Source organism: Streptomyces sp. GbtcB6 (assembly GCF_019091475.1).
Lineage (GTDB): Bacteria > Actinomycetota > Actinomycetes > Streptomycetales > Streptomycetaceae > Streptomyces > Streptomyces hyaluromycini.
In genome coordinates this window covers 1-57,671 of the sequence record NZ_JAGXJL010000029.1, presented here as the reverse complement: position 1 = coordinate 57,671, position 57,671 = coordinate 1, and the positions used below count along the sequence as shown (strand labels likewise).

Here is a 57,671-nt window from a genome sequence, read left to right as displayed (position 1 = left end):
CTGCACCGCGACCGGGTGCAGCCCGCTGCCTCCGGGACCGCGCGGCGGGCCAGCGACCCCGTCGATCCCCGTCACCGACACCGGCGACGTGCCCAGCAGTCCCACGTAGGTCCGCTGCGGCACCCCGGCGAACGTCCGGTCGGCGGCGGCCCGCACAGCTCGGTCGGCGGCGGCCATTCCCCCGGCCCGGAAGGACGCGTTGACGTTCACCTGCGCGTCGAGGTCGGCGGCCAGCCGCCGAACGGCCCCGGCCTGCACCGAACTCCCCGCCAGCGCCGCGAGCGCGGCCAGCGCCGTCGCACACAGCAGCACGGTCACTGCGACAGCGGCCGGCACCAACCCGTGCTGGGTGGCCTGCCGGGCAACGGCGGGAAGCCGCCGCCGGGTCGGGTGCGGAGCACCCGGGCGTCGTCGCGGCGAAGACCTGAAGGCCGTGGCGACCACATGAACCCCCGCGAGATCGAACATGTGACGGTGACGGCGCGTCACAGTCCTACCAGGCGTCCCCCGAACGAGGCAATCGTCGCTGATCTTTTCCCGGTCACCACGAGTCGCACAACCGGTCAGTCGTCCTCAACCGGCTGCCCGCTCTTCAGCGGTGCGGGTACGGGTCCGCCGGTGGTGGTGAAGCGTCTGCGGTAGTGGGTCGGGGTGGTGCCCAGGTGGCGGGCGAAGGCCCGGCGGAGGGTCTCGTCGGTGCCCAGGCCGCTGTGCTGGGCGGCCGCGGTGACGCTGTGGCCCGCCAGGAGCAGTTGCTGCGCGCGGTCCAGGCGGACCCGCTCGACCCAGCGTGCCGGTGTGGTGCCCAGCTCGGCGGTGAACAGCCGCGTCAGATGCCGGGGGCTGACGGCGGCGGACGCGGCCATGGCGGGCAGGCTGTGTTCGGCGGCCGGATCCGCGAGTACGGACGCGATGAGGGTACGGAGCAGGCCGCTGCGGGCCGGTGGCGTGGTGACGGCCGTGGAGAACTGCGACTGGCCGCCCGGGCGTTGCAGGAACACCACCAGTTCGCGCGCGATGTCCCGCGCCACGTCCGCGCCGTGGTCGTCCTCCACCAGGGCGAGGGTGAGGTCGATGCCCGCGCTGATGCCCGCCGAGGTGACGTACCGCCCGTCGCGGACGTGGATGGCGTCCGGCTCGACCCGAACCCGGGGGTACCGGCGCGCGAACGTGGCCGCGTGCCGCCAGTGGGTCGTCGCGCGCCGCCCGTCGAGCAGCCCCAGCTCGCCCAGCACGAACGCACCCGTGCACACCGAGGCGACCCTCCGCGCCCGCTCGGTGAGGTCGCGGGCCGTGGCGAGCAGCTCGGCCTCGATCGGCCGCTCGGCGAGCCGGTCACCGCCGGCCACCAGGACCGTGTCGACCGGGCCGGCGTCGGCCGCCCGGACCGTGCCGGTCAGCGCAAGCCCGGCGGAGGTGGTGACCGTGCCGCCCGCCGGGGAGACCAGCACCAGCTCGTAGGGGTCGGTGAGCCGCCCCGCCTGGTGCAGCACCTCCGACGGCCCGCTCACGTCGAGCATGGTCACCCCGTCGAAGACCACAAAGCCCACTCGATGCGTCATGTCCGAATCCGTGGTTTTCCTGGCAGTAGAGACATGGCACAGCCTACGTCCCCCGGAGAACCCTGGAGGCACATCACCTATCCGGCATGGAGGCTGAGGAATGATGAGTGAAGAGATCGCAGGCGTGCGGATCCCGGACACCGCCCTGGTGCGGGAGGCCACCGAGATGGTCCGTGACGTCGCCACGCCGCTGGTGTTCGACCACTCCCGGCGGGTCTTCCTGTGGGGCTCGCTGCGCGGCCGGGCCCTGGGCCTGACCTTCGACCCCGAGCTGCTGTACATCGGCGCGATGTTCCACGACCTGGGGCTCACCAAGAGCCTGCGCCGCACCGACCAGCGCTTCGAGATCGACGGCGCCGACGAGGCCCGCGCCTTCCTGCAGGCCCGCGGCATCACCGGCGAGCCCGCCGACCGGGTCTGGACGGCCATCGCCCTGCACACCACCCCGGAGATCCCGCTGCACATGGCACCCGAGATCGCCCTGGTCACCCGCGGGGTCGAGCTGGACGTGCTGGGCATCGGCTACCACGAGGTCACCGACGAGCAGCGCGCGGCGGTCGTCGCGGCGCATCCGCGCCCGGACTTCAAGAACCAGATCCTCGGCGCATTCACCGAGGGCATCCAGGACCGGCCCGACACCACCTTCGGCAACGTGAAGGCCGACGTGCTCGCCCACTACGTCCCGGGTTTCCGGCGCGGCGACTTCGTCGAGGTCATCAAGACGTCCGCCTGGCCCGAGTGACCCGTCCGGGAGAGGGGATCAGCCCGGCGGTGGCTTGAGGAGCCCCTCCACGATGTCGTGGAGGGGACCCAGGAGGTCCTCGGGCGTCGCGTCGGCCAGCGGCCGCAGGCCCACGGCGGAGCGTACGACGGCGACCCCGACGCCCAGGGCGACCAGGAGCTCCGCCCGCAGCTCGGCGTCGGGTACCGACGAGGCACCCGACGCTTCGAGCACCTGCCGGCCGAACTCCTCCAGGGCCCGTCGGCGCAGCTCCGCCACCTGCTCGTCGCCGGAGTCGCGCAGCAGCATCAGCACCGGATGCTCGCCGAACTCCGCCCACGCCCCGGCCGCCAGCTGCCGGCTCAGCGCCTCGGCGAGCGCGGCACGGTCGCGCGGGAACTCCCCTGCGCCGCCCAGAAACCGGGGCGTCGACGCCAGCGCCGCCTTGAACAGGCCCTCCTTGGAGCCGAAGTACCGCTTGATGAGCGCCAGGTTGACCCCCGCGTCCGCGGCCACGTCCCGCAGCGTCGTACGGTCGTAGCCCAGCTGCGTGAACCGGGCGCGGGCGGCCAGGAGCAGGGCTCGGCGGGTCGCCGCGGCGTCCCGGCGCCGAGGCCCGCCGGCGGCCTGACCGGTCACGTCGTCCGACGACACAGCGGCTCCTCTCGTCAACGCCGGCACGGCCCCTTCGACGGATCGAGGCTGCGCCACCAAGTAATCATGCGTTGACATGGTCCCGCAGTGCGGACTACGTTGCCAAGTAATCAGTTGATGACTAATCGCTCGATGACCAACGGGGCCGCGCGGAAGGAACAGAGACGGTGCCTCAGCAAGCCCTTCTCGTCATGGATGTCCAGCAGGTCGTCGTCGACCGCTTTCCCGACGGCGAGTACCTGCCCCGCCTGAGCAAGGCGATCGACGCCGCCCGGGGCGGCGGCGTCCCGGTGATCTACGTGGTCGTCGGTTTCCGCCCGGGCTACCCGGAGGTCAGCGCCCGTAACAAGATGTTCCGCGGTCTGGTGGGTGCCGCGGTGCGGCCGGCCGGGGACGACCGGGCCACGCAGGTCCACCCGGACGTGGCTCCCGCGCCCCGCGAGCCGGTCGTCACCAAGCGGCGCGTCAGCGCCTTCGCCGGCAGCGACCTCGACATGGTGCTGCGGGCCGGCGGGATCGATCACCTCGTCCTCACCGGCATCGCCACCAGCGGTGTCGTGCTGTCCACCCTGCGCCAGGCCGCCGACCTCGACTTCGAGCTCACCGTCCTGTCCGACGGCTGCCTCGACTCCGACCCGGAGGTGCACCGGGTGCTCACGGAGAAGGTGTTCCCCATGCAGGCCGAGGTCACGACCGTCGACGCGTGGGCGGCGGCACTCTGACGCGTGCCGTCAGGCGAGGGTCACCTCGACCGGCAGCTTCTTGATGCCGTTCACGAAGTTCGAGCGCACCCGCGGCACCTCGCCGACCAGACGGATGTCGGCGAGCCGGGGGATCAGCTCCTCGAACATGATCCGGATCTCGGTGCGCGCGAGCAGGTTGCCCAGGCACAGGTGCGGGCTGCCCTTGCCGAAGGTGACGTGGTCGTTGTCGGAGCGCGTGACGTCGAAGTCGTACGGGTTCCCGAAGACCTCCTCGTCACGGTTGCCCGAGGCGTACCACATGACGACCTTGTCGCCCTCCCTGATCCGCTTGCCGCCGAGTTCGACGTCACGGGTCGCGGTACGGCGGAAGTGGTAGACGGGGGACGCCCAGCGCAGGAACTCCTCCACCGCCGTCGGGATCAGCGACGGGTCGTCCTTGAGCCGGGCCAGCTGCTCGGGGTGCTGGAGGAGGGCCAGCATGGAGTGGGTGATGGTGTGCCGGGTGGTCTCGTTGCCGGCCACCACCAGGAGCAGGAAGTAGTTGTCGAAGTCCTGCGCGGAGAGCGGGACTCCGTCGCGCGGCGTGGTGTTGACCAGCCTGGAGATCAGGTCGCTCCCCTCGCCACCGCGTCGCTGCCGGGCCAGCTCCCGCCCGTACTCGAAGACTTCGAGCGAGGCGGGGGAGCGGAACGGCAGGTCGCGGTACTTCTCGCTCTCCTCGCTGTGCAGCAGGACGTCCGCGTAGTCGGGGTCGGTGTTGCCGATGATGCGGTTGCCCCAGTCGATGAGCTGCTGGTTGTCCTCCGGCGGTACGTCAAGGAGCCGGGCCAGCACGTTGATGGGGAAGTCGGCGGAGACCTCGCGCACGAAGTCGAACCGCCCCTTCGCCAGCGCCGCGTCCAGCGTCTTGGCCGTCAGCCCGCGCAGGAAGTCGGTGTAGCTGTTGATGACGCCGGCGCCGAACTGGCGCTGGATCACGCTGCGCAGGGCGCGGTGGCGGACGCCGTCCATCTCCAGGACCGAGGCGCGTTTGCGGATCTGGTCCTCGTCCAGCTCCTCCAGGTTCACGAACTTCGTGGAGGTGAAGGTCTCGGCGTCCCGGTCGACCCGCGCGATGTCGGCGTGCCGGGTCACCGCCCAGAAACCGGAGTTGGGCGCCTCCTCCGGCTGCCAGTGCACCGGGTCCTGGTGGCGCAGGGTGTGGAACATCCGCCAGGGCGTGACCCCGTCGGTGAAGTTGTCGAGGTTCGCGAGGTCGACATCGGCGAGGCGCATGGCCTCGACGCCGGTGGTTGTGGTCATCGTCGGTCCTTCACAGGTGGTAGGCGTACTCGGTGAACTCCCAGTCGGTGACATGCCGTTGGAAGCGTTCGACCTCGTTGCGCTTGTAGGAGAGGTAGGAGTCGGTGAAGTCCTTGCCGAGCAGCTCGGTCAGGTCGGTGTCCGCCTCCAGCGCGTCCAGCGCGGCGGACAGGTCCATGGGCAGCATGGCCGCCTTGGTGGTGTCGTAGCCGTAGCCCTCCAGCGGGGCGGGCGGCTCCTCGCCGGCCAGGACGCCGAGGAGCGCGGCGGCCGTGGTCGCGGCGACCGCCAGATACGGGTTGGCGCTGGCGTCCCCGAGCCGCAGTTCGAGCCGGGCGCCGGCGCCGCGCTCGGGCGGCACGCGGACCATCGCGCTGCGGTTGTCCAGGCCCCAGTCGATCAGCCAGGGGGCGAGGGTGTCGGGTCCGAAGCGCTTGTACGAGTTGACGGTCGGGTTCAGCAGCGCGGCCAGGGCGGGCGCGTGCGCGAGGATGCCGGCGATCGCGTACCGGGCGGTGGCCGAGAGGCCGTACGCGCCGGAGGGGTCGTCGAAGACGTTCCGTGCATCCCCGCCCTCGCAGGACAGGTGAAGGTGGAAACCGGAGCCGCCCGCGTCGTTGAAGGGCTTCGCCATGAAGGTGGCGAGCCGCCCCTCGCGGCGGGCCAGCTCCTTGACCGCCGCCTTGAAGCGGAAGGCCCGGTCGGCCGCGGACAGGGCCTCCGAGTGCAGCAGGTTGATCTCGAACTGCCCGCCGTCGAACTCGTGGTTCCCGCTCAGCACCCCGATCCGCAGGTCGCGCACCTGCCGCAGGGTGCGCAGCAGATGGTTGTCGGGGTCGGCGCGCAGGCCGGCGGTGTAGACGACGCCGGGAGTGCCCGCGTAGCGACGCCAGCCGCCTGCCGGATCCGGCTCGCACAGGAAGTACTCCAGCTCGGGCCCGACGACCGGGTTGAGCCCGTGCTCCCGGCACCGCTCCAGGACCGACCGCAGCAGGTCGCGCGGTGACTCGGGGGCGGGCGCCCCGGTGGCCGGATCGGTGACATCGGCCAGGCAGGCCGCCACGCCCGGTTCCCAGGGCAGCGCGACCAGGGTGGCGAGGTCCGGCCGTACGCTGACGTCCGGCAGCCCGGCGTCCAGACCGCCGCTGACCGGGACCACGTCCCCCTGCGGACTGGTGTGGTACACGGCCCGGCAGAAGGCCAGCCCGTGCTCCAGCGCCCGCGGCAGCTCCTCCACGAGCACGTCACGCGCCCGGTCCGTGCCGATGAGGTCGGGATACGTCACCCGGACGACATCGATGCCGTCGGCGGCGAGCCGGTCCAGGTGCCGGCGGACTTCTGAATGGTCTTGATCGCTCACCGTTGTCTCCTCGGGCGGACGGACGTCGGGACACCACCTGAGGGATCCGGGGATCCGAGAGGCGGGTGGCGTGGGAGGTGAGGGCCGGGGCGCGATGACGCGGACAGCTCTCCGGCCTGTTGTTTGAAGCCAAACGGTAGGCAGGGGTGCACCTTGCCGCAAGGGGGCGGTGCAAAGAATTTATCCATACGGATAGGTATTGACCAGGGGGTGGTGGCTGCCTACCTTGTTTGAAGCCAAACGAGTCCGGGGTGCGGTCCGCCGCAACCCGTTGGCAGGGCCCGGTCGGCAGCACCGGCCGGGCCCACTTCCTCCCCCTCTCCCTTCGCTCCCGCTCCCTCAGGAGGACCGGCCATGAAGGTCGTCGTCGACATGAACAAGTGCCAGGACCACGGCCAGTGCGTCTTCGCGGCCCCCGACGTCTTCTCCCTGGACGACGCCGGCCACCTCGTCCACGTTTCCGACCCCGACGACGCACTGCGCGACGAGGTCGAGGAAGCGGCCGACGTCTGCCCGCTCCAGGCCATCCGGATCGAGGCCTGACCATGAACGCGCGCATCGTGGTGGCCGGCGCCTCCATGGCCGGCCTGCGCGCCGCCGAGCAACTGCGCGCGGCGGGCTGGAGCGGCGCGATCACCCTCGTCGGCGACGAACCGCACCCGCCCTACAACCGGCCGCCCCTTTCCAAGGAGGTACTGGCCGGCAAGGCCCCCTTCGAGTCCCTCGCCTTCCGGCCGCGCGCTAGCGTGTCCGACGTCGAATGGCGACTGGGCAGGACGGTGGTCGCCGCCGGACTGGACCAGCGGACGGTACGGCTCGACGACGGCACCGAGCTGTCGTACGACGGACTGGTCGTCGCCACCGGGATGCGCCCCCGGCGCCTGAACTGCCCGGGACCCCAGGCCGGCCGCCACACCGTCCGCACCCTCGACGACGCCCAGGGGCTGCGCGAGGCGCTGACCCGGCCCGGCGCCCGGGTCGTCGTGGTCGGCGCCGGGTTCATCGGCTGCGAGGTCGCCGCGACCGCGGTGGGTCTCGGCGTCGCCGAGGTGACCGTCGTCGACCCGCTGCCGCTGCCGATGGTCGGGCCGCTCGGCGAGCTGCTGGGCCACGCCCTGCTCAGGCGGCACGAGGAACGCGGGGTGCGCTTCGCGCTGGGGGCCGGTGTCGCCGGGTTCACCGGAGACGACCGCGTCACCGGTGTGATCCTGGGCGACGGCTCGGTACTGCCCGCGGACGTGGTGGTCGAGTCGGTGGGCTCGGTCGCCAACACCGAGTGGCTCGACGGCAACGGGCTCGACCTGACCGACGGAGTGCTCACCGACGCCTGCCTGCGGGCCGGCGGCCGGCCGGACGTGGTCGCGGTGGGAGACGTGGCCCGGTTCCCCAACGCCCGCTACGACGGTGTCCCGCGCCGGGTCGAGCACTGGTGCATACCGACCGACACCGCCAAGCACGCGGCGAAGACGCTGGTCGCCGATGCCGCACCGGCGCCGTTCGCGCCGTTGCCCTCCTTCTGGAGCGACCAGCACGACTTCCGGCTCCAGTCCTTCGGGGCGCCGGTGCTCGGCAAGGAGGACGTCCGCGTCCTCGACGGCGACCCGGAAGGGGACGTGCTCGTCGGCTACCACCACGACGACCGGCTCGTCGGTGTCGTCGCGCTCGGCGGCCAGGCCATGGCCGCGTCCGCCGCCCGTTACCGCGCCGAGCTGCTGAAGCAGCCCGCCCTGACCGTTCAGAGGAGCCTCAAGTGACCGGTGTACGTGGCTATTTCCACCCGAAGACGGCGAGCGGAGCGTCGTCGCTGATCCCGGCGCCGCCGTGGCGGTACTCCGGTGACCTGCTCACCGTCGAATACCGCACGGATCCCTCGCGGGTGCGCGAACTGCTACCCGAGCCGCTGGAGCTGGCCGACGAGGATCCCGGCGCGGTGGCACTGATCTGGGCCGACTGGCAGTCCTGCGCGGCGTCCGGGGACGAACTGCTCGATCCCGTGCGCGCGCAGTACAAGGAGGCCTTCGCGGTCGTGCGCTGCAAGTACCGGGGGCAGACGTACTCGCGATGCGTCTACATCTGGGTCGACAAGGACTTCGCCATCGCCCGTGGGCTGCACCAGGGGTACCCCAAGAAGCTCGGGTCGATTCACCAGACACGGCCGCATCCATACGGGCCGGCTCCCCGGATCGAGGCCGGGGCGCGGTTCGGGGCGACGCTGGCGGCGTCCGACCGGCGGCTGGCACAGGTGGTCGTGACCCTGCGCGAGCCGTCCGGGACGAACGGGTTCGTCAACGGGCATCCGATGGCTCATCACCGGTGGCTGCCGGCGATCGAGAAGGGCAAGGGGCTGGCGCTCGATGAGTTGATCGAGTCCGGGGCCGCGGATTTCGAAGGGGGCCAGCCGTGGGTGGGGGAGGCCGAGTTGGAGTTGTTCGAGGCGCCTACTGAGGAGCTGGCTCGGTTGGAGGTCCGGGAGCCGATCGCCGCGTATTACCGGCAGGTGGGGGTGGTTTGGGATGGGGGGCGGCTTCTTGAGTCCGGAACGTCGGGAGTGGTTGCCGAGTGAGGTGCGTGGTCGGGTGCGGGTGCGTTGTGGCTGGTCGCGCCCACGCGGCGGCAGCCGCAAATTCAGCACAGTCCCGCGCCCCTGAGTAGGTCCAGTTTCCCCCGATTATCAGGAGCCCCTCTCATGGCTGACAAAATCAACGTTGCCGGAGTCCCAGTCGACACCCGGCACTGGATCGGCGGCCAACGCGTCGCCTCCGCCGAGACGTTCATCGACAGTTCGCCCATCGACGGGCAGCCGATAGGCGAAGTCGCCCGCGGCGGGCCCGCCGAGGCCCAGGCCGCTGTCGCCGCTGCCCGCGACGCCTTCCCCTCCTGGGCCGCCACCCCCCGCGCCGAACGCGCCCGTCTCCTCCACGCCATCGCCGACGGTGTCGAGAAGCGCATCGAAGAGCTCGCGATCGTCGAGACCACCGACAACGGCGCCCTCCTGCGCTCGCACCGGCGTGGAGTCATGCCCCGCGTCGCGCACAACTTCCGTTTCTTCGCGGACTGGTTGCTCAAGCTGGACCACGAGGACTTCGAGACCCGGGGTCACCGCAACCACGTCAGCTGGGACCCCGCCGGCCCCTGCGTGCTGATCACCCCGTGGAACGCCCCGCTCATGCTGGCCACCTGGAAGGTCGCCCCGGCCCTCGCCGCCGGGAACACCGTGATCCTCAAGCCCGCCGAGTGGTCCCCGCTCACCGCCTCCCTCCTCGCCGACATCGCCGCCGAGGCCGGGCTGCCGGCCGGTGTGCTCAACGTCGTGCAGGGGTACGGAGCCGAGATCGGCGACGCGCTCACCTCCCATCCGGACGTGCGCCGGATCAGCTTCACCGGGTCCGTGCCCACGGCGAAGCGCATCGCCGCCTCGGCCGCCGCCAACCTGACCCCCCTGAGCCTCGAACTCGGCGGCAAGTCGCCCCTGTTGGTGTTCGCCGACGCGGACCTGGAGCTCGCCGTCGATCTGGCGGTGGAGCAGTACGACAACGCCGGGCAGGTCTGCCTGGCGGGTACCAGGCTGCTGGTCGAGGAGTCGGTCGCCGAGGAGTTCACCCGGCGGTTCGTGGCGAAGGCCGGCGCGCTGCGGCAGGGTGACCCGCGCGACGAGGCCACCGACATCGGACCCAACATCCACCCCCGCCAGCTGGAGAAGATCGACGGATTCGTGCGGCGGGCGATCGCCGATGGGGCGCGGGCCGTGATCGGCGGGCACCGCCGGGACGGGCAGTTCTACGCGCCGACGCTCCTCACCGACGTCGCGCAGGACAGCGAGGTCGTGCAGGAGGAGGTCTTCGGGCCCGTTCTCACCCTCCAGACCTTCGCCGACGAGGACGAGGCCGTCCGGCTCGCCAACGACACCCGGTTCGGGCTCGCCGCCACCCTCGCCACCGGCGACCCCGAGCGTGCCGAGCGGGTCACCGCAGGGCTGGTCGCCGGCACCGTCTGGGTCAACTGCTTCTTCGTCCGCGACCTCCAGGCACCCTTCGGCGGCTCCCGCCTCTCCGGTGTCGGGCGCGAGGGCGGCACCTGGAGCTTCGACTTCTACTGCGACCTGAAGAACACCGTCACCGCACCGAAGGGCTTCAAGGACCATGGGTGAGATCGTCGGGGCGGGGCTCCTCGCCCACGTCCCCACCATCGTGCTGCCGGAGGCCGACCGGCTGGAGCTGAACGAGGGCAAGGAGATCACCCTTGTCACCGGCCTCCAACAGCTCCGTAAGGACGTCTTTGAGCGGGACGACTACGACACCGTCGTCGTACTCGACTCCCACTGGGCGACCACCGTCGAGTTCGTCGTCACGGCACAGCGGCGCAGGGCGGGACTGTTCACCTCCGAGGAACTGCCGCGCGGGATGTGCCGGATGCCGTACGACTTTCCCGGCGACCCGGAACTCGCCCACAGCATCGCCTCGTTCGCGGACAAGCACGGCACCTGGATCACCCCGATCGACGACGAGTACCTGCCGATCTACTACGCCACGATCAACCTCTGGAAGTTCCTGGGGGAGGGCCTGCCCGACAAGCGGTGGGTGACCATCGGGGTGTGCCAGACCGGGGACATGGAGGACCACCTGCGGCTCGGGCGGGCGCTCGCGGACGGGATCGCCGCCATGCCGGGGCGGCGGGTGCTGGTCATCGCCTCCGGTGCCCTCTCGCACACCTTCTGGCCGCTGCGCGAGCTGCGCGACCACGAGGCCAGCGATCCGGTGCACATCCGCACCCCCGAGGCACGGGAAGCGGACCACGAGCGCATCGAGTGGTTCAAGGAGGGCCGGCACGACAAGGTCCTCGACACCATGGACGCGTTCTGGAAGTTCAAGCCCGAGGCGAGGTTCTCCCACTACCTGATGCTGGCCGGCGCCCTCGGCGAGCAGGCCTGTGCCGCCCCGGCCCGCCAGTACGGCGAGTACGAGAACTCCATCGGCACCGGCCAGGTGCACCTCTGGTTCGACCGGCCCGCCGACGGCTGGACCGGCACCGGCACGCCCGTGAGCGCCCCGCCCCACCACCCGCACCGCCGCCCCTAGGAAGGCCGCCATGGCTGTTTTTTCCGAGTACCGCCGCATCCTCCTCGACGGCGCCGCCGTCCAGGTCACCGTCGACGGGGACGAACTCGTCGCCGGGGACGGCCGTCGCGTCAAGATCGAGGAGGCGCAGCACCTGCCGCCGGTCGTGCCGTCCAAGGTGATCGCCGTCCACCTCAACCACCGCAGCCGTGTGGAGGAGTTCCGGATCGGGCTGCCCGACACCCCGACCTACTTCCACAAGCCGACCTCCGCCCTCAACTCCCACCGGGGCGCCGTCGTCCGGCCCGAGGGCTGCAAGTGGCTCAACTACGAGGGCGAGGTCGCCATCGTCATCGGGAAGACCGCGCGGAACGTCTCCCAGGCGGAGGCGGGGGAGTACATCGCCGGCTACACGGTCGCCAACGACTACGGGCTGCACGACTTCCGCGACACCGACGCCGGCTCCATGCTGCGGGTGAAGGGGTCGGACACGCTGTGCCCGCTGGGCCCCGGTCTGGTCACCGACTGGGACTTCCACGGCAAGCGGCTGCGCACGTACGTGAACGGCGAGGTGGTGCAGGACGGTTCGACCGACGAGATGAAGTGGGACATGCACTATCTCGTCGCCGACATCGCCCGCACGATCACCCTCTACCCGGGCGATGTGCTGCTGTCCGGTACCCCGGCCAACTCGCGGCCCGTCCGGCCCGGCGACGTCGTCGAGGTCGAGGTGGAGGGCCTCGGGCGGCTCACCAACCACATCGTCACCGGGCCCACCCCCATCCGCACCGACGTCGGCGCCCAGCCCACCGAGTCCGAGGAAGTGCTGTCCACCGCGCTCGGCGGGGACTGGGAGTTCCGTGGCATCCGCGCGCCCCGCAGGTAGACGCCACGGCGGGTGCCGGGAGCCGGCGGGTAGGGTCGCGACCATGACCGAATCCGCCGAGGCCTCGCACCAGCCCGACGACCGGCCCGATGCCCGGGCGCGCAAGCGGCTCGGCTACGGGGAGGGGCGCGAGGCGCTGCTCAGGGCCGCGGTCCGGGTCGTCGGCGCGCGGGGACTGCGGCACCTCACCTACCGTGCCGTGGCCGAGGAGGCCGGGGTCACCCACGGCCTGGTCGTCCACCACTTCGGCTCCCGGGACGCGCTGATCGAGGAGTCCCTCGCCTACGCCGTGCACCTCAGCCTCAGCAGCAGCCTGCTGGAGCCCGGCACCGGGAAGCCCGAGGACTTCGTGGCCGGTATGACGGACATGGTCGAGGACGACGCGGACGGCCAGGCGTACCAGTACGAGCTACTCCTTGAGGCCCGCCGCCGGCCCGAGCTGCTCCCGCAGGTCCGCGCGCTCTACGACGAGTACTTCGGCGCCTCCCAGCGCGAGCTGGCCCGCATCCTGCCCGGCGACGTGAGCCCCGCCTTCAACCGGCTGGTCTTCGCCGCCCTCGACGGCCTGGTGCTGCACCAGCTCACCGGCATCGGCGACCGCGCGGACACCGAGGCGGCGCTGGAAGAGCTGCGTTCCCTCCTGCGCACCCTGGGTGAGCGGCCGCCGGAGAACCGCGACTGAGCGTGCCCGACCCGGAACCCCCCGTCGCGGTCGCGCCGGGGGGTTTGCCATGCCCTGGGCACAGCGGTTTCCCTGGCGTAAATTCCCCTTCCCACCCCCTTGTCAGATGGATAGTTCCGGCCCACCATGAGGCAACTCGTTTGGCTCAAAACGAAAACTCTCCCTTCCCCTCAGCAGGTGATCCGAGTGGACAGTCAGACGGTCGACGCCTCTCCGCAGGCCGGAGCGGGCGACCAGCCCGCGGCCACCCTCAAACGCAACGCCCTGGGTGTCCTGGGCATCCTCTTCTTCGTCCTGTCCGCGCAGGCACCGCTCACCGGTATCGCGGGCGCCGTGCCGATCGCCGTCGCCGTGGGCAACGGCGCCGGGGCACCGGCCGCCTACGCCCTCGCCGGAGCGGTGATCCTGCTGTTCTCGGTGGGCTTCGTGGCCATGGGGCGGCACGTCGTGAACGCCGGCGCCTTCTACACGTACATCGGCAAGGGGCTCGGCCGGACGACGGGCAGCGGCAGCGCGGCCGTGGCGCTGTTCGCCTACTGCACGGTCCAGGCCGCGATGTACGGGCTGTACGGGTACACCGTCAGCGGGCTCGTCGAGCACTACTCCGGCGCGCACATCGCCTGGTGGGTGTGGGCCCTGGTGACCATGGTCGTGGTCCAGGTGCTGGGCGCCGCCGGGATCGAGCTGGGCGCCAAGGTCCTCGCCGTGTTCGTGCTGGCCGAGTTCAGCATCCTGCTCGCCTTCGCCCTGGTCACCCTCTTCAAGGGCGGCGGCCCCGAAGGACTCGACTTCGGTGGCACCTTCTCGCCCGGCGCCGTGCTCCAGGGCGCGCCCGGCGTGGCCCTGATGTTCGCCGTCGCCTCCATGTTCGGCTTCGAGGCCACCGCCATCTACGGCGAGGAGGCCCGCGAGCCCCGCAAGACCGTCCCCCGGGCCACCTACCTCTCGGTCGCCGTGGTCACCGGCTTCTTCGCCTTCGTGTCGTGGATGCTGGTCTCCTCGTACGGCCCCTCGAAGGTCACCGCGGCCGCGGGCAAGGCGCTGGCCGGCGGCGACTCCACCGTCTTCGTCTTCGCACCCATCGCCGACCAGTTCGGCGGCTGGGTCAACGACGTCCTGCCGATCCTGCTGGCCACCTCCCTCTTCGCCGGCATCCTCGCCTTCCACAACTCCGCCAACCGCTACCTGTTCTCCCTCAGCCGCGAGGGCCTGCTGCCGGGCCGGCTGCGCACCCTCAACCACCGGCACTCGCCATGGGCCGCGGGCCTGGTCCAGACGGCGATCGCGGTGCTCCTGGTGATGCCCTTCGCCCTCGCCGGCAAGGACCCGGTCCTCACCCTCTTCTCCTGGTTCAGCGGCGTCGGCGTCCTGGCCTGCATGCTGCTGTACTTCCTGACCTCGGTCTCGGTGATCGTCTTCTTCCGCCGCGAGCGCCTCGACACCCGGCCCTGGAACACGTGGATCGCCCCGGCCCTCGGCGCCCTCGGCATCGCCGCCATGATCTGGGTGATCCTGGCCAACTTCACGACCCTCATCGGCGGCGCCACCAGCACGGCCGTCTGGCTCGTCCTCGCCGTCCCCGCCGTCCTGCTCCTCGGGGCGGGCACCGCACGGCTCGTCCACCGCCGCTGACGCACCCCGCCGGGCCCGGCCCCCGCACGGCCGGGCCCCCGCCTTCCGATTGGGAACACCATGCTGGACCTCACCCCCGACGAACTGGTCGGCTGGGCCAAGGCCCTCGACCTGCCCGCGCAGCACCACATCGACGGCACCGACGAGCCGGGGGGCGGAGCGACCTTCGCCGTCGTCTCCCCCCGGGACGGACAGCTCCTCACCCAGGTCGCCGACGCCGGCCAGGCCGAGGTCGACCACGCCGTGGCCGCCGCCCGCCGCGCCTTCGACACCGGGCCCTGGCCCCGCCTGGCGCCCGCCGAGCGCGGCCGGATCCTGCTGCGCATGGCCGAACTCCTCGAAGAACAGCGGGAAGAGCTCGCCCTCACCATCACCCTGGAGATGGGCAAGCCGATCACCGAGGCGTACGCCATCGAGCTGCGCGCCGCGATCACCACCTTCCGCTGGTACGGGCAGCTGGCCGACAAGCTCACCGACGAGTCCCCGCACACCGCCGCCGACGCCCTCGCCCTGGTCACCCGCGAACCGACCGGCGTCGTCGGCGCGGTGGTCCCCTGGAACTTCCCCCTCACCCTGGCGAGCTGGAAGGTGGCCCCGGCGCTCGCGGCCGGCTGCACGGTCGTCCTCAAGCCCTCCGAGTCCTCCCCGCTCTCCGCCCTGCTCCTCGGCCGGATCGGTACCGAGGCCGGACTCCCGCCCGGCGTCCTCAACGTCGTCACCGGCGACGGCCCGACGGCCGGGCGGGCGATCGGACTCCACCCCGACGTCGACGTGCTGGCCTTCACCGGCTCCACCGCCGTCGGCCGCCACTTCCTGCGCTACTCCGCCGACTCCAACCTCAAGCGGGTCTGGCTGGAGCTGGGCGGCAAGTCGCCCAACATCATCCTCCCGGACGCCCCCGACCTGGACCGGGCCGCCGCCACCGCCGCCTGGGGGATCTTCTTCAACCAGGGCGAGATGTGCACCGCGCCCTCCCGGCTCCTGGTCCACTCCTCGATCGCCGAGCGCGTCACGGAGGCCGTCGTCCGCCGGGCCGAGGAACTCCGCATCGGCGACCCGCTCGACCCGGTGACCGAGATGGGCGCGCTGGTCGGGGAGGCGCACCTGGAGCGCGTCCAGGGACACATCACCGCCGGGCGTGAGCAGGGGGCCCGGCTGCGCACCGGCGGCGAACGCACCCTGACGGAGAGCGGCGGCAGCTATCTGCGGCCGACCGTCTTCGACCGCGTCGACCCCGGGATGCGGCTGGCCCGCGAGGAGATCTTCGGCCCGGTGCTGTCCGTCCTCGCCTTCGACGGCCTGGACGAGGCGGTCCGGCTCGCCAACGCCACCGAATACGGGCTCGCGGCCGGTCTGTGGACCTCCGACCTGTCCACCGCGCACCGGGTCTCCCGCACCCTGAAGGCCGGCACGGTCTGGGTGAACTGCTACGAGGAGGGCGACCTGACCGTGCCCTTCGGCGGGATGAAGCAGTCCGGCAACGGGCGGGACAAGTCCGCGCACGCGATCGACAAGTACACCGAACTCAAGACGACCTGGATCCAGCTGTGACCCGTCCGCCCCGCCCGCTCATCGCCGTACCCGCCCGGTTCTCCGCCACCAGCTCGGCGCTGCGCTTCGCCGCCGAGGTCAACGCCCGGGCCCTGATCGAGGCCGTCTGGCGGGCCGGCGGCGAACCCGCGAGCATCCACCCGGCCGACACCGACGTGCCCGGCCGGCTCGCCCGCTTCGACGGCGTGCTGCTGCCCGGCGGCGGCGACCTCGCCCCGTACCGCTACGGCGCCACCGACACCCACGACAGCGTCTACGACGTCGACGACCTCCAGGACACCTTCGACCTCCAAGTCGCCCGCCACGCACTGGAGTCGGGGGTGCCGCTGCTGGCGATCTGCCGGGGGCTCCAGGCCGTGAACGTGGCGCTGGGCGGCACGCTGGAGCAGGACATGGGCGGCCCGGACCGCACCCACCGGCACCTGCGCCACCCGGTGACCCTCCGTCGCGGCTCGCGCGTCGAACAGGCGGTGGGGGAGGAGAAGGCGGATGCCTCCTGCTACCACCACCAGCGCGTGGACCGCCTCGGCACCGGCCTCACCGTCACCGCCACCGCGGCGGACGGCACGGTCGAAGGCCTCGAACTGACCGGCGCCCGGGGCTGGTTCACCGCCGTGCAGTGGCATCCCGAGGACACCGCCCACGAAGACCCGGCGCAGCAGCGCCTGTTCGACGCGTTCGTGCGGGCGGCAGCGTAATGAAGGGGGTCTGATCAGGCGTCCCGATCAGGCGTCCTGATCAGGCCTTGGGGCGTCGCCCGCTGCGGCGCGGTGCGGGTTCGGCGCCGTCGAGCAGCTCCCGCCGCCGCTCCTCGCCGTGCTCCTCGACCTGGAGCACGACCCGCCGCAGCAGCTCCGCGAGGGTCCGGCACTCGGCGTCGCTGAGCCCGGAGGTCACGAAGGCCTCCTCCTCGTTGAACGCCGGGAACACGCGCTGCATCAGCTCCTCGCCCTTCTCGGTGAGGCTGAGCAGGACCAGGCGGCCGTCGCCCGGATGGCCGGCGCGGCCGAGCAGCCCGCGCGACTCCAGGGTGCGGGCCACCCCGGTGAGCGTGCCCTTGGAGATCCCGGCCTCCTCCGCCACATGCCGGGTCTCCGACTCGCCCCACACCCACACGACCCACAGCACCACGAACGCGGTCCAGGTGAGGTCCGAGCCGCGCAGCACGGAGTTCTCCAGGTGCTGGCGCACGGCGGATGCGGCCCGGTGGATGTTGGACACGGCCGCCATCTGGTCCCGGCGGATCGGGATGCCGCCGAGCTTCGCCGAGGCGAGTTTCTCGGCTTCGGTGATGGACCGGTGACCGGGCACGGACGGCTCCTTCGCACACTTCGCGGGGGACCGTACGGCCCCTGACGGTCACACGGTCGTTCGGCCTCAAATTGTACGGCCGCCGGGTCGTGAGCCGGGGAAGGCGAACACAGGTAACCCCAATACATCGGATGAGTCAAGGACTTGAGTCAGGGTTGGTGATGTGAACGCCGAGCTCATGCGCGTGTAGCGGTCCCGAGTGGACGAAATCCCGGCACTGTTGGGGTTGTTGACAGGTGCAAGTCGGGTGCCTAGGTTCCCCGATACACCCGATGTATCGATGATCCGTCAGGTATGGAGGACGATGATGACCTCGCACCCGGAGAAACGTTCACCGGTGCCCCGCAGAGCCGTACTCGGCACCGCCCTGGGCGGCGCGGCGGTCGCGGCCCTGCCCGGCACCGCCCACGCGGCACCGGCGGGAGGACCGGCCGACGCCGGGGCCGCCGCACGCCCCTGGAAACTCCGCGACACCATGACCACCGACGGCGCCTGGGACCGTTTCCTGCGCGGCCAGGACCTGCTGTGGAGCAGGTTGCCGACCCTCTGGTACGAGGGGCCGTTCCTCGGTGACGGGCTGCTCGGCAGCATGGTCTACCAGGAACCGGGCGCCAACCAGATCCGCCTCACCGTCCAGCACGGCCGGGTCCAGGACCACCGGCCGGAGTTCGGCAGCGGCTGGGGCACCGCCCGCCTGCCCGTCGGACACCTCACCCTCGAACCGGCCGGCACCATTACCGCCGTCGACTGGCGCCTCGGCCTTTGGAACGCCGAACTCACCGGCACCGTCACCACCACCGCCGGCACCCTCACCCTCGCCGCCATCGTCCACGACGAGGTCCTCGCCGTCCGTGCCACGGCCGGCGGCGGTGAACGCGTCACCTGGACCTTCCACCCCGAGGAGGCCATCAGCCCCCGCAAGATCCAGGAGTCGCCGCCCGCCGGCTACACCGCCAACCCGCCCTGGACCACCCGGACCACGGCCGACGGCACCGAGCAGGTCCTCCAACCTCTCACCGGCGGCGGCCAGACGGCCACCTCCTACCGCCGTATCGGCGACGAACTGCTGCTGAGCGTCGGCCACAGCTTCCCCTCCGGCAGAGCCGCGGAGGCCGACTCCCGGCGGAACCTGCGGAGTGCTATGTCATACAGCACGCTCAGACGACGCCACACCCGCTGGTGGCACGCCTTCTACCGCAAGAGCTTCGTGTCCTTCCCCGACCAGCGGCTCCAGAGCTTCCACTGGATCCAGCTCTACAAGGTCGCCTCCGCCAGCCGCGCCGGCGGCCCGGTCATGGCCACCCCCGGCCCCTGGCTGGAACCCACCCCCTGGCCCGCGGTCTGGTGGAACCTCAACGTCCAGCTCGAATACTGGCTGATCCATGGCTTCAACCACCCGGAACTGGACGCCCTCGCCACCACCCTGCGCCAGAACCAGGAACAGCTCACCGCCAACGTGCCCGCCGCCTACCGCTCGGACAGCTCCGGCATCGGCCGCAGCTCCGACATGTTCGCCGACCGTGAGGTGGGACGACCCGGCACCGGCGCCGAGACCGGCGACCTCACCTGGGCCCTGCACAATGTCTGGCTGTCGTACCGCCACTCCATGGACAAGTCCCTGCTGCGCGACACGATCTACCCGGTGCTGCGCCGCGCGATCAACTACTACTGGCACTTTTTCACCCCGGGCAGCGACGGCAAACTGCACCTGCCCAGCACGCTCTCGCCCGAGTACCCGATCGTGCCGCCGCAGGACACCAACTACGACCTGGCCCTGATCCGCTGGGGCTGCCAGACACTCCTCGACTCCGCCGAACTGCTCGGCATCGACGACGAGTTGAAGCCCCGCTGGCAGGAGGTACTGGCCCGGCTCACCCCGTACCCGGTCGACGCCAACGGCTTCATGATCGGCGCCGACACCCCGTACGCCCAGTCCCACCGCCACTACTCGCACCTGCTGATGGTGTACCCGCTGTACCTCGTCAACTGGGACCAGCCCGAGAACCGCGACCTGATCACCAGGTCCGTCGTCCGCTGGCACGCGCTGACCGGCGCCCACCGTGGCTACAGCTACACCGGGGCCGCCTCCATGTACGCGATGACCGGCGACGGCGACACCGCCATCGGCTACCTGCGGAAGTTCTTCGACCCCACGACCCGCTACCCCTGCCGGGCCAACACTCACTACACCGAGGCCGGTCCGGTCATCGAGACCCCGCTGTCCGCCTCGCAGTCCCTGCACGACATGTTCTGCCAGAGCTGGGGCGGGATCATCCGGGTCTTCCCGGCCGTGCCGACCGCATGGGCGGACCTCACCCTGCACGACTTCCGCACCCAGGGCGCCTTCCTCGTGAGCGCGGTGCGCAAGGCGGGCAGCACCCGGTTCATCCGGATCCGCAGCCTGGCCGGCGAGCCGCTCAAACTCCGGCACGGCCTGACCGGCCCCCTCACCGTCCTGCTCGACGACGGAACCCCGGCCCACACCCAGGATCTCGGCGACGGCACCCTCGCCATCGACCTGCCCCGCGGCCGCGAGGTCCTCGTGCACTCCGGCTCCCGCCCCGACCTCGTCATCGCTCCCGTCGCCGTCAGCGAACCGGGCGCGGCGTGGGGACTGCCGTAACCACCGACCGGAAGGCAGGGTTCTCATGGCCGTTCCACTCACCAGAACCGTGGCCGCCGCGCTCTGTGCCGGGCTGGCGGCGACCCTCCTCGCGACCGCGTCCGCGCCCGCGCTGGCCGAGCAGCAGCGCCGGCCGCCGTATACCTGGACCGTGTCCGAGGCGGCCCACGCACCCCGCGCCCGGATAGCCCTCGACGACACCACCGGCACCCTCAGTCTCACGGTCTCCCGCGACGGCCGTACCGTCATCGAGCCGTCGCCCGTCGGAATCGTCACCCAACAGGCCGATCTCTCCCAGGGGTTGCGCTTCCTGCACCGCAAGGACCGTACGGTCGAGGAGCGTTACCGGGCGAAGTCCGGCAAGCGCCTGGACCGCCGGGTGCGCATGAACGAGACCCGGCTGTCCTTCGCCACCGCCGCCGGCGCCCGTCTCGACCTCGTCGTCCGCGCCTCCGCCGACGGCATCGCCTACCGCTACGTGCTGCCCGCCGGGTACGGCGACGTCCTCGGCGAGACCTCCGCCTTCGAGCTCCCGGCGGACGCGGGCGCCTGGCTCAGCACCTACCGGGTCGACAACGAGGGCCAGTTCAACCAGTACACCGCCGCGACCGCCCCGACCGGCGAGTACTCGGACCAGGCCCTGTTCGCCACCGACGGCGGCTACACCCTGCTCGCCGAGTCCGACCTCACCGGCAGCTACTCCGGCGCCCGGCTCGCCCACACCCAGGGCACCGGCACGTACCGCGTCCGGCTCGCCGACGGCCAGGTCCACACCGACGGCCCCCTCACCACCCCCTGGCGGGCCATGATCACCGGCGACCTCGCCACCGTCACCCGGTCCACCTTCACCGACGACCTCGCCCCCGCGTCCAAGGTCGCCGACACCTCCTGGATCCGCCCCGGCACCGTGCTGTGGACCTGGCTGGCCGGCGGCCGCACGGCAGGGCAGAGCCTCGACGCGCAGAAGGCGTACGTCGACTACGCGGCCGCACACCACTGGCCCTACGAGGCCGTCGACTCCGGCTGGTACTTCAAGAAGGACGAGTGGGACGTCACCGACCCCGACTGGCAGACCGACAGCTGGATGCCCGAACTCGTCGACTACGCGCGGGCCAAGGGCGTCGGGATCATCGTCTGGATCCACCAGCGCGACCTCGACACCCCCGAGGAACGCGCCCAATGGCTACCTACGCTGGAGCGCTGGGGGGTCAAGGGAGTCAAGATCGACTTCATGAACTCCGAGGCGCAGTCCATGTTCCAGTGGTACGACACCATCCTCGCTCAGACCGCCGCCCACCACCTCATGGTCGACTTCCACGGCGCCACCCTGCCCAAGGGCATCCAGCGCACCTGGCCCCAGGTGATGAGCATGGAGGCCGTCGGCGGCGAGGAGAAGCGCACCAACACCGCCGCCCACCTCACCACCCTGCCCTTCACCCGCAACGTCATCGGCTCCATGGACTTCACCCCCGGCGGCTTCCAGCGCGTCGGCCTGCGCCCGAACTCGGACGCGGCCGAGGCCGGACTCACCGTCGTCTACGAGTCGGGGCTCCAGATGTTCGCGGGCACCCCGGAGTCGTACGACCAACGGCCCCTCGCCCGGGACTTCATGGACCAGGAGCCCGCCGCCTGGGACGACACCCGTCTCCTCGCCGGCAGCCCCGGACAGGAAGCCGTCCTCGCCCGCCGCAGCGGGGACCGCTGGTTCCTCGGCGGGGTGTACGCCGGTGCCGCCCGCACCGCCAGCGTGCCGCTGACCATCGGCCGGGGACGCTGGCTGGTGGAGACGGTCCGGGACGGCGCCGACGGACTCGTGCAGGACCGGCAAGTGCTGAGCGGCGGCGACGAGTTGAGCCTCGACATCGTCGCCAACGGCGGCTTCGCCGGGATCGCCTGCCCCTGGCACCCGGGCGTCACCACCTGCTACCGCTGAGCGCGCACCGCCGCCCGGCGGGCACCGAGCAACAGCCTGAGTGTGCCCGCCGTGGACGGTGACGCCGAACCCCGCAGCACCCCCGTACCGCGGGCCAGTACCGCCTCGGCGGTCATCAGCTCGATCTCGATGAGGGCGCTCACCATCGGCCGGTGCGGCGCCGGCATCAGAGCCAGCACCTCCCGCCCCGACCGCAGATCGGTCCGGGCCGTCTCGACCTCGTACTCCACAAGGGAGCGCAGGCCGTCGGAGGCCCGGCCCGCCTCGAGGTCCTCCACCGTGACCGAGAAGTGCTTCAGAGTCTCCGCCGGGATCCCCAGATGTCCCTCCCGCAGGTCCTCGGCCAGGTCGTTGACGAAGTCGAGCCGCTGGCTGCCGTCGATGAGCGTGCGGCAGGCCGCCCGGAACCGCCCGTCGGTGTCGCTCTCGGGCCCCAGCAGCCCGGCGATCGGCAGAAAGGCGGGCAACGAGTAGGCGTCCACATAGGCCTGGTAGTCGGCCTCGGTCGCGAAGCCGTCGAACTCCAACTCAGCGGCGGCGGTGGTCAGATACGCCTCCACGACCTCCCGGTGCCGCGGATACGAGGAGACGGTGTGCAGGAGGGTGCGGACCAGCGGATCGTCACTGGTGCCGGTCTCCAGCGCGGTGCGCACCCGCCGCTCCCAGGCGGCCCAGGCCACCGCCCGCTCCGGCTTCGGGCCGCTGTCCAGGAGAACGTCCCCGTGGTGCATCACGGCCGTCGCGGCCACCACATGGGGCAGCACGGCAGGCGGCAGCAGCACCCGGCAGGCCAGGTAGGCGCTGCGCCGGTACTGCCGCACCATCCGCCGCTGGGTGCTGTAGTCCCGGCGCAGTTCCGGGTCCGTGATGCCCGCCGCGGTCAGGGTCTTGTTCCACGCGCTCACGGGATGATCGTAGAGGCTGCCGCGGACCGCCCGGCCGGGGGCCGTGAACCGTGCTCTCAGGAAAGGGACTTCAGGAACTCCAGGAGCGCCGCGCTCACCTCGTCCGGCCGCTCCTGCTGGGTCCAGTGTCCGCAGCCCGCCAGTTTGAGGGGCTCGCGCACCAGGTTGGGCATCAGGGCGGGGAGGCGCTCGATGAGTTCGGGCGTGCCCGGGAACGCCGGGACCAGGTCGCGGTCGCCGTAGACGTACAGCGCGGGCGGGGTGACCACGGCGCCCTGCCAGGGGGCGGTGAGTTCCCAGTTGCGATCGAGATTGCGGTACCAGTTGAGGGCGCCGGTGAAGCCGTGGGAGAAACTCTCGGTGAGGGCGTCGAGGTCCGCCTCGGTGAACCACTGCGGCAGGGTCTCCGGATCCGGCATGTCCGCGAGCCAGCCGCGCTCGGGGTCGACCAGCGGCTGCCGGATCTCACCGGTGCCGGCGCCTTCCCCGGACGCCATGGTGAAGAACTTCCGCAGCGTGGTGCGCGGGTCGCGGCCGAACTCGGCGTCGGCGACACCCGGGCGGTTGAAGTAGTTCCAGTAGAAGCGGCCGCCGAACCTCCTGTCCATCGTCTGCAGCGGCGGCTGCGCCCCGCGGAACGGCGGCGGCACGCTCAGCCCGGCCACCCCGCGCACCAGGTCGGGCCGCAGCAGCGCGGTGTGCCAGGCCACCGGCGCGCCCCAGTCGTGCCCGACGACGAAGGCCTGCTCCTCGCCCAGTTCCCGGATCAGCCCGACGACATCGCCGACCAGGTGGAAGATGCTGTACGCCTCGACGTCCTCGGGATGATCGCTGCTTCCGTACCCGCGCTGGTCGGGGGCGATCACGCGGAAGCCGGCCGCGGCCAGCGGGCCGAACTGGTGCTGCCAGGAGTGCCAGGACTCGGGGAAGCCGTGCAGCAGCACGACCAGCGGGCCGGAACCCTCCTCGGCGATGTGCAGCCGGATCCCGTTCACGTCGACCATTCGATGCTGAACCATGTGCACGAGCGTACGCGCAATGATCTTCGGCTACCCGTTCCTGCCCTGCTCCGGCGGCGTCGAAGGCGTGCGTCGCCTCGGGCGTGGTGTCGGGCAGCCGGGTCCGGGGCGGAACGGATCTGCCAGGCCTATTGATTGACGGGAATGCATCGTCAGGAGAGATTGACACCATGGAGCTGCGGCATCTGAAGTACTTCCTGGCGGTCGCCGACACCCGTAACTTCACCCAGGCAGCCGCCCGTTGCCATGTGGCGCAGTCGGCGCTGAGTCAGCAGATCGCCCGGCTGGAGAAGGACGTCGGCGCCCCGCTGTTCAACCGCACGAGCCGGTCGGTACGGCTTACCGCCGCCGGTGAGCTGCTGGAACCGCTGGCCCGGCGCATCCTGTCCGACGTCGACAACGCCCAGGCCGCCCTCGACGCGCTGGCCGGGCTGCACCGGGGCCGGCTGCGGCTGGGCCTGGTGCAGACGATGGCCGTGTCCTTCGACATGGTGGAGGTGGCCGCCGAGTACCGCGCCCGCTACCCCGGCATCGACCTGCGCGTGTCGAACGCGCCCAGCTCCCGGATGGCCGCCGCGGTCCTCGCCGGCACCCTCGACGTCGCCGTGGTCGGCCTCGGCCCCGAGCAGGTGCCGGAGGGACTGGACCGCCGGATGCTGGGCAGCGCCCCGCTGGTCGCCGTCGTACCCCGCGAGCACGCCCTCGCCGACCGCGAGGTCATCGACCTCGCCGAACTGCCGGACAGCCACCCGCTGATCCAGTTCGCCCGCGGCAGCGGCCTGCGCCGACAGGTCGAGGCGGCCTTCGCCCGCGCGGGAGTCGAGGCCGGCCGGCACTTCGAGGTCGGCCAGATCCACGACATGATCCGGCTCGCCGTACGCGGGGTGGGCGTCACCGTCGTCCCCCGCTCCACCGTCGTCGGCCCCGGCCCCCTGCTGGGTCCCGACACCGCCGACGACCTGCCCCGCGGCGCCCGGATGCTGCGCCTGACGGACGACGAGGCCGTGCACCACATCTGCGTGGTCTACGACGGCGCCCGGCTGGCACCGGCCGGCGCGGCCTTCCTCGACGTGCTCGACCGGCACGCAACCCATCGATCGGGATAAGCGATCGCTGCGTGCGAATCCATATGTTGGACAGAGGGGTCGGGTCGGCCGGAGGCTGGAGGGGACGCACCGCACGAGGCGCGCCCCCGTTCCCGACCCGAATGGACCACCATGTCGATCAAGGATGCGGTCCGGCCCGTAGTGCGTGACGCACGGGCCACCGTGCTGCCCGACCCGGCCGACCGCCACGGCCCCCTGCCCCCGGTGATGCTCGCCCTCACCGTGGTCACCGGCCTCGTGGACTCCTTCAGCTACCTGGTGCTCGGCCACGTCTTCGTCGCCAACATGACCGGCAACGTCGTCTTCTCCGGGTTCGCGATCGCGGGCGCCGCCGGCTTCTCCCTGGCCGCCTCACTGGCCGCGCTGGCCGCCTTCGGAGCCGGCGCCCTGGTGGGCGGCCGTATCGCCCACGCACGCCGGGCCCACCGCGGCCGCGTCCTGCACCTGGCGCTCGTCCTGGAGACGGTCCTGGTCCTGGCGGCCTACGCCGTCGCCCGGTTCGACGCCCCGTTGGACGCGGCCGGCGCCCGGTACCCGCTGATCGCACTGCTCGGCCTCGCCCTGGGCATCCAGAACGCGACGGCCCGCGCCCTCGCCGTACCGGACCTGACCACGACCGTCCTGACCATGACCATCACCGGCATCGCCTCCGACAGCAGGGCCGCCGGAGGCCACGGAGGCAGGACGGGCCGCCGCGCCCTCTCGATCCTGGCGATGTTCGCCGGAGCACTCGTCGGCACCTTCGCCGTCCGCTACAGCGACCCGTCCCTGCCGCTGCTGCTCGCCACCCTGCTCCTCGCCGGCTGCACACTGACCGCTTTCACCCTGACCCGCTCGGACGCGAGCTGGACCGACCCGCTGTGACCGGCGTGCGGACGCCGGGGCGCACGGCGGGTCCGGGCGGTCGCCGTCCCTACTTCCCGCGGGCCGCGGCCCGGGTCGGCCGCCCCAGCGCCCAGAACAGGACGCCGAGGAGCATGAATCCGACGAGCGGCACCAGCTCCGTCAGCAGGTACTTCCCGCGCTCGGCGTGGGTCCAGCCGTCCGGCGCGTAGTCGGCGCCGAACCAGTGGTCGCCGGCCCCGGGCGCGACCAGCTGCACGCTGGCGAAGAGGATGAGCAGGGTGAGCACCACGCTGATGACCCAGGGGAACGGGGCCCGGTACGGACGGGGTGTGTCCGGGTACTTGCGGCGCAGGAACGGCAGCGCGGGGAAGATGCCCAGGTAGCTGACGAGGGTCGTCGACACGGCGAGGCCGAGGACCGCGCCGAAGAGCTTGGCCGCGCTGCCGTTGGTCAGCTGGTGGGCCAGGATCAGGACACCGGTGGAGACCAGGCCGCTGAGGATGTTCACCCGCACCGGGGTGCCGAACCTGCTGGAGATCACGCCGAGGAAGCGGGGCGCCGCGCCGTCGTAGCCGGAGACGGCCAGGGCGCGGTCCGAGCCCATGATCCAGGTGACGCCCGAGGACAGCACGGTGAGGATGAACATGATCGCGGCGAGGTCCCCGAGCACGCTGCCGAACCCGCTGAGCGTGGGCGTGCCGTCGGCGGCGACGTGGCCGCCGTACACCGTGAAGACCTGCCGGATCGCGTCGACGAAGCCGCCGAGGCCGGTGATCGCCTTGACCGGCAGGACGAGCAGGATGCCGAGGATCGGCAGCGCGTACAGCAGGACCGAGATGACCGCGCTGCGGAAGATGCCGTAGGGAACGTCCTTCTGCGCGTTCGTCATCTCGTCGCCGGCCGTGTTGGGCAGCTCGAAACCGACGTAGTTGAACATCAGGACCGGCACCAGGCCGACGAATCCCGCGTAGGTCGGCGAGAAATCGCCGATGCCGAAGCCGTGCAGGCCGTGCTGGATGCCGTAGACCACGACCGTGACGGTGAACAGGCCGAGCAGCACGAACCGGCTCCAGGCACCGATGGTCGGGATCCACTTGCCGACGTCGAAGGAGAGGATCGCGGCGAGCACGCCCACCCAGACGAAGACGAGGGTGAAGACGTAGAAGGCGGGGGTGCTCAGGTCCTTCCCGTCGTTGAAGAAGGTGGTGTACGCCGTGACGGCGGAGACGGCGAGGGTGCCGCCCAGCCACACCGGGTTGGTGATCCAGTACAGGAAGTTGTTGACGGCGCCGGCCAGCCGCCCGAAGGCCCGGCTGGTCCAGATGTAGGGGCCGCCCTCGTCGGGGAAGGCGGCCCCGAGCTCGGCGATCAGCAGCGCGGAGGGCACGAAGAACACCACGGCCAGCACGATCAGCCAGGTGAACGCCTCGGCACCGGACGACGCCACGGCGCCGATGGTGTCCACCCCGACGATGGTGCACAACAGGAAGAACAGGATGTCGAAGCGGCCGAAGTGCTTGCGCAGCTTCTGCCGCTCCTCCTGGGCAGCGGCCGGCGCGTCGACCGGCTCGGATGCGATGGGGCCAGCGGTCACCTGTTACTCCAGCGTGCTCGGGTGAGGGGCGGAATTCGGCCAATGATCCGCCGCGACGCACAAGCACACAAGCGCTCGGACCCAAGTCGTGACCATCGCCCCGGCACTCACAGTCGCCGGAAACCTCCGGGAAATCCCCAGGGAACGGAACTGCCCGCCCCTGCTTCCCGGCACCGGTCAGGGCGTCGAGGGGCGGGTCTCCGTCCAGTCCACCAGCAGGCGGCGCTCGGCGAACAGCCACTCCCCGTCCTGCTTGGCGAACTCGTCGAGATAGCGGATCGACGCGATCATCAGGGTGCGCCGACCGTCGTCCGCCACCGAGAGATGGTGTGCCAGGCAGTAGCTCTCGCCGGTAGCGCGGTCCCCGTCCAGGGAGACGGTGCTCTGGCCGTTGAAGTGGGTCGTCGTCCGATACGCGTTGAGGTTGTCGAACACGGGGGCCAGGGAGTCGCGGCCGTGCAGTTCCTGCGTCGGCTGTGCCGCCGTGGCGTCCATGAACACCAGGAAGCGCGTGTCCTCGGTGAACAGGCTCATCTGGCCCTTGGCGTCCCGCCGGTCCGCGCAGTGGGCGTAGGCGTCGACCAGCTCGCGGATGGCCAGCCGGTCGGCGGCCTCCTGCGGGGAGACAGAGGTGTGGGCGGCCATGAGGGGTTCCTCCCGCTTTGCTGCACCCGTCTATTTGACAGATGTCTATTTCACGGAGGTATAAAAGCACTGCCGGTGTGGCCACGCAACGGCCTCGCGCGGGAAGGCCAGGAGGGCAGTGCTCTGAACGACCGGATCGATCCGCGCATCACCCGCACGGTCCGCGCCTTTGAGCAGGCCGTCGTGGAGCTGGCCTCGGAGCGTCCCGTCTCCCAGATCACCGTCGCCGAGCTCGCCGACCGGGCCGGCGTCACCCGGGCGACCTTCTACAACCGTTACAGCACCCCGCTGGACCCGCTCATCCAGGTCCTCTACGACGACCTGGAACGCGCCCATCGCGAGGAGGACGAGCTACGGGCCCTGGGCGGACACTCCGCCCAGGAACTGCTCCGGCTCGCTACCGCCGGGGTCGCCGACCACGTCGAACGGTTCATGGACGTCTACCGGAACTCCCTGGCCGACCCCGCTGACAGCGGTGTCTACGAGGCACTCGTACGGCACTTCGGCGAGTACACCCTGGCGTTCCTGGCCCGTGCCGAACAGCCCGGCCTCCCCGGCGCCGGCCGCCAGGTCATCGCCCAGTTCATGGCCCACGGGTTCGCCGGGGCCATCAAGGCCTGGCTCGACGACCCGTCCGTCACCAAGGACGACCTGGTCGACGCGGCCGTGGCCTGCGCCCCCGCCTGGTGGACGTCCGGCCCCGCACCGGACACCGCCTCCCAGCAACGGAGAACCTCGTGAACGTCGTCGTGTTCGGTGCGTCCGGCATGGTCGGACAAGGCGTCCTGCGCGCCTGCCTCCTGGACCCCACGGTCAGCAGTGTCCTGGTGGTGGGCCGCCGCCCGCTCGGCATCACCCACCCGAAGCTGACCGAGGTCAGCCACGACGACTTCACCGACCTGTCCGCCATCGGCGACCGGCTGACCGGTCTGGACGCCTGCTTCTACTGCCTCGGCGTCTCCTCCACCGGCATGAGCGAGGCCGAATACACCCGCGTGACCTACGACTTCACGCTCGCCGCCGCCCACGCGGTGCTCGCCGCCAGCCCCGGACCGACCTTCACCTACGTCTCCGGCGAGGGCACCGACAGCACCGAACAGGGCCGCACCATGTGGGCGCGGGTGAAGGGCCGCACCGAGAACGCCCTGCTCGCTCTGCCGATGAACGCGTACATGTTCCGCCCCGGCTACATCCAGCCCCGCCACGGAGCGGTCTCCCGGACCCGCTCCTACCGCGTCATGTACACCCTCACCTCCTGGGGCTACCCCCTGCTGCACCGCCTCGTCCCCGCTCACACCACGACCACCGAACACCTGGGCCGCGCCATGCTGGCGGTGACCCGCGCGGGCGTGACCGAGAGCAGGGTGCTGTACAGCAAGGACATCAACCGCCTGGGCACCTGACGGTTCACTTCCGTACCGAGGACCCGGCCCGCCGCGCGGCCACGAGCATGACGACCAGGGCGGCCAGCGCGAGCGCGGCACCGGTGCACAGCGGCGCCGTGTAGCCGAGGCCCGCGGTGATGGCCAGGCCGCCGAGCCAGGCGCCGAGGGCGTTGCCGACGTTGGACGCGGACACGTTGGCGCTCGCGGCCAGCGCCGCTCCGTGGGCGGCGTCGGTCACCCTGGTGATCATGCCGGGTACGGCGGCGAACCCGGTCACCCCCATCAGGAACACCAGCACCACCGACGCCACGGCACTGCCGGCCAGCAGGCCGAACAGGGCCAGGGTGACGGTCAGTCCGAGGAGCGCGAGGATCAGGGCGCGGTCCCGATCGCGGTCGGCCGCCCGGCCGCCGACCAGGTTCCCGACCACCAGACCGACGCCGTACACCATCAGCAGCCAGGCGACATCCGCCGAGGAGAACCCGCCGACCTCGGTGAAGGTGTACGCGATGTAGCTGAACGCCCCGAACATCCCGCCGTAGCCGAGCGCGGTGGCCGCCAGCGTGAGCCAGACCTGCGAGGAGCGGAACGCACGGAACTGGTCCCGCGGCCCACCGGGTGCCCCGCCCTCCGGCACCGCGCCCGCCCGGCCGGGGACGAGGGCCACGATGCCGGCGAGCGCCAGCACACCGATCGCGGTGACGGCCCAGAAGGCCGCCCGCCAGCCCCAGCGCTCGCCCACCAGCGCACCGAACGGCACACCCAGGACGTTCGCGAGCGTCAGCCCGGCGAACATCACCGCCACCGCGCGGGACTTCCGCTCCGGTGCGACCAGACCACGGGCGACGAGTGAGCCGATGCCGAAGAACGAGCCGTGGCACAGGGCGGCGACGATCCGCCCGAGCAGCATCACGGAGTAGGTGGGCGCGACCGCGGACAGCAGGTTGCCGACGACGAACAGTGCCACCAGACCGACCAGGACCTGCTTGCGGGGCAGCCGCGCCGTCGCCGCGGTGAGCGCGATCGCGCCGACGGCGACACTCAGCGCGTACCCCGAGATCAGCCGGCCGGCGGTCGCCTCGGACACCGCGAAATCCGACGCCACCTGCGGCAGCAGCCCGGCGATCAGGAACTCGGTGAGCCCGATGCCGAACCCGCCGAGGGCCAGCGCGATCAGGCCACCCGGCATCCGTCGCGGCTCGACCGCGCGCACGTCCACCGGCACCTGCGCGTCACCGACGCCGAAATCACCCATGGGACGACCCTCATGGCCGACGGCGGCTCCGTCCATGGACAAAGATCGACGAGGCTTGGACGAATCAACAGGGTGCGGTCGCGCCCCCGGTTGCCCGTTCGTGCCAACTCGATCCGTGGATAAGGCAGTTGACTCTGACCGGCGCCGTGACGGTGGCGACGGCGTCGTAGCCTGGCGAGGATTGTTGATCACAGCCGATCGCAGGTGCGCCACCTCGGAAAGAGAGTGGAATTCCCATGATTGCGGTGCCGCCGTTCTACTGTCCGATACCTTCCGCGGAATCCCCGCACACCGCGGCCGCCGAACGCACGGTCGTGGAGTGGCTCGACAAGTTCGAGCTGTTCGAAAGCCCCACCCAGCGCGACTACTTCGCCCGCTCGCACTTCCCGGCCTTCCCCGGACGGTCCCTGCCGGACGCCGACCCGGAACTGCTGGTGCTCCCCGGCAAGGAGGTGATGTGGCTTCAGTCGTTCGACGACGTGCACAGCGACGAGAAGCCGGGCGCCACCCCGCCCGAGGAGTACATCCCGCTGCTGGCCAGGCTGACCAGGATCATGGAGGACCCGCAGGCCCCGCTGCTGCCGGACAACCCGTGGGCACAGGCCCTGCGCGACCTGCGGCTCGACGTCGGTGAGCGGGCCACGGACGTCCAGACCGAACGCTGGGTGCAGGCCAACGTCGAGTACTTCGACGGGCTGCTCTGGGAGGCCGTCAACCGTGCGGAGGGGCGGATCCCGTCCCTCGACGACTACGTGGCCATGTGGCTGAAGCAGTCCGGGGTCTACCCCTGCATCGTCTTCACGGACATCGCCTGCGGCTACGAGGTGCCCGCCGCCGACTGGGCCGGCCCCCGGGCCCGCACCCTGCGCGAGATGACCTCGGTCCTCATCGGCTGGGACAACGACCTGACCTCGTACGACAAGGAGGTCGCCCGCGCCGCCGAGCGGAACTTCCCCGTGGTGCAGAACCTGGTGTCGGTGCTGGCGGCGCAGTACGCCCTGCCGGAGGCGGAGGCCGTCGCACTCGCCGGGGCGATGCGGGACCGTGCGATGGCGAAGTTCCTGGCGCTGCGGGACGAGACGGTGGCCACCGGCGGTCCCGAACTCGCCCGGTACGCCATGGGGTTGGGCCAGTGGATCCGCGGCTACCTCGACTACAGCGGCCGCTCCCCGCGCTACACCGACCCCACCAACGCGGACGACGCGGCCGTCGCCGATCCGGCCCGCCCCGGCTGGACGGTGGCCGACACCCCCGGGCCCGGCGCCATCCGTACCGACCTGCCGGCCCCGGCCTGCATCGACTCCTGGTGGGCGTGATCGACATGACGCAGTCACTGAACACGCGCGAGCAGACGTCGGCCGGGTTCCGTCCGGTGCCGGTGGCGCCCGGCCGGCTGCCGCTGCTGGGGCACGCCGTACCGCTGTTCCGCCGCCCGCTGCACTTCCTGCGCTCGCTGGAACAGGTCGGCGAGCTGGTCCGGGTGGACATCGGCGCGCTGCCGATGGTGGTGATCACCGACGCCGGGCTGACCCGGCAGGTGCTCACCGACAGCCGCACCTTCGACAAGGGCGGCGCCCTGTTCGACAAGGTGCGGGAACTCACCGGCGACTCCCTCCTCACCAGCCGTTTCGAGACGCACCGGCGGCAACGCCGGCTGATGCAGCCCGCGTTCGGCCGCGCCCGGGTCCAGACCTACGCCAAGGTCATGAACTCCATGATCGACGCGGTCCTGGGGGAGTGGGAGGAGGGTGCGGTGATCGACGTCGCGGCCGCGACGTACGACATCACCTCGCGTACGGCGGCCCGCACCATGTTCGCCGCCGATGTCGCCGGACCGGCGGCCGCGCGGGTCGTGGACGCCCTCTCCGTCTACCTGCACGGGCTGTTCCTCCGCATGATGGAGCCCACCGGAGTGCTCGGCCGGGTGCCCACCCCGGGCAACATCCGTTACGACCGGGCCGTGCGACTGCTGCACTCCTCCGTCGACGAGATCATCGAGGCGTACCGGGCGTCCGGCGAGGACCACGGGGACCTGCTCTCCATGCTGCTGGCCGCCGGCGCCGACGACGACGGCGAACGCCTGAGCCCGCAGGAGATCCACGACCAGGTGATCACCCTGTTCCTGGCCGGGATCGAGACGACGGCCGCCGCCCTCTCCTGGTCGCTGTACCTGCTCGGCGCCCACCCCGAGGCCGCCGAACGGCTGCGGACCGAGGTGGACTCGGTGCTCGGCGGCCGCTCCGCCGACTGGGAAGACATCGGCTCGCTCCCGGAGACCCGCCGGGTGATCACCGAGGCGCTGCGGATGTACCCGCCGGGCTGGATCTTCACCCGGGTCACCACGGCGGAGGTGGAACTGGGCCCGCACCTGCTGCCCGCGGGCACCGGCCTCGCGTACAGCCCCTACCTGCTGCACCACGACCCCGAGGTGTTCGCCGACCCCGACCGGTTCGAGCCGGACCGGTGGCTGCCGGAGCGGGCCGCCGCCCTGCCGAAGGACGCGTTCGTGCCGTTCGGCGGCGGTGTCCACAAGTGCATCGGCGACATGTTCGGGTTGACCGAGGCGACCCTGGCCCTGGCGACGATCGCGGCCCGCTGGACCCTGACCCCGGAGTTCCAGGGCCCGGTCGAGCCGGCGCCACGGCGTGCCACGCTCAGCCCCGCCCGACTCCCGATGCGGGTGACCAGACGGCCGTAGCCACTTCGGGAACCGGATGCGGGCGGCGGGAAAACCCGGTGGACGGGCGGGCGTTCGATGCGTAACGTCCGTGGGGCCGTGCTGATCCGCGAGGAGGTGAGACCCATGAACGCTGTATTCGAGTGGGTGCTCCCTCTCTCCGTCACGGTCGGGCGATTGACGTAGGCGTCGCCGGGAGCGCCTGAACCACAAGGCCATCCCGAAAGGCAACAACCTATGCATTCCGTGCAGTTCACCGCCGAGACGTCGTCCAACGGCGTCGTCGAACGCGACTTCACCGTGGACGGGATCCCCGGTGTGCTCTGGTCGCCCGTGTCCGGCCCCGAGCGCGCGCCCCTGGTCCTGATGGGCCACGGCGGCGGCACCCACAAGAGGTGGCCGGCGATGCCGGGCCGCGCGCACCGACTGGTCGACGTCGGCGGGTTCCACGTCGCCTGCATCGACTCGCCCGGCCATGGCGACCGGCCGCGCACGGCATACGACGAGCAGGAGATCGCCGCGCTCTACCGGGCGCGGGAGGCGGGCGAGCCGGAAGGCCCGATCGTCGTCCGCTACAACGCCCACCTCGCCGAGCGCGCCGTGCCCGAGTGGCAGGCGACCCTGGACGCCCTCCAGGCCCTTCCGGAGATCGGCGCCGAAGGCCCGGTGGGCTACTACGGCCTCAACATGGCCACCGCGATCGGGGTGCCGCTGACGGCGGCCGATCCCCGGATCACCGCCGCGGTCCTCGGCCTGCACTGGCCCGACGCCCTGGCCGCGACGGCACGGCGGATCACCGTCCCGGTCCAGTTCCATCTCCAGTGGGACGACGAACACATCCCGCGCGAGGCCGGTCTCGCGCTGTTCGACGCCTTCGCCTCCGAGGAGAAGACCCTGCACGCCAACGCGGGCAGGCACAAGGAACACCCCAGGTTCGAGGCCGACAGCGCGGCCCGCTTCTTCGCCCGGCACCTCACCCGGTCCGTGCCGGCAGCGGCCCTGAGCTGACGGCCCGTCGGCGCCCGGCAGTCTGCCGGGCGCCGGCACCGCTCCTCGCGAAACCCTTTCTTCACACCTTGACTTAACATCGCGGATATTGCTTGGATCTCGGTTCGGCACGGCACCACCCCCGACACCCCCGCAGAGTCCAGGAGTTGCTGTGAGACGTACGATCACCGCGATCGCGGCCGTCACTGTCATGACACTGCCGCTCATCGGCGCGAGTCCGTCCGCGCAGACCGGCCGGGCCCCGAGCGGCAGCACCGGGCACGGCCAGGTCGTGACCGGCACCTACTCCACCGGCGGCGCGCAGGCATGGCAGCCCCTGCCGATCGTCAGGACGGGCGCGGACCCGGGCGGTTCCGTCGACGCCACCGTGGTCGCCGACCCGACCGCCCTCCGGCAGAAGTACACGGGCATCGGCTTCTCCCTGGACGAGACCAGCGTCTCCAATCTGTGGAAGCTCACCCCCACCGAGCGTGCGGCGGCCATCCGGCTGCTCGTCGACCCCAAGCACGGCGCGGGACTCGACCGGTTCCGGCTGACGATCGGCAGCCCCGACCTCATCGAGCACCTGCCGTTCTGGTCGGAGGACGACCTGCCCGCCGGCGTCACCGAGGACTTCGGCCTGAAGCACTTCTCCGTGCAGCGGGACCTCGACCTGCACATCATCGACACCATCAAGCTCATCCAGCACTACAACCCGCGCGCCACCTTCTTCGCGTCGGCGTGGAGCGCCCCGGCCTGGATGAAGACGAACAACCGCTTCCTCGGCGAGGTCGCACTCAAGCCCGGGAGCAGCACGGACTACTACCAGGTCGGCAAGTTGCGGGACGACTGCATCGAGGTGTTCGCCCGGTACTACGTCAAGTTCGTCCAGGCGTACGCCAGGCACGGCATCCGCGTCGACGCGCTCACCCTGCTGAACGAGCCCGGCATGGACGTCGTCTACCCGGCCATGGACATCAGCATCGCGCAGCAGCAGAAACTGGCCCTCGCCATCAAGCGCGAAATGCGCGCCGCCCGCCTGGACACCCAGCTCTATGTGCACGACTTCAACTTCTGGGACTGGCACGACCCCAACAGCACGGCGACCAAGAACTACTACCGCATCTTCCAGGACGCCCCGGACGGCTCCGTGACCGGCGCGCAGGTCCGCAAGGCGGCCGACGCCATCGCCTTCCACCCCTACTGGGGCGACCCGAGCGTCATGCGCGACGCCTACGAGGAGTTCGGAAAGCCCGTCCAGCTCACGGAGACCAGCGACCTGTCGCCCTCGACCGTCCTCAACGACTTCCGCCTGGACGCCGGTTCCTACATCCTGTGGGCCCAGACCACCGACCAGGACGGCGGCACCCTGCACTGGACGCCGGCCCGGGACAACAACATCGACTGGGACCAGGTCGCGGCCACCACCAAGTGGACGAACCGGCTGGTGACCGTCAACACGGAGACGAAGAAATTCACGGTCCGCGACGAGCTGTACGGGCTCGGGCAGTTCGCGAAGTACCTCTCGCCCGGTGACGTCCGCCTGGAGTCCAGCGCCACGGAACACGGCGTCAGCAACGTGGTCTACCGCACCCGTGACGGCGGATACGTCACCGTCCTCGGCAACGGCAACGCCACCGACAGCAAGGTCCGGGTCGTCGTCGGCGGCCAGAGCTTCGTGACGACCGTTCCGGCGGGCTCCTTCGCCACCTACCGCTGGCAGGGCCGGGCCGCCACGGCCGCCCACGGCACGACAAGCTGACACACGTAGGGCTAACCCCCCGGGGTGACAACCGGCTTGCCGGATGGTGACGGCCGGGCCCGTCCACAAAGCTGAGAGGAGTCGCTGAACACCCGCAGTCCGCGCGGTCCGCGCAGTCAAGGAGGCCTGCCTTGCTCACCCGCCGCACCGCCCTGCTGTCGGCCGTCGCCGCCACCACCCTGTCCGCCGTCTCCGCGCGCACCGCGTCGGCCGCGCCGCGCACGGCAGGGCCGGTGCGGCTGACGCTGCCCACGCCCAGCGGGCCGCATCCGGTGGGCACGGTCTCGCTGCGCCTCGTCGACACCGCACGCGCCGATCCCTGGATGACCGCGCAGCCGTACCGGGAGCTGATGATCAGCGTCCGCTACCCGGCGCGGGACGCCGGCGGCCACCCCCGGGCACCGCAGATGCTGCCCGGGGAGGCCGCCGGCTTCGCCGCCGTCAACAACCTCGCCGACATCCCCGCCGACAAGGTCGACTGGGCGGCCACCCGCACCCACGCGCACGAAGGCGCCCCGGTCGACCGGGACCGCGGCCCGTATCCGGTCGTCTGCTACTCACCGGGTGCCGGCGACCCGCGTTCCCTCGGCACCACCCTCTGCGACGACCTCGCCTCCCGCGGCTACGTCGTGGTGATGCTCGACCACACCTACGACGCCACCGCCGTCCAGTTCCCCGGCGGCCGCGTCGAACGCACCGTGCTGCCCGCGGAGTACGACAAGGCCTACCCGGACAAGAAGCGCATCACGGCCCTCCTGAAGAAGACGATGGACGTACGGGTGGCCGACACCCGCTTCCTGCTGGACGCGCTGCCGCGAGCACTGCCCCGGGAACTGCGCGGCACCCTCGACCGGGACCGCATCGGCATGTTCGGTCACTCGGCCGGCGGTTTCACCGCCCTCCAGGCGATGCACGACGACCGGCGGATCGCGGCGGGAGCCAACCTGGACGGCGTGGTCGCGTACGTCCAGGAGGACGGCGACTCCGGCAACCTCTCCACCGTCGCCGCCGACGGCCTGGACCGCCCCTTCCTGCTGATCGGCAAGGACGGCAACGACCTGAGCACGGTCCCGTCCTGGAACTCCCTGTGGCGGCACAGCCACGGCCCGCGCGAGGGCCTGACCCTGCGCGGCGCCGAACACGCCACGTTCACCGACGAGGAGGCGATGATCCCGCAGCTCGCCCGCCGGCTCGGCCTGCCCCGCAAGACGGTCGTGAATCTCATCGGCACCATCACCCCGGCCCGCGCCATTCCTGCCGAACGGGCCTGCCTGGCCTCCTTCTTCGACCGTTGGCTGCGCGGCCGGGACGACACCGGGCTGCCGGGCCGGGCGCCGGAGGTGCAGCCCTTCGCCCGGTGAGCAGCTGCCTGCTCACCAACGGTCGTCGCTGCCGGGGGAGTTCGTCGGCGTCACGCCGGAAGCCAGGACAGACCGTCCTCGGTGACCCCGAGCAGGCCGGGGACGGACGTCCGCCGGGCCGGGCCGTCCAGCGGGGCGCCGTACAGGGCCTGCTCCTGGAGGTCGTTGCCGGTGCGGAAGGTCTCGGTGACGACCCGGGTGGTCAGGAGCGGGTTCGTGCGGTCGCCGGCGGTGGCCAACCGGTCCACCGCGCCCTCCAGTTCGGCCGCCGCGGCGCTCCACCGCACGCCGAGGCCACCGGCGCCGGGTATCCCGGTGTCACCCGACGCCACACCCCCGGCCAGCTCGGCGAAGGCGGCGGCCTCGTCGACATCCACCCGGGTGATCTTCTTCGCCGACCAGAAGTACGAGTCCTCGTCCCGCTCCATGTCGTAGAACGCGACGAGGAACTCGTAGAACACCCCGTACTCCCGGCGATAGCGCGCCTCGAACTCGGCGAAGCCGCGCTCCTCCGGCACCCTGCCCTCCAGGGCCGCGTTCACCGCACGGGCCGCCAACAGGGCCCCGTAGGTGGCCAGATGGACGCCCGAGGAGAGCACCGGGTCCACGAAGCAGGCGGCGTCGCCGACCAACGCCATGCCCGGGATCCACAGGGACGTCTTCCAGTAGGAGTAGTCCTTGCGCACCCGGACCCGGTCGTACGGCGGCTCGGTCGCAACCGGTACGTCCGTCAGCAGCCGGTCGACCTCGGGGCAGGCTTTGATCATGTCCTGCCACGCGGCACGCGGGTCGCCCTGGACGGCCCCGAAGTGCTCCGGCGCGATCACGGCACCGACGCTGGTCAGGTCGGAGCGCAGCGGGATGTACCAGAGCCAGCCGGCGTCGAACGCGGCGCAGAAGATGTTGCCGTCGTTCGGTGCGGGCAGCCTGCGGCCGCCCGCGTAGTAGCCGAACACCGCGAGGTTGCGGAAGAAGTCCGAGTACACCCGGGCCCCGCCCACCCGGCCGTGGATCCGGCTGGTGTTGCCGGACGCGTCGACGACGAACCGGGCGTGCGCGGTGCGCGGGGTGCCGTCCCGGCCGGTGTACTCGACACCGCGCACCCGCCCGCCCTCGCCGAGCACCCGGCGCACCGGGCAGCCCTCGCGGACGTCGGCGCCCACCCTTGCCGCGTTGCGCAGCAGGATCTCGTCGAACCGGGAGCGCTCCACCTGGAAGGCGGTCGCGGTGGGATCCGGCAGCCGGGGCGTCGTCGCGAAGGAGAACTGCCAGGGCTCCGGGTCCCGGCCCCAGCGCAGGGTCCCGCCGCGCTTGAGGGTGAAGCCGGCCCCCGCGACCTCGTCGGCGACGCCGAGCAGGCGGCACAGGCCGTGAACCGTGGCGGGCAGCAGGGACTCGCCGATCTGGTAACGGGGGAAGGTCTCCCGCTCCAGCAGAAGCACGCGGTGCCCGCGCCGGGCCACGGCCGTCGCGGCGGTCGAGCCGGCCGGCCCACCGCCGACGACGATCAGGTCGTACTCGTCGTACCGCGCAGTCATGCAGGAGCTCCTCTTCCGAACGAGCCGGGGACGGTGGTCACTTGGGCAGCCAGGCACGGATCGCCGCGGCCGTGCTGTCGGCGTCCTGGTGGAGCAGGGAGTAGTGGTCACCGGGCACGTCCACGCCGTCGTGCGGCAACGGCCAGTGCGGCCGCCAGCCGTCGGCGGGCGCGATGCGCAGCATCTCCGCGGTGGGCCGGCCGCGCAGCAACAGGGCCGGAACCGGGGACGGTTCGGGCCGCCAGCTCTCCATCACACGGATGTACCCGCCTCCGACGATCAGCAGGGAGTCGTCCAGCCGGTCGACCACCTCGGCGTCGAGCGCCGCACCCGCGGACATCAGCGCCTGCCCGCGCGCATCCCCACGGCTCAGCACCCCGGCATGGGAGTCGAGCAGGACCACCCCGGCCGGCGGCTCTCCCTCCGCCGCCAGCTGCCGCGCCACGGCATGGGCGATCGCCCCGCCCGCGCAGTAGCCGACCAGGACGGGCGCCCTCTCGACGGGCAGCGAGCGCACGGTTTCGGTGTGCGCCCGCACCAGTGTGGCCACACTGTCCGGAACGGCCCGCCGGGTGCCGAAACCTGGATGCTCCAGCACATGCAGATCCCGCTCGCCGTCGAACTGCCGGGCCAGGCCGGTGGGCAGGCGCAGGTGCGGTGCCATGTAGTCGGGGAGGTAGACCAGCGGCGTGCCGTCGCCGTGGGCGAGCTGGAGCGGCGGGACGGTGTGCCGGGCCCGCTCCTCGCCGGAGAAGACCGGCAGGGCGTACGACGCGAAGAAGCGCAGTGTCATCGCCTCCTTCGGCCCTTCCTCGCGCAGGACACGGTGGTAGAGGGGGCTGAACCGGTAGGGGGAGGAGGGGAGTTGTGCGGGGGTGGGGGTGGGCTCGGGCGGGGGTTGCCGAAGGCCGTCGGCAGGCGCCGTTTCCGTTTCCGGTCCCGGCGCCGCGTCCTCGTCGAGCAGCACCCCGTGGACGTGTGCCGTCAGCTCGGGCAGCGTCGGGTACTCCAGTACGACGGTCGGCGACAGGCGGACCCGGGTGAACGCGCTGAGGCGGTTGCGGACCTGCACCGCGGAGAGGGAGTCGAAGCCGATCTCGGTGAAGGAGCGTTCGGCGGGCAGGGCGGACGGGTCCGTGAAGCCCAGGACCGCCGCGATCTCGGCGCGGATCAATTCGGCCAGCAGCGCAGGGCGTTCGGGCGGCGCGACGGCGGCGAGCCGGTCGCGCCAGGCGCCGGGCGCCGGGGTGACGTCGGTCGGGGGCGGCGCGTCGACCGCGGCCCGGCTGCGCGGCAGCAGGTCGGCGAGGACGGTCGGCGCGCCCGGCCCCGCCGCGGCCCGCAGGTCCAGCGGTACCGGCACCAGGACCGGTTCCGGCCGGCGCAGCGCCGCATCGAGGAGAGCGATGCCCTCCCGCTCGCCGACGGGCAGCACACCGCCCTTGCGCAGCCGGTCCGGTGCGACCCGGCCCGCCATGCCCGCGGCGCCCGCCGTCGTCCACGGCCCCCACGCCAGCGACTGCGCGGGCAGGCCGCGGGCCACCCGATACCGGGCGAGCGCGTCGAGGAACCCGTTCGCGGCGGCGTAGTTCGACTGCCCCGGTCTGCCGAGCACGCCCGCGGCCGAGGAGTAGAGCACGAAGGCGGCCAGACCGAGGTCCTGCGTCGCCTCGTGCAGATGCCAGGCACCGTCCGCCTTCGGCGCGAGCACGGCAGCGATCCGCTCGGGCGTCATGGCGTCCGTCACGCCGTCGTCCACCACCCCGGCCAGGTGGAAGACCGCCGTGAGCGGCGGTCGGCAGGACGCGACCAGCGCGTCCACGGCTGCCCGGTCGCTCACATCGCACGCCACCACGCGTACGTCGGCGGCCAGTTCGTCCGCCCAGTCCGGGACCTTTCCGCCGCGGCCGGCCAGCAGCAGATGCCGGACCCCGCGTTCGGCGACCAGGTACCGGGCCAGGCTCGCCCCGAGCGCACCGGTGCCTCCGGTGACGAGGACGGTCCCCTCGGGATCCAGTTCCGGGGGCTCGGCGGTCGGCGGATCGGCGGGGGCCAGCCGGGGTGCCATGGCGACACCGTCGCGCAGGGCGAGTTCCGGCTCGCCGGAGCGCAGCGCCGCCGCCACAGCCGCCGTCGTGGCCGCGGCGCCCTGCCGGTCGACCAGCACGATCCGGCCCGGATGTTCGGACCCGGCGCTGCGGACGAGCCCGGCGACGGCGGCCTCGGCCAGGTCGGGCTCGTCCCCGGTGGCGTTCCCGGTGAGGACCAGCAGCCGGCCCGGCCGTGCGTCGGCGGTCCACTCCCGCACCCGCTCCAGCACGGCGCCGAGCAGCGCCCGCACCCGGTCGGGCACGGGCGTGTCCGGGGGCAGAGCGGCGGCCAGCCCGGCCACATCGAGCAACTCGTGCTCGGGCCTCGCGGCGCCGGGCGGGTTCGCGATGCCGGTCGGGTTTGCGATGCCGGTCGGGCTTGCGGTGTCGGTCGGGCTTGCGGTGTCGGCCGAGGGCACGGGCCGCCACATGAGGCGGTATGTCTCGGCCGGCGGCCCGGCCGCCGGGATCGTCCGAGTGACCACGGACTCCACGGCCGCCACCGGCTGCCCGGCCCCGTCGGTGAGGGTGACGCGGAACTCGTCCGGACCGAGCCGTCGTACGACCGCTCGCGCGGCGGCGGCCCCGGTCGCGTACACCGTCAGCCCGGAACAGGTCACCGGTGCTTTCGGCTCGCCCGGCTCTTCGGCCAGCAGCGCGGCATGCAGGGCGGCGTCGAACAGGGCCGGGTGCAGGGTGTACGACCGCGCGGTCGCCGCTTCCCCGGGCGGCAGCGCCAGTTCGGCGAAGGTCTCGTCGTCCCGGCGCCACAGCGCGGTGACCGCGCGGAAGGCGGGCCCGTAGCGATGGCCGTGGTCGGCGAGGCGCTCGTAGTCGACGGCGATCCGCTCCGCGCCCACCGGCGGCCAGGCGCCGGGCGCTTCGGCGGCCGGTGTCTCGGCCGGGGCGGTCGTCGCGGTGGCGTGCCGGGTCCATGGCTCGGGCGGGTCGGCCCGGCGGCCCCAGACGGTGACCGGCCGCCCGCCCGTCCCGTCCGGCGACCCGGCCACCACCTGCACCTGCGCCCCCTGTCCCGGAGCGAGGACGAGCGGGGCGTGGAGAGCGAGTTCGGCCAGCCGCACCGGCCCGGCGGAGCCGTCGGCGCGGGCCGCCAGCTCGGCGAAGACGGTTGCGGGCACCACCACCCGGCCACCGATCACGTGGTCGGCCAGCCAGGGATGGCCGTCGAGGGACAGCACGGCGGTGTGCCGGATCCCGGGCCCGTCGGCATCGGGCACCGGCTCGCCCAGCAGCGGATGGCCGGACCCGCTCTGCGGCCGGACGGCGTCCAGCCAGTAGCGCTGCCGCCGGAAGGGGTGGGTGGGCAGCGGACGCCGTCGGGCACCGGAGTCCGCGTACACCGACCGCCAGTCCACCCCGACCCCGTGCACATGCAGCGCGGCCAGCGCCTCGACCGTCGTCCGGGCGTCGCCGCACGGCACGAACACCGCGCCCGCGTCCGGCCCGACGCACTCCTCGGCCGCCACACCGAGCGTGGAGGACGGCCCCGCCTCGACGAAGGCCGTGACGCCCTCCTCGGCGAGCGCGCTCACGGCATCGGCGAACCGGACCGTCTCGCGTGCCTGCCGTACCCAGTGCCCGGCGCTGGCGAGCGCGTCCGTCTCCGCGCGCCCGGTCAGCGTGGACACGACCGGCACGGTCGGCCGCCGGTAGGTCACCGACTCGGCGACCGCACGGTACTCGGCCAGCACCGGGTCCAGCAGCGGCGAGTGGAAGGCATGGCTCACCCGCAGGCGGCGCTGCGGCCGTCCGAGGGCGGCGGCCAGCGCCGTCACCGCGTCCTCGGGCCCGGACAGCACGACCGACTCCGGTCCGTTGACCGCCGCGACCGCGACGGCCCGCCCGGGAACCCCGTCGAGCAGGGGCGTCACCTCGGTCAGCGGCGCCCGGACCGAGATCATCGAGCCGCCCGCGGGCAGGGCCGCCATCAGCCGGCCGCGCGCGGCGACCAGCCGTACCGCGTCGGCACGGGAGAACACCCCGGCGACATGGGCGGCGGCCAGCTCGCCGACCGAGTGCCCGACCAGCCGGTCCGGCCGTACGCCGAAGCCGGCGACGAGGGAGTGCAGGGCCACCGCGTAGGCGAAGAGCGCGGGTTGCGCGTAGTCGGTGCGGTCCAGCAGGCCCGGCTCGTCGATCACCTCCAGCAGAGGGCGGTCGAGCCACGGGGTGAACTCCTCGCACAGGCCCGTGAACGCCGCGTCGAAGGCGGGGAATGCCGCCCGCAGCTCGCTGCCCATCCCGGGGCGCTGAGCCCCCTGGCCGGGGAAGAGGAGCGCCACCTTGGGCCGTGGGCGCGCGGTGCCTCGCAGCAGCGCCGGGCCGTCGGCGCCGGCGGCCAGCTCGCGCACACCCCTGAGCAGGCCTTCGGCGTCCGGGGCCAGGACGGCCGCCCGGTGCGACAGCGGGGCCCGCGTCGTGGCCAGCGAGAACGCGACGTCCAGGGCGTCCGCGTCGTCCCGTACGTCGGCCAGCTCGGCCGCCAGCCTCGCGGCATGGGCACGCATCCCGGCCTCGTCACCCCCGCCGACCAGCCAGGGCAGGAGCGGCAGCCCGCGGGGCGCCGACGGGGCCGAATCTGCGCCGCCGACCCCGATGACCGCCGGATCGCCCGTCCCATCGACCGGTGGATCGTCGGTGGCACCGACCGCGGGTCGGACTGCCGGACTGACTGGCGGAGCGGCCGTGGGATCGACTGCCGGATCGACTGGCGGACTGACCGCCGGATCGCCCGTCCCATCGACCGCTGGATCACCGGTGCCACCGACCGTGGGTCGGAATGCCGGATCGACTGACGGATCGGCCGCCGGACAGAGCGCGGGACCGGCCGCCGGATCGCCCGCGGGGCCAACCGCCGGATCGGCCTCCGTCGGCTCCTCGATGATCACGTGGGCGTTCGTGCCGCCGATGCCGAACGACGAGATCGCCGCCCGGCGCGGACGGTCGCGGCGCGGCCACGGGCGGGCCCGGTCGAGCAGCCGTACCGCACCGCCGGACCAGTCGACGTGGGGCGACGGCCGCTCCGCGTAGAGGGAGGCGGGCAGCTGGTCGTGGCGCATCGCCTCGATCATCTTGATCAGGCCCGCCACCCCCGACGCGGCCTGGGTGTGCCCCAGGTTCGACTTCACCGAGCCCAGCCACACCGGGTCGGCCGGGTCACGGCGCTGCCCGTAGGTCGCGAGCAGGGCGCCCGCCTCGATCGGGTCGCCGAGCGCGGTGCCCGTGCCGTGTCCCTCGACCGCGTCGACGTCGGACCCCGTCAGCCCGGCGTCGGCCAGCGCCAGCCGGATCAGGTCGCGCTGTGCCTGGCCGTTGGGGGCGGTCAGGCCGTTCGACGCGCCGTCCGAGTTGACGGCGGAACCGCGCAGCACCGCCAGCACCGGATGGCCGTTGCGGCGGGCGTCCGACAGCCGCTCCAGCAGCACCAGACCGACCCCCTCGGCCCAGGCGGTGCCGTCCGCGCCCGCGGCGAACGACCGGCAGCGCCCGTCCGGCGACAGCCCGCGCAGCCGGCTGAACACGACGAACGGCCGCGGATTCGACAGCACCGTCACCCCGCCCGCCAGCGCCAGCGAACACTCCCCGGCCCGCAGCGACCGGGCTGCCAGGTCCAGCGCCACCAGCGAGGACGAACACGCCGTGTCCAGGGTCAGCGCCGGACCGCGCAGCCCGAGAACGTAGGAGATCCGGCCGGACGCCACGCTCGGCGACGAGCCGATGCCGAGCTGGGCCTCCAACTCGTGCGCCGACCGTCCGCCGCCGTACCCGCCGGCGTGCATCAGACCCACGAACACGCCGGTGTCGGTGCCGCGCAGCTCCGGCGCCGGGACACCGGCCCGTTCGAAGGTCTCCCAGGCGACCTCAAGGAGCAGCCGCTGCTGAGGGTCGGTGGCCAGCGCCTCGCGGGGCGACATGCCGAAGAACAGCGGGTCGAAGTCCGCGACCCCGTCGAGGAACCCGCCGCGGCGGGTGTACGTCGTCCCGGGCCGGTCGGGGTCCGGATGGTGCAGCGACGCGAGGTCCCAGCCCCGGTCGGTGGGGAACCCGCCGGTGGCGTCACGGCCTTCGGCCACCAGGCGCCAGAGGTCCTCGGGCGAGCTCACGCCGCCCGGAAAGCGGCAGCCGGCCGCCACGATCGCCACCGGCTCGGCCTCCGGACCACGCCGGGAAAGGGGCGCCGTCCCGTCCGACGCGGGCCCGGTCGTCCCGACGAGTGCGGGTCCGGCAGCCCCGGCGGGTACCGGCCCGGCGGTCCCGTGCAGCAGGGCGTCCAGGTGGGCCGCGACCGCGGCCGGGCTCGGGTGGTCCCACACCAGCGTCGCCGGCAGCCGCAGCCCGGTGCGGGTACCGAGCCGGTGCCACAGGGTCATCGCGTCCATCGACGTCAGACCGAGATCGGCGAACGCCGTGCCCGGATCGGCGGCCGTCCCCCGGATCGCCGCCGTCTCCGTGCACACCAGGTCGGTCAGCGCGGCCCGCCGCTCACCCGGCGTCCGTCCGGCCAGTTCGGCGAGTCCCGGATCGGCCGGACGGTCGGCGAGCGCCCGGCGCAGCAGGGCCCGGCGCGGTTTGCCGCCGGAGGTGCGCGGTACCGCCGGGGTCAGCAGCACCTCCTCGGGCACCTTGTGCGCGGAGAGCACCGCGGCACAGGCACGCAGCAGCGGCGCCGGATCGAGGTCCGGGCGGTCCGGCACCACGAACGCCACCGGAACCTCACCCAGCAGCGGATGGGCCCGCCCGACCACGGCCGCGTCCCGCACCCCGGGCAGACCGCACAGCACCCGCTCCACCTCGGCCGGGTCGACGTTCTCGCCGCCGCGCACGATACGGTCGCCAGCCCGGCCGGTGACGGTCAGAAAACCACGCTCGTCGAGCCGGCCCAGGTCACCCGTGCGATACCAGCCGTCGCGCAGGACGGCGGCGGTCTCCTCGGGCCGGTTGTGGTAGCCGAGCATGACGCCGGGGCCGCGGACCCAGATCTCGCCGTCCGCACCGTCCCGGCCGTCCCCATCGCCCTTGCCGTCCGCACCGTCCTTGCCGTCCGCACCGTCCTTGCCGTCCGCACCCTCCCCGTCGGCCCGCTCCGTCGCGACGGCCCGGACCTCCACCTCCATACCGGGCAGCGGCATACCGCTGCTGCCGCGCACCCGCGGCCCGGTGGGCGACTCCACCGCGATCTTGCCGCAGGTCTCGGTACTGCCGTAGCCGTCCAGCAGCGGGGCGCCGAACCGTGCCTCGGTCTCCTCCCGCAGCTCGGGGTCGCTGGGCGCGCCGGCCGTGACGCACAGCCGCAGCGAGGGCACGGCGCCCAGGCCGGTGTCCAGCAACTGCCCGTAGGTGAGCGGCACCCCGGCCAGCACGGTCGGCGCGTACTCGCCGACCAGCCGTGCCAGTGCGGCCGGTTCCCGGGCCGTGGTGATCCGGGCGCTCGCCCCGGCCATGGTGGTGCCCAGGATGCAGAGCGAGTGGGCGTAGGTGTGCGAGAGGGGCAGCGGCCACAGGACGCGGTCGGCCGCCGACAGCCCGAGCCGGGGCAGATAGCAGGCCGCCGAGGACCACAGCGCGGACCGCTGGCTGGAGATCGCGGCCCGGCCGGCGCCGGAGGTCCCGGACGTGTAGAGCAGCCAGGCCGGCTCGTCCAGGCCGAGGTCGTCCGGGGGAGCGGACGACGGTGTCGTGGCCAGGACCTCCCAGGCGGCGACCCGGTCGGGCAGTGGTCCCGCACCGGTGACCAGCAGCCGGACGGGCCGTCCGGCCGTCAGCCGCGTGATCCGCGGCAGGTGGTGCCGGTCGGTGACCAGCACGGCCGGATCGCAGTCGGCCAGCAGCTCGGCGAGCTCGGCGTCCGTGGCGCGGGAGCTCAGCGGCACCCCCACCGCGCCGGCCCGCACCGTGGCGAGCAGCCCTTCGACCAGCTCCACGCCGTCAGCCAGGCAGAAGGCCACCCGGGCCGCGCGGCCGATCCCCAGTCCGATCCTCAGCCCGGCCGCCAACCGGCCGGTCCTGCGCTCCAGCTCGGCCCAGCTCACCGTCCGCCGGTCATCGGCGAAGGCGACCTTCCCGCCGTAGCGCACGGAGTTCTCGACGAGCAATTCCGCAACGGGCCGCACAGCCGACGCCCCCGTCATTCCCACCAGGCTCCCCCTTGGTACCAACACCCCTGCCGCCCATGCCTGTTGGCGAGCCTACGGCCGACCGCACCGCAGACGTCCACGGCTCGCTGGGCCGGGCACTTTCCCCGTAGGAGGGCGCCGTCGGTGCCGGGGTTGCAGCGCCTGCGCGATCGGCGTTTTCTGGAAGTATCCGATGGTGAAACAAGAGCGCCCAGGGTTGCGGCACGGACCGGGGGCTCTGTCCCGGCTGTTTCCCCTGGCCAGGCCCCGGCCCGCGCGGTCCGTCGTCGCCCGGCGTTCGACGCGGAGGTGAGCCAGGTGAAAGCCGTCGTCTACGAGAAGCCATTCAGCGTCACGATCAGGGACGTCGAGGATCCGCGGATCCAGCACCCGAACGACGTGTTGGTACGGGTCACGTCGACCGCCATATGCGGATCCGACCTGCACATGTACGAGGGGCGTACGGCCGCCGAGTCGGGCATCGTCTTCGGCCACGAGAACCTCGGCATCGTCGAGGAGATCGGCTCCGGCGTGACCTCGCTGTCCGAGGGCGACCGGGTGGTCATGCCCTTCAACGTCGCCTGCGGCTTCTGCAAGAACTGTCTGGCCGGCAGGACCGGCTTCTGCCTCACGGTGAATCCGGGCTTCGCCGGCGGAGCCTACGGCTATGTGGCCATGGGCCCCTACAAGGGCGGCCAGGCGGAGCTGCTGCGGGTTCCGTTCGCCGACTTCAACTGCCTGAAGCTGCCGCCGGGCAACGAGTTCGAGACCGACTTCGTGCTGCTCGCGGACATCTTCCCGACCGGCTATCACGGCTGTGAGCTGGCCCAGGTGATTCCGGGCGAGAGCGTCGCCGTCTTCGGGGCCGGCCCGGTCGGGCTGATGGCCGCGTACTCCGCGCTGCTGCGCGGTGCGGCCAAGGTGTTCTCGGTCGACCGCGTGCCCGAGCGGCTCGCCAAGGCGGAGCAGATCGGCGCGATACCGATCGACTTCACCAAGGGCGACCCGGCCGAGCAGATCAAGGAACAGACCGGAGGCGAGGGAACGGACAAGGGCGTCGACGCCGTCGGCTACCAGGCCCAGGCGCACGACGCGAGCCACGAGGAACCCGCCGTCGTCCTGAACACCCTGGTCGAGACGGTACGGCCGACCGGCATGCTCGGCGTACCGGGCCTGTACGTCCCGTCCGACCCGGGCGGACCCGACGAGCACGCCAAGCACGGCCAGCTGCTGGTGTCCATCGGCAGGATGTTCGAGAAGGGGCAGCGGATGGGCACTGGTCAGTGCAACGTCAAGCAGTACAACCGGCAGTTGCGTGACCTGATCATCGCGGGGCGGGCCAAGCCCAGCTTCGTGGTCTCCCACGAGCTGCCGCTGGAGGAGGCGCCGGGCGCCTACGAGAAGTTCGACCAGCGGATCGAGGGCTACACCAAGGTCGTCCTGCACCCCGGGCACGCACTCGCGGCGTAGCACCGGCGATGACACAGCGCGGCGGACCGCCTCCCGTGACCGGTCCGCCGCGCACGGCTACGGCTGCCGGGTGCCGCCCCCGCCCGTCCCGGCACCCGGGGTCGGAGCAGGGGTGAGGGCGGTGATCCACTCGGCGGGCCAGGGAGCACTCGCCCGGTCCGCGTGCTGCGGCACGTGGACGACCGTGTAGCGGCCGGACGCGGCGAGCTGCCGGGGACGGCCGTCGATCTCCTCGCCCCACACCTCGAACCGGAACGTCATCGAGGAGGTGCCGACGCGTTCGACGGTCAGGACGGTCGTCACCTCCTGCTGGAACCAGAGCGGCGCGGTGAAGTCGACCTCGTAGCGCACCCGTGGCGCGGCACCGAAATAGCCGACGACGCCCCGCTCGCGCACGAGTGCCGCCTCGGCCGCCTCCACGAACCGCACCACCGCCGAGTTGTGGTAGTGCCCGGAGGCATCGGTGTCCGGCCACTCCACCCGGCACCGGTGGACGGCTCGGACCTCTTCAGCAGGTTCAGGAGCCGGAGAAGCCAAAGGAGTGTCCTTCCGGGAGCTGGTATCTCGTATTTTTCACGATCGTCACGTGAAGTCAATACCAGAGTGGTCTGCCGGGCCCTTACGGCCCGGCAGACCTCTCCTGCCGCTCTTTCCGCTGCTAGCTGGTACGGCCCGCAGGAGCGTTCCGGTCCTCCTCGGCCACCGGTGTGGCGCCCTCGTGCCCCGCGCCCGTGCCCGCCGCCGGTTCCGCCCGGTCGGCGTGGCCCGGCCACCAGGCCGCGTGGCCGATCAGCGCCGTGAGGCTCGGGGTGAAGAACATCGCCATGACGAAGGCGGCCACCGCGATGCCGAAGGAGACCGCGAAGCCCATCTCCGTGAGCAGCGAGTTGCCCGCCAGCATCATCGTGGCGAAGGTCGCCGCCAGGATGAAGCCCGCCGCGGCCACCGTGGGACCGGACTGCCGCACCGCCATGCCGGCCGCCTCGCGCGGCTCCCGGCCCTCACGGGCCTCCTCGCGGAGCCGGGCGATCATGAGGATGTTGTAGTCCGTGCCGATGGCGACCACGAAGAGATACATGATCACCGGCAGCATGAACATCAGACCGGGCTTGTTCTGCGCCTCCTGGAAGATCCAGACCGTGGCGCCGAGCGTGGCGCCGAAGCCGAGCCCGACCGAGGCGATCAGGTACCAGGGCGCGACCACACTGCGCAGCAGCAGCCCCAGGATCACCATGATCAACAGGGCGGCCACGGGGAACACCGTCCGGTAGTCGTGGTTGACCGCGGAGTCGATGTCCTTGTAGATCGAGGACATGCCGCCGACGAGTGCCTCGGTTCCCCCGGGCGCGTCGGCGTGCGCGACGTCACGCACCCGGCCCACGGTGTCTATGGCCTTGTCCGTGGACGCCTCGTACTTGAGGGTTACGGTGAAGTCCGCAGTGGTCCCGGCCTTGTTCACCTGGGCCATCCGGGCGCTCGCGACACCGTCCACGGCCCCGAGCTTCTGCGCGTACGCGTCGAAGGAGGACGTGTCCAGCGCCTTGCCGTCGGTGCTGGACAGGTAGACGTCGGTGGGCGCGGCGGCACCGGCCGAGTACGCGTTCTGCATCCGGTCCTGGACGACCATGGACTCCTTGGTCTTGGGCATCGAGCCCGAGGCCAGGTCGAACGTGGCGTGGAAGCCCAGGGTGCCCAGGGACAGGACCACCAGCACGAGACCGGAGACCGCGGCGGTCAGCCCCGGGCGGCGCTGCACACCACGGCCCAGGGCCGCGAAACGGGCGTTGGCCGGCTCCTGCTGCCAGGACTTCGAGGGCCAGAACACCTTCGGGCCGATCAGCGACACCACGGCCGGGATCAGCGTCAGCCCCGCGACCAGGGTGACGGAGACCGCGATGGCCAGCGCCGGGCCCATCTGCTTCAGGAAGCCCAGCGTGGACAGCACCAGCGCGAGGAACGCGATGATCACCGCACCGGCCGCCGAGGCGATGGCCTCGCCGACCCGCGCGACCGCGTTGACCATGGCCTGCTTGGGTTCGTCACCCGCGCGCAGGCGTTCGCGGTACCGGAACATCAGGAACAGGAAGTAGTCCGTACCCACGCCGAACAGCACGACGATCAGGATCGACGACACGGAACTGTTGGCCTGGAGGCCGAACAGCTTGGTGGCGTACGCGATGAGCCCGTTGGCGATCGCGGACACCACGCCGATCACGATCAGCGGCAGGAACGCGAGGATCGGCGCGCGGAAGATGATCAGCAGGGTGACCAGGATGATCACGAACGTGCCGATGCCGATCAGCGCCTCACCGCGCTTGGACGAGTCCTGCTGGTCGAGGGCCTGCGCGGCCGAACCGCCCAGCCTGACCTCCAGGTCCGTGCCCTTGGCCAGTTGCTTGACGTCGTCGCGCAACACCTTGGCCGCGTCCGCCTGCACGGGCTGACCGGCGTTCTTGCTGTCCATCTGCACCAGGATCAGGTCGTACCTGCCGTCCTTCGACGGCTGGCCGGGGACGACCTTCTGGACCTGGTCGATGTGCTTGCCGCCCAGCTCGGTGGCGAACCGGGAGACGTCCTTCTTGTCCTCGGCGGTGAGCTTGCCGCCGTCGGTGCGCTGGTACAGCGCGATCGCGGACGGGGTGAAGGCGCTGGGGAACGCCTTCGCCTGGAGATCGGCCGCTTTGATGGACTCGTAACTCTTGGGCAGGAAGCTGCTCTCGTCGCTGTTCGAGGGCAGGCTCGGGGCGGTGGCGACGATCGCCACCGCCGCGATCAGCCATGCCACGATCGTCCAGACTGGATGTCGGACGACGGCAGTGCCAATTCGTCGGAACATGCGGAAGGTCCTCCTGGGTAGGAAGATCACCGCAGCCCGGGGAGCGGACCCTGGCATCGGCGACCCCGACCGGCACGCGTTCCAACGAGCCGGTCGCATGGTTGTCTTGACGCCATATGTTAGGGATCACCTGTGAAGATCGGTCCACTGGGTTTTTCGCGCCGCGTGTACCTGCGCCTTTCCCGGCGCCCGCCGGCGGCCCTGTCATCTGTACGACGGAGGTCCGGTCGGCGACCATCGGAGACGTGATCGCGGCACCGTCGCCCGTCCCCGAAAGGGCCGAACCATGTCAATGATCGGTCAATGGCAGCTGCGGGCCGCGTTCGCGGTGCGGCTGTCGGAGATGTACGGGCGGGAGGTGCCCGCCTACACGACGCTGGTGGACGTCTCCCGCGAGGTCAACGAGGACGTCCTGCGCGCCCGTGGAGCCGACGCCGAACGCCTCGGCTCCATCGGCAGGGTCACCGCCGAGCGGCACGGCGCCATCCGCGTCGGCACACCGCGCGAACTGCACCAGGTCGCCCGCGTCTTCGGCGCCCTCGGCATGCACCCGGTCGGCTTCTACGACCTGCGGGAGGCCGCGTCCAGCGCCGTGCCCGTCGTCTCCACCGCCTTCCGGCCGGTCGACGGAGAGGAACTCGCCCGCAACCCCTTCCGGGTGTTCACCTCCCTGCTCACCCCGGCCGACCCCCGCTTCTTCGACGCCGACCTGCGCGCCCGCCTGGAGACCTTCCTCGCCGCCCGCGAGCTCTTTCCCCCGGACCTGCTCGCGCTGGCCGACCGCGCCGCGGCCGACCGCGGACTACCCGCGGACGACGCCGAACGCTTACTCCAACTCGCCGTGCAGGCCTTCGAGTTGTCGGCCGAGCCGGTGGACCGGGCCTGGTACCGGACCCTGGAGCGGGTCTCCGCCGTCGCCGCGGACATCGGCGGCGTCCGCAGCACCCACATCAACCACCTCACGCCACGCGTCCTGGACATCGACGAGCTGTACCGCCGGATGACCGACCGCGGCATCGAGATGATCGACACCATCCAGGGCCCGCCGGCCTGGAAGGGCCCCGACGTCCTGCTGCGCCAGACCTCCTTCCGCGCCCTGGCCGAGCCCCGCGCGATGCGCACCGAGGACGGCAGCGTCGTCAGCGGCGCCCTGCGGGTGCGCTTCGGCGAGGTCGAGGCCCGCGGCATCGCCCTCACCCGGGCGGGGCGTGCCCTGTACGACGAACTCCTCGGCCGCGTCGACGAGCAGGCGGCCCGGCAATCCGCGGCGGCCCGCGACGACATCGCGCGCGCCGTCTGGGAGCGGTACCTGCCCGGCAGCGAGGATGAGCTGGCGGCCCAGGGGCTGGCGTACTTCACCTACCGGCTCGCCGACGACCGGCCGCGTGACGGCCGCACACCGCCCACCGGTGTCGCCGAACTGGTGCGGCAGGGCTGGGTGCGCGCCGAACCCGTCGTCTACGAGGACTTCCTGCCCCGCTCCGCCGCCGGCATCTTCCAGTCCAACCTCAGCGGCGAGGGCACCCGCGACAACGACCGGCAGGGCACCGCCCACGACGCGGACTGGCTCTCCGGCGCCCTCGGCCGCGAGGTCCTCGACCCCTTCGCCCTCTACGAGCAGCAGCAGAACCGCTCCCTCGCCCAGGTCGCCCGGGCCCTCGGCCTCACCGATCCCGTCCGCTGACCCCTCACCCCCCGGAGGACCAGGATGACCAGCACCGCTCTGCCCACCACGGACGAACTGCGCGCCCGCGCCCGGGCCTGCCTGCGGAACATCGGTGCGGAGGCAGCCGAGGGCGCCGACTTCCCGGCCCGCACCCCCATCACCGGCGAGCACCTCTTCGGGCTGCGGGCGGCCACCGGAACCGACGTCGAGGAGGCCCTCACGGCCGCCCGGACCGCCTTCCTCACCTGGCGCACCACCCCGGCCCCGCGCCGCGGTGACCTGGTGCGCCGTCTCGGGGAGCTGCTGCGCGAGCACAAGAGCGACCTGGCCGACCTGGTCACCGTCGAGGCGGGCAAGATCCGCTCCGAGGCGCTCGGCGAGGTCCAGGAGATGATCGACATCTGCGACTTCGCGGTCGGCCTGTCCCGCCAGCTGTACGGCCGTACGATCGCCTCCGAACGCCCCGGCCACCGCCTGGCCGAGACCTGGCACCCGCTCGGCGTGGTCGGTGTCATCTCCGCCTTCAACTTCCCCGTCGCCGTCTGGTCCTGGAACACCGCCGTCGCCCTGGTCTGCGGCGACACCGTGGTCTGGAAGCCCTCGGAACTCACCCCGCTGACCGCCCTGGCCTGCCACCACCTGCTGGCCCGGGCCGCCGAGGAGACCGGCGCCCCGCGCGACGTACACCGCCTGCTGCTCGGTGACAGCGCGGTCGGCGGGCGGCTCGTCGACGACCCCCGGGTGGCCCTGGTCAGCGCCACCGGCTCCACCCGCATGGGCCGCGAGGTCGGTCCCCGCGTCGCCGCCCGCTTCGGCCGCAGCCTGTTGGAGCTCGGCGGCAACAACGCCACGATCGTCGCCCCCTCCGCCGACCTCGATCTCGCCGTCCAGAGCATCGTCTTCGCCGCGGCCGGCACGGCCGGCCAGCGCTGCACCACACTCCGCCGGCTCATCGTCCACCGCGACATCGCCGACACTCTCGTCGAGCGCCTGACCGCCGTCTACGGAAAGCTCCCCGTCGGCAATCCGTTCGACGCCACGACACTGGTCGGCCCGCTCGTCACCACCGGCGCACTGGACCGCATGCACGACGCACTCACCCGCGTCCAGGCCGAGGGCGGCAAACTCCTGGCCGGCGGGAACCGCCGCCTCGCCGAGGCGGCACCCGCGGCGGCCTACACCGAGCCCGCCCTGGTCCGAGTCGACGAACAGACCGACGTCGTACGGGAGGAGACCTTCGCACCGATCCTGTACGTCCTCGGCTACGACACCCTCGACGAGGCGATCGCACTCCACAACGACGTCCCGCAGGGCCTGTCGTCCAGCATCTTCACCCGCGACCAGCGGGAGGCCGAGGTCTTCCTGTCCGCCGCCGGCTCCGACTGCGGCATCGCCAATGTCAACATCGGCACCTCCGGAGCCGAGATCGGCGGCGCCTTCGGCGGCGAGAAGGACACCGGCGGCGGCCGCGAGTCCGGCTCCGACGCCTGGAAGACGTACATGCGCTCCGCCACCAACACGGTCAACTACTCCGGCGAACTCACCCTGGCCCAGGGCGTCAGCTTCCTCTGACCACCTGTCAGGCATCCTCCCGGAAACGGGCGGCCAGTTCGCTGCGGGAGCGGATGCCGAGCTTGGAGTAGACGTGCGTCAGGTGGTACTGGACGGTCTTGACGGAGATGAACAACTCCAGCGCCGTCTGCTGGTTGGTCGCCCCGGCCGCGACCAGCCGGGCCACCGCCTGTTCCTGTGCGGTCAGGTGCGCCATGCCCGGGGCGAGACGGGTGATGTGCAGGCCGCCCGCCTGCAGCTCCCGGTCGCAGCGCTCGACGTACGTACGGGCGCCGAGCATGGCGTAGGCGTCGCGGGCGTTCCTGAGCACCGTGTCGGCCTCGCGGCGCTTGCCGGCCCGGCGCAGGGTCTGGCCGAACGCGAAGTTGACCCGGGCCCGGTCGTAGGGGAGCGGGAGGTGTTCCACCTGCGTGAGCGCCTGCTCGAACTCCTTGCGGGAGGTGTCGATGTCACCCCGGGCCGCGGTCAGCCGGGCCCGGGCCAGGCCGAGCCGGGCCAGCGCCGAGCGCCGGCCCCGGCGGGCGGCCGGCTCCTCGTGGCCCGGGAGGAAGGCATCGGCCTCGTCCAGGCGGCCCGTCATCACCAGCGCGTTGGCGTAGACGTCGGCCCACGGCCAGAACCCCGGCTCGTCGACCGACTCCCGCGCGGTCAGCTGTACCACCGGTGACAGTGCCTCGACGACCCGCTCGTAGTCACCCCGGGCCTCGGCCACCTGGGCGCGGGCCATGCAGGCAGGGACCAGCATCACCTCGTAGTCGTGCAGGCCCGCGGCGGCCTCGCGCACATGCCGGTCGGCCGCCTCCCAGTCGCCGCGCAGGGCGTGGATCTGAGCGCCGGTCCAGTGCACCAGCGGCCGGACCAGTTCGATACGGGCCTCGGCGAGATGCGCGGCGGCCCGCCGGACCGTCTCCAGCGCCTCCGGCCAGGCCCCCAGCGCGAAGTGCGTGCGGGCCAGCCACCCCTGCGCCCACAGCGAGATACGCGTGGAACCCATCCGGAACCCGGTGGGCACCGCCGCCTCCAGCAGAGGCCGCGCGGCCTCCGGCGCGTCCAGGGCGAGGTCGACCCAGCCCCGGCCGACCTGGAACCGCTGCGGCTGGGCGCCCCCGGGCAGCCGGGCCGCGGCGGCCTCGTACATGGCGAGGGCCTCCTCGGCGCACCCCATCGCTGCGAGCCCCAGCCCGAGCACGGCCTCCGACTCGATACCGGAGGGATCACCCGGCCTCGCCAGCCGGATGGCCCGGCGCGCCCAGGCGACCATGTCCCGTCCGTCCCAGCGGCCCAGGGCGTGCAGCACCATGCGCTGGCAGATCGTCGCGGTCAGGTCCGGGTCCCGTTCGGGGTCGCTGCGTTGCCACGCCTGGGTGAGGAAGGCCTCCGCCTCGGCCGGCCGGCCTCGCATGATGGCCAGATACCCGAGCACCGCGTCACGCAGGGTGTCGGCCGGAAAGCTCTCCAGCTCGCCCGCGAACGCCGTCGCCTGCGGAACGTCCCCCGCCCCGACCATCGCGTCGACCGCACGCAGCAGCCGCTGCTGCCGTACGGACCGCTCGGTGCTCAACCGCCCCGCACGGATCAGGGCGTCGGCCACTGCGGACCACTCGCCAGCCGAGGCACGCCCGGCCGCGTACCGGTCGAGGGCGTCCGCGAGCGCGTCGTCCGCCGTGACCGCCGCGGCCACCTGATGGGCGAGGCTACGGCCCTCGTCGCCGGCGATCCCTGCGGCCCTGCGGTGCAGCTCCGTGCGCCGGGTCAGCGCGATCCCGTCCAGCACGGCGGCCCGTACCAGCGGGTGGGTGAAGGACAGCTGGGCGCGCCCCGGTTCGAGGGCTGCGGTCAGCAGGCCGGCCGCGACCGCCTCGTCGGCGGCGGGCATCGGCGCGGCGAGCCGCACCAGCGCGGCGGCCTCGGCGAGGGCGGCCTCGGGGCCGAGTACGGCGCAGGCCTCCACCAGCTCCCGGGCCGGGGCCGTGCACCGGGCGAGCCGGTGCCGGATCCGCGCGGCGTAGCGCGCCGGGGCGGGCAGCTCCGGGCGCCAGTCCTGCCAGGTCTCCGTCGGCAGTTCGCGCAGCAGCTGGGTGATGTGCCGGGGGTTGCCGCGGGTGTGCCGGCACAGGTGCCGGGCCGCCGGCAGATCCAGGGCCCGCCCGGCGGCCCGCTCCGCCAGCACCCGCACGTCCTCGGGCGTGAGCGGACCGGGGCGTACGGCGTCGTCGCGGCAGGCGTCCAGGAACTCCAGCGTCGCCAGCACCGGCAGGGGCAACTCGGTGTGCCGGCTGCGCACCTCGTAGAGCTCGTGCGGATCGTCCCGGGCGACCAGCACGACGAGCACCCGCTCGGCGGACATCCGGCGCACCGCGGAACGCATCGCGCGCAGACTCTCGACGTCCGCCCAGTGAGCGTCGTCGACCACCACGACCAACGGCTCGCGCTCCTGCCGGGCCGCCCACTGCCGGTGCAGCAGCCGCGCCGTCTCCGGCACCGAGGAACCGCCGGGCCCGGCCCCCAGCAGCTGGGCGGCGACCCCGAGGGGCACGTCGGACTCCCACGGCACCCCGGTCACCGACAGCACCGCCACGCCCGGGGCCGGCCCGGCCGTCACCGCCGCCACCAGCGCCGTCTTCCCGATGCCCGCCGGGCCCTCCACGAGCACCAGACCGGCCCGGCCCGCGTGGGCTCTGCGCACGGCACCCGTCAGCGCGGCCACCTCGGCGTCCCGGCCCACGAGCCGTGCCCGCTGATCCGCGCGGTCCTTCATGGCTCGCACGCTAACACCGCCCCCCGCCGGCCCCCCCTTCAACCGAGGTCGCCACCGGCGACCGGCAGCACCGTGCTCGTGATGTACAAC

Annotated in this window: 42 protein-coding genes (1 of these 42 running past the window's edge); 26 read left to right on the top strand and 16 right to left on the bottom strand. The window is 72.2% G+C overall.

Annotated features, from left to right (window positions below; all coding sequences use genetic code 11):
* Positions 1–318: the beginning of an ABC transporter permease gene (locus KVT45_RS36755; RefSeq protein WP_308310974.1), read on the bottom strand. The gene continues 2,904 nt to the left of window position 1, outside the view; 318 of the gene's 3,222 nt are visible here — the first part of the coding sequence; its start codon is at positions 316–318; its stop codon lies beyond the left edge, outside the window.
* A 245-nt stretch (positions 319–563) separates the two neighbouring features.
* On the bottom strand, positions 564–1,562 hold the full coding sequence (locus KVT45_RS36750) for a GlxA family transcriptional regulator (protein ID WP_217553512.1): 999 nt from the start codon (positions 1,560–1,562) through the stop codon (positions 564–566).
* A 103-nt stretch (positions 1,563–1,665) separates the two neighbouring features.
* Between KVT45_RS36750 and KVT45_RS36745 the strand changes: the two genes are divergently transcribed.
* The gene (locus KVT45_RS36745; protein ID WP_217553511.1) at positions 1,666–2,304 is read left to right on the top strand and encodes an HD domain-containing protein; all 639 of its coding nucleotides are present in this window, start codon (positions 1,666–1,668) and stop codon (positions 2,302–2,304) included.
* 18 nt (positions 2,305–2,322) lie between these two features.
* Here KVT45_RS36745 and KVT45_RS36740 read toward each other — a convergent pair whose 3' ends face one another.
* A complete protein-coding gene (locus KVT45_RS36740; RefSeq protein WP_217553510.1) occupies positions 2,323–2,937 on the bottom strand; it encodes a TetR/AcrR family transcriptional regulator in 615 nt (204 codons plus the stop codon).
* A gap of 167 nt (positions 2,938–3,104) precedes the next feature.
* Between KVT45_RS36740 and KVT45_RS36735 the strand changes: the two genes are divergently transcribed.
* Positions 3,105–3,659 (top strand): cysteine hydrolase family protein, encoded by a 555-nt coding sequence (locus KVT45_RS36735; RefSeq protein ID WP_217553509.1) that lies wholly within the window; start codon positions 3,105–3,107, stop codon positions 3,657–3,659.
* 9 nt (positions 3,660–3,668) lie between these two features.
* Here KVT45_RS36735 and KVT45_RS36730 read toward each other — a convergent pair whose 3' ends face one another.
* Complete coding sequence (locus tag KVT45_RS36730; RefSeq protein WP_217553508.1) at positions 3,669–4,943, bottom strand: cytochrome P450; 1,275 nt, start codon at positions 4,941–4,943, stop codon at positions 3,669–3,671.
* 10 nt (positions 4,944–4,953) lie between these two features.
* A complete protein-coding gene (locus tag KVT45_RS36725) occupies positions 4,954–6,303 on the bottom strand; it encodes a glutamine synthetase family protein (RefSeq protein ID WP_217553507.1) in 1,350 nt (449 codons plus the stop codon).
* A 354-nt stretch (positions 6,304–6,657) separates the two neighbouring features.
* Here KVT45_RS36725 and KVT45_RS36720 point away from each other — a divergent pair, with 354 nt between their 5' ends.
* The 10 genes from KVT45_RS36720 to KVT45_RS36675 all read left to right on the top strand — a co-directional run bounded on the left by KVT45_RS36720 (position 6,658) and on the right by KVT45_RS36675 (position 16,806).
* A complete protein-coding gene (locus KVT45_RS36720) occupies positions 6,658–6,846 on the top strand; it encodes a ferredoxin (RefSeq protein ID WP_217553506.1) in 189 nt (62 codons plus the stop codon).
* Positions 6,847–6,848: 2 nt separating this feature from the next.
* Positions 6,849–8,057, top strand: coding sequence for an NAD(P)/FAD-dependent oxidoreductase (locus KVT45_RS36715; protein ID WP_217553505.1), 1,209 nt, complete (start codon positions 6,849–6,851; stop codon positions 8,055–8,057).
* On the top strand, positions 8,054–8,866 hold the full coding sequence (locus tag KVT45_RS36710; RefSeq protein WP_217553504.1) for an acetoacetate decarboxylase family protein: 813 nt from the start codon (positions 8,054–8,056) through the stop codon (positions 8,864–8,866). Before KVT45_RS36715 ends, KVT45_RS36710 begins: the two co-directional genes overlap by 4 nt.
* 123 nt (positions 8,867–8,989) lie before the next feature.
* Complete coding sequence (locus KVT45_RS36705) at positions 8,990–10,450, top strand: aldehyde dehydrogenase (RefSeq protein WP_217553503.1); 1,461 nt, start codon at positions 8,990–8,992, stop codon at positions 10,448–10,450.
* Entirely contained in the window at positions 10,443–11,378 is a 936-nt protein-coding gene (locus tag KVT45_RS36700; RefSeq protein WP_217553502.1) for a 3,4-dihydroxyphenylacetate 2,3-dioxygenase, read from the top strand. Before KVT45_RS36705 ends, KVT45_RS36700 begins: the two co-directional genes overlap by 8 nt.
* A gap of 10 nt (positions 11,379–11,388) precedes the next feature.
* Entirely contained in the window at positions 11,389–12,243 is an 855-nt protein-coding gene (locus tag KVT45_RS36695; RefSeq protein WP_217553501.1) for a fumarylacetoacetate hydrolase family protein, read from the top strand.
* A gap of 43 nt (positions 12,244–12,286) precedes the next feature.
* Positions 12,287–12,925, top strand: coding sequence for a TetR/AcrR family transcriptional regulator (locus KVT45_RS36690; RefSeq protein ID WP_217553500.1), 639 nt, complete (start codon positions 12,287–12,289; stop codon positions 12,923–12,925).
* A 186-nt stretch (positions 12,926–13,111) separates the two neighbouring features.
* The gene (locus tag KVT45_RS36685; RefSeq protein ID WP_308310973.1) at positions 13,112–14,557 is read left to right on the top strand and encodes an APC family permease; all 1,446 of its coding nucleotides are present in this window, start codon (positions 13,112–13,114) and stop codon (positions 14,555–14,557) included.
* Positions 14,558–14,617: 60 nt separating this feature from the next.
* The gene (locus tag KVT45_RS36680) at positions 14,618–16,108 is read left to right on the top strand and encodes an aldehyde dehydrogenase (protein WP_217553498.1); all 1,491 of its coding nucleotides are present in this window, start codon (positions 14,618–14,620) and stop codon (positions 16,106–16,108) included.
* On the top strand, positions 16,105–16,806 hold the full coding sequence (locus KVT45_RS36675; RefSeq protein ID WP_217553497.1) for a gamma-glutamyl-gamma-aminobutyrate hydrolase family protein: 702 nt from the start codon (positions 16,105–16,107) through the stop codon (positions 16,804–16,806). The genes KVT45_RS36680 and KVT45_RS36675 overlap by 4 nt, the downstream gene beginning before the upstream one ends.
* Before the next feature lie 40 nt (positions 16,807–16,846).
* Here KVT45_RS36675 and KVT45_RS36670 read toward each other — a convergent pair whose 3' ends face one another.
* Positions 16,847–17,419 (bottom strand): MarR family winged helix-turn-helix transcriptional regulator, encoded by a 573-nt coding sequence (locus KVT45_RS36670; RefSeq protein WP_217553496.1) that lies wholly within the window; start codon positions 17,417–17,419, stop codon positions 16,847–16,849.
* A gap of 307 nt (positions 17,420–17,726) precedes the next feature.
* On the opposite strand from KVT45_RS36670, the gene KVT45_RS36665 reads away from it, so the two are divergent.
* Positions 17,727–20,042, top strand: a complete 2,316-nt coding sequence (locus KVT45_RS36665; protein WP_217553495.1) for a Tat pathway signal sequence domain protein — start codon at positions 17,727–17,729, stop codon at positions 20,040–20,042.
* Positions 20,043–20,067: 25 nt separating this feature from the next.
* Positions 20,068–21,975, top strand: a complete 1,908-nt coding sequence (locus tag KVT45_RS36660; protein ID WP_217553494.1) for a glycoside hydrolase family 97 protein — start codon at positions 20,068–20,070, stop codon at positions 21,973–21,975.
* On the opposite strand, the gene KVT45_RS36655 is transcribed toward KVT45_RS36660, so the two are convergent.
* Together KVT45_RS36655 and KVT45_RS36650 are read right to left on the bottom strand one after the other, a co-directional pair.
* Positions 21,966–22,880, bottom strand: coding sequence for a squalene/phytoene synthase family protein (locus KVT45_RS36655; protein WP_217553493.1), 915 nt, complete (start codon positions 22,878–22,880; stop codon positions 21,966–21,968). The genes KVT45_RS36660 and KVT45_RS36655 overlap by 10 nt on opposite strands.
* Before the next feature lie 56 nt (positions 22,881–22,936).
* Positions 22,937–23,899: an alpha/beta fold hydrolase gene (locus KVT45_RS36650; RefSeq protein ID WP_254647876.1), complete on the bottom strand. Its 963-nt coding sequence runs from the start codon at positions 23,897–23,899 to the stop codon at positions 22,937–22,939.
* 170 nt (positions 23,900–24,069) lie between these two features.
* Between KVT45_RS36650 and KVT45_RS36645 the strand changes: the two genes are divergently transcribed.
* Positions 24,070–25,005: a LysR family transcriptional regulator gene (locus KVT45_RS36645; protein ID WP_217553492.1), complete on the top strand. Its 936-nt coding sequence runs from the start codon at positions 24,070–24,072 to the stop codon at positions 25,003–25,005.
* 111 nt (positions 25,006–25,116) lie between these two features.
* Positions 25,117–25,869: a YoaK family protein gene (locus KVT45_RS36640; RefSeq protein WP_217553491.1), complete on the top strand. Its 753-nt coding sequence runs from the start codon at positions 25,117–25,119 to the stop codon at positions 25,867–25,869.
* A 49-nt stretch (positions 25,870–25,918) separates the two neighbouring features.
* On the opposite strand, the gene KVT45_RS36635 is transcribed toward KVT45_RS36640, so the two are convergent.
* Together KVT45_RS36635 and KVT45_RS36630 are read right to left on the bottom strand one after the other, a co-directional pair.
* Positions 25,919–27,445, bottom strand: coding sequence for an APC family permease (locus KVT45_RS36635; protein WP_217553490.1), 1,527 nt, complete (start codon positions 27,443–27,445; stop codon positions 25,919–25,921).
* 177 nt (positions 27,446–27,622) lie between these two features.
* Entirely contained in the window at positions 27,623–28,090 is a 468-nt protein-coding gene (locus KVT45_RS36630) for a nuclear transport factor 2 family protein (RefSeq protein ID WP_217553489.1), read from the bottom strand.
* 75 nt (positions 28,091–28,165) lie between these two features.
* On the opposite strand from KVT45_RS36630, the gene KVT45_RS36625 reads away from it, so the two are divergent.
* Both KVT45_RS36625 and KVT45_RS36620 read left to right on the top strand, forming a co-directional pair.
* The gene (locus tag KVT45_RS36625; protein WP_217553488.1) at positions 28,166–28,831 is read left to right on the top strand and encodes a TetR/AcrR family transcriptional regulator; all 666 of its coding nucleotides are present in this window, start codon (positions 28,166–28,168) and stop codon (positions 28,829–28,831) included.
* On the top strand, positions 28,828–29,493 hold the full coding sequence (locus KVT45_RS36620; protein WP_217553487.1) for an epimerase: 666 nt from the start codon (positions 28,828–28,830) through the stop codon (positions 29,491–29,493). The genes KVT45_RS36625 and KVT45_RS36620 overlap by 4 nt, the downstream gene beginning before the upstream one ends.
* A 4-nt stretch (positions 29,494–29,497) precedes the next feature.
* Here the strand turns inward: KVT45_RS36620 and KVT45_RS36615 are convergent, their stop codons facing one another.
* Positions 29,498–30,664, bottom strand: a complete 1,167-nt coding sequence (locus KVT45_RS36615) for an MFS transporter (RefSeq protein ID WP_217553563.1) — start codon at positions 30,662–30,664, stop codon at positions 29,498–29,500.
* A gap of 302 nt (positions 30,665–30,966) precedes the next feature.
* On the opposite strand from KVT45_RS36615, the gene KVT45_RS36610 reads away from it, so the two are divergent.
* The 5 genes from KVT45_RS36610 to KVT45_RS36590 all read left to right on the top strand — a co-directional run bounded on the left by KVT45_RS36610 (position 30,967) and on the right by KVT45_RS36590 (position 37,517).
* On the top strand, positions 30,967–32,046 hold the full coding sequence (locus KVT45_RS36610; RefSeq protein WP_217553486.1) for a hypothetical protein: 1,080 nt from the start codon (positions 30,967–30,969) through the stop codon (positions 32,044–32,046).
* A 5-nt stretch (positions 32,047–32,051) separates the two neighbouring features.
* Positions 32,052–33,428, top strand: coding sequence for a cytochrome P450 (locus KVT45_RS36605; protein WP_254647875.1), 1,377 nt, complete (start codon positions 32,052–32,054; stop codon positions 33,426–33,428).
* Positions 33,429–33,644: 216 nt separating this feature from the next.
* Entirely contained in the window at positions 33,645–34,415 is a 771-nt protein-coding gene (locus KVT45_RS36600) for a dienelactone hydrolase family protein (protein WP_217553485.1), read from the top strand.
* Positions 34,416–34,566: 151 nt separating this feature from the next.
* The gene (locus KVT45_RS36595; protein WP_308310972.1) at positions 34,567–36,156 is read left to right on the top strand and encodes a glycoside hydrolase family 30 beta sandwich domain-containing protein; all 1,590 of its coding nucleotides are present in this window, start codon (positions 34,567–34,569) and stop codon (positions 36,154–36,156) included.
* A gap of 131 nt (positions 36,157–36,287) precedes the next feature.
* Complete coding sequence (locus KVT45_RS36590) at positions 36,288–37,517, top strand: hydrolase (RefSeq protein WP_217553484.1); 1,230 nt, start codon at positions 36,288–36,290, stop codon at positions 37,515–37,517.
* A 50-nt stretch (positions 37,518–37,567) separates the two neighbouring features.
* Here KVT45_RS36590 and KVT45_RS36585 read toward each other — a convergent pair whose 3' ends face one another.
* The gene (locus KVT45_RS36585; RefSeq protein WP_217553483.1) at positions 37,568–39,055 is read right to left on the bottom strand and encodes a tryptophan 7-halogenase; all 1,488 of its coding nucleotides are present in this window, start codon (positions 39,053–39,055) and stop codon (positions 37,568–37,570) included.
* 37 nt (positions 39,056–39,092) lie between these two features.
* Positions 39,093–47,294 carry a type I polyketide synthase gene (locus KVT45_RS36580; RefSeq protein ID WP_217553482.1) on the bottom strand — a complete coding sequence of 2,734 codons (8,202 nt, stop codon included), beginning with the start codon at positions 47,292–47,294 and terminating at the stop codon, positions 39,093–39,095.
* Positions 47,295–47,597: 303 nt separating this feature from the next.
* Between KVT45_RS36580 and KVT45_RS36575 the strand changes: the two genes are divergently transcribed.
* Positions 47,598–48,749 carry a glutathione-independent formaldehyde dehydrogenase gene (locus tag KVT45_RS36575; RefSeq protein WP_217553481.1) on the top strand — a complete coding sequence of 384 codons (1,152 nt, stop codon included), beginning with the start codon at positions 47,598–47,600 and terminating at the stop codon, positions 48,747–48,749.
* Between the two features lie 57 nt (positions 48,750–48,806).
* On the opposite strand, the gene KVT45_RS36570 is transcribed toward KVT45_RS36575, so the two are convergent.
* Both KVT45_RS36570 and KVT45_RS36565 read right to left on the bottom strand, forming a co-directional pair.
* A complete protein-coding gene (locus tag KVT45_RS36570) occupies positions 48,807–49,229 on the bottom strand; it encodes a thioesterase family protein (protein WP_217553480.1) in 423 nt (140 codons plus the stop codon).
* Positions 49,230–49,407: 178 nt separating this feature from the next.
* Positions 49,408–51,585 carry an MMPL family transporter gene (locus KVT45_RS36565; RefSeq protein WP_217553479.1) on the bottom strand — a complete coding sequence of 726 codons (2,178 nt, stop codon included), beginning with the start codon at positions 51,583–51,585 and terminating at the stop codon, positions 49,408–49,410.
* Positions 51,586–51,877: 292 nt separating this feature from the next.
* On the opposite strand from KVT45_RS36565, the gene KVT45_RS36560 reads away from it, so the two are divergent.
* Both KVT45_RS36560 and KVT45_RS36555 read left to right on the top strand, forming a co-directional pair.
* Positions 51,878–53,269 carry a VOC family protein gene (locus tag KVT45_RS36560; RefSeq protein WP_217553560.1) on the top strand — a complete coding sequence of 464 codons (1,392 nt, stop codon included), beginning with the start codon at positions 51,878–51,880 and terminating at the stop codon, positions 53,267–53,269.
* Between the two features lie 24 nt (positions 53,270–53,293).
* A complete protein-coding gene (locus KVT45_RS36555; RefSeq protein ID WP_217553478.1) occupies positions 53,294–54,823 on the top strand; it encodes an aldehyde dehydrogenase family protein in 1,530 nt (509 codons plus the stop codon).
* A gap of 7 nt (positions 54,824–54,830) precedes the next feature.
* Here KVT45_RS36555 and KVT45_RS36550 read toward each other — a convergent pair whose 3' ends face one another.
* Positions 54,831–57,581 (bottom strand): LuxR family transcriptional regulator, encoded by a 2,751-nt coding sequence (locus KVT45_RS36550; RefSeq protein WP_217553477.1) that lies wholly within the window; start codon positions 57,579–57,581, stop codon positions 54,831–54,833.
* Between the last annotated feature and the right edge of the window lie 90 nt (positions 57,582–57,671).

Bases quoted from the DNA above. Each gene is read 5' to 3' on its own strand.
- KVT45_RS36690 (WP_217553500.1), top strand. From the start codon at position 12,287: ATGACCGAATCCGCCGAGGCCTCGCACCAGCCCGACGACCGGCCCGAT.
- KVT45_RS36650 (WP_254647876.1), bottom strand. From the start codon at position 23,899: ATGGTTCAGCATCGAATGGTCGACGTGAACGGGATCCGGCTGCACATC.
- KVT45_RS36560 (WP_217553560.1), top strand. From the start codon at position 51,878: ATGATCGGTCAATGGCAGCTGCGGGCCGCGTTCGCGGTGCGGCTGTCG.
- KVT45_RS36715 (WP_217553505.1), top strand. From the start codon at position 6,849: ATGAACGCGCGCATCGTGGTGGCCGGCGCCTCCATGGCCGGCCTGCGC.
- KVT45_RS36640 (WP_217553491.1), top strand. From the start codon at position 25,117: ATGTCGATCAAGGATGCGGTCCGGCCCGTAGTGCGTGACGCACGGGCC.
- KVT45_RS36750 (WP_217553512.1), bottom strand. From the start codon at position 1,562: ATGACGCATCGAGTGGGCTTTGTGGTCTTCGACGGGGTGACCATGCTC.
- KVT45_RS36680 (WP_217553498.1), top strand. From the start codon at position 14,618: ATGCTGGACCTCACCCCCGACGAACTGGTCGGCTGGGCCAAGGCCCTC.
- KVT45_RS36665 (WP_217553495.1), top strand. From the start codon at position 17,727: ATGACCTCGCACCCGGAGAAACGTTCACCGGTGCCCCGCAGAGCCGTA.
- KVT45_RS36600 (WP_217553485.1), top strand. From the start codon at position 33,645: ATGCATTCCGTGCAGTTCACCGCCGAGACGTCGTCCAACGGCGTCGTC.
- KVT45_RS36745 (WP_217553511.1), top strand. From the start codon at position 1,666: ATGAGTGAAGAGATCGCAGGCGTGCGGATCCCGGACACCGCCCTGGTG.
- KVT45_RS36585 (WP_217553483.1), bottom strand. From the start codon at position 39,055: ATGACTGCGCGGTACGACGAGTACGACCTGATCGTCGTCGGCGGTGGG.
- KVT45_RS36555 (WP_217553478.1), top strand. From the start codon at position 53,294: ATGACCAGCACCGCTCTGCCCACCACGGACGAACTGCGCGCCCGCGCC.
- KVT45_RS36580 (WP_217553482.1), bottom strand. From the start codon at position 47,294: ATGACGGGGGCGTCGGCTGTGCGGCCCGTTGCGGAATTGCTCGTCGAG.
- KVT45_RS36605 (WP_254647875.1), top strand. From the start codon at position 32,052: ATGACGCAGTCACTGAACACGCGCGAGCAGACGTCGGCCGGGTTCCGT.
- KVT45_RS36615 (WP_217553563.1), bottom strand. From the start codon at position 30,664: ATGCCGGGTGGCCTGATCGCGCTGGCCCTCGGCGGGTTCGGCATCGGG.
- KVT45_RS36720 (WP_217553506.1), top strand. From the start codon at position 6,658: ATGAAGGTCGTCGTCGACATGAACAAGTGCCAGGACCACGGCCAGTGC.
- KVT45_RS36645 (WP_217553492.1), top strand. From the start codon at position 24,070: ATGGAGCTGCGGCATCTGAAGTACTTCCTGGCGGTCGCCGACACCCGT.
- KVT45_RS36730 (WP_217553508.1), bottom strand. From the start codon at position 4,943: ATGACCACAACCACCGGCGTCGAGGCCATGCGCCTCGCCGATGTCGAC.
- KVT45_RS36695 (WP_217553501.1), top strand. From the start codon at position 11,389: ATGGCTGTTTTTTCCGAGTACCGCCGCATCCTCCTCGACGGCGCCGCC.
- KVT45_RS36565 (WP_217553479.1), bottom strand. From the start codon at position 51,585: ATGTTCCGACGAATTGGCACTGCCGTCGTCCGACATCCAGTCTGGACG.
- KVT45_RS36550 (WP_217553477.1), bottom strand. From the start codon at position 57,581: ATGAAGGACCGCGCGGATCAGCGGGCACGGCTCGTGGGCCGGGACGCC.
- KVT45_RS36610 (WP_217553486.1), top strand. From the start codon at position 30,967: ATGATTGCGGTGCCGCCGTTCTACTGTCCGATACCTTCCGCGGAATCC.
- KVT45_RS36660 (WP_217553494.1), top strand. From the start codon at position 20,068: ATGGCCGTTCCACTCACCAGAACCGTGGCCGCCGCGCTCTGTGCCGGG.
- KVT45_RS36630 (WP_217553489.1), bottom strand. From the start codon at position 28,090: ATGGCCGCCCACACCTCTGTCTCCCCGCAGGAGGCCGCCGACCGGCTG.
- KVT45_RS36705 (WP_217553503.1), top strand. From the start codon at position 8,990: ATGGCTGACAAAATCAACGTTGCCGGAGTCCCAGTCGACACCCGGCAC.
- KVT45_RS36700 (WP_217553502.1), top strand. From the start codon at position 10,443: ATGGGTGAGATCGTCGGGGCGGGGCTCCTCGCCCACGTCCCCACCATC.